The organism is Pseudomonas sp. KH_021 (assembly GCF_057838865.1).
The window spans coordinates 5,555,001-5,612,230 of record NZ_CM174477.1; the positions used below are offsets into that span (position 1 = coordinate 5,555,001).

The 57,230-nt window shown below is 58.3% G+C and carries 48 protein-coding genes, 2 tRNA genes, 4 rRNA genes and 2 pseudogenes (2 of these 56 cut by a window edge); 25 read left to right on the forward strand and 31 right to left on the reverse strand.

The window, feature by feature from the left end; genetic code table 11:
- From AC3IX4_RS25625 to aptA, 8 genes are all read right to left on the reverse strand, one after another.
- Window positions 1-714 (reverse strand): 16S ribosomal RNA (locus AC3IX4_RS25625); it reaches 823 nt to the left of the window's first position.
- A 448-nt stretch (window positions 715-1,162) separates the two neighbouring features.
- Window positions 1,163-1,278 (reverse strand): 5S ribosomal RNA (gene rrf / locus AC3IX4_RS25630).
- A 150-nt stretch (window positions 1,279-1,428) separates the two neighbouring features.
- Window positions 1,429-4,323, reverse strand: a 23S ribosomal RNA gene (locus AC3IX4_RS25635).
- A 226-nt stretch (window positions 4,324-4,549) separates the two neighbouring features.
- Window positions 4,550-4,625, reverse strand: a tRNA-Ala gene (locus AC3IX4_RS25640).
- Between the two features lie 27 nt (window positions 4,626-4,652).
- Window positions 4,653-4,729: transfer RNA gene (locus AC3IX4_RS25645), tRNA-Ile, on the reverse strand.
- 65 nt (window positions 4,730-4,794) lie between these two features.
- A 16S ribosomal RNA gene (locus AC3IX4_RS25650) occupies window positions 4,795-6,331 on the reverse strand.
- Together the 16S, 23S and 5S rRNA genes with 2 tRNA genes alongside form the textbook arrangement of a ribosomal RNA operon.
- A 428-nt stretch (window positions 6,332-6,759) precedes the next feature.
- Window positions 6,760-8,253, reverse strand: coding sequence for a CoA-acylating methylmalonate-semialdehyde dehydrogenase (locus AC3IX4_RS25655; protein ID WP_489258107.1), 1,494 nt, complete (start codon window positions 8,251-8,253; stop codon window positions 6,760-6,762).
- A gap of 64 nt (window positions 8,254-8,317) precedes the next feature.
- Complete coding sequence (gene aptA, locus AC3IX4_RS25660; RefSeq protein ID WP_489258108.1) at window positions 8,318-9,664, reverse strand: omega-aminotransferase AptA; 1,347 nt, start codon at window positions 9,662-9,664, stop codon at window positions 8,318-8,320.
- Between the two features lie 124 nt (window positions 9,665-9,788).
- Between aptA and AC3IX4_RS25665 the strand changes: the two genes are divergently transcribed.
- The 5 genes from AC3IX4_RS25665 (at window position 9,789) to AC3IX4_RS25685 (ending at window position 14,686) form a co-directional block, all read left to right on the forward strand.
- Window positions 9,789-10,706 (forward strand): LysR family transcriptional regulator, encoded by a 918-nt coding sequence (locus AC3IX4_RS25665; RefSeq protein ID WP_489258109.1) that lies wholly within the window; start codon window positions 9,789-9,791, stop codon window positions 10,704-10,706.
- Window positions 10,707-10,798: 92 nt separating this feature from the next.
- Complete coding sequence (locus AC3IX4_RS25670; RefSeq protein WP_489258110.1) at window positions 10,799-11,467, forward strand: TetR/AcrR family transcriptional regulator; 669 nt, start codon at window positions 10,799-10,801, stop codon at window positions 11,465-11,467.
- A 6-nt stretch (window positions 11,468-11,473) separates the two neighbouring features.
- Window positions 11,474-12,058, forward strand: a complete 585-nt coding sequence (locus AC3IX4_RS25675; RefSeq protein WP_489258111.1) for an IMPACT family protein — start codon at window positions 11,474-11,476, stop codon at window positions 12,056-12,058.
- Between the two features lie 456 nt (window positions 12,059-12,514).
- The gene (locus AC3IX4_RS25680; RefSeq protein ID WP_489258112.1) at window positions 12,515-13,201 is read left to right on the forward strand and encodes an SDR family oxidoreductase; all 687 of its coding nucleotides are present in this window, start codon (window positions 12,515-12,517) and stop codon (window positions 13,199-13,201) included.
- Window positions 13,202-13,330: 129 nt separating this feature from the next.
- A complete protein-coding gene (locus AC3IX4_RS25685; RefSeq protein ID WP_489258113.1) occupies window positions 13,331-14,686 on the forward strand; it encodes an 8-oxoguanine deaminase in 1,356 nt (451 codons plus the stop codon).
- Here AC3IX4_RS25685 and AC3IX4_RS25690 read toward each other — a convergent pair.
- Window positions 14,683-14,804: pseudogene (locus tag AC3IX4_RS25690) on the reverse strand (calcium:proton antiporter); the annotation flags it as partial. The gene AC3IX4_RS25685 and the pseudogene AC3IX4_RS25690 overlap by 4 nt on opposite strands.
- Window positions 14,805-14,925: 121 nt before the next feature.
- Between AC3IX4_RS25690 and AC3IX4_RS25695 the strand changes: the two are divergent.
- Window positions 14,926-15,882, forward strand: a complete 957-nt coding sequence (locus AC3IX4_RS25695) for an adenosine deaminase (protein WP_489258114.1) — start codon at window positions 14,926-14,928, stop codon at window positions 15,880-15,882.
- A 63-nt stretch (window positions 15,883-15,945) separates the two neighbouring features.
- On the opposite strand, the gene AC3IX4_RS25700 is transcribed toward AC3IX4_RS25695, so the two are convergent.
- Window positions 15,946-16,668: an ArsR/SmtB family transcription factor gene (locus AC3IX4_RS25700; RefSeq protein ID WP_489258115.1), complete on the reverse strand. Its 723-nt coding sequence runs from the start codon at window positions 16,666-16,668 to the stop codon at window positions 15,946-15,948.
- Between the two features lie 450 nt (window positions 16,669-17,118).
- On the opposite strand from AC3IX4_RS25700, the gene AC3IX4_RS25705 reads away from it, so the two are divergent.
- On the forward strand, window positions 17,119-17,295 hold the full coding sequence (locus AC3IX4_RS25705; protein ID WP_489258116.1) for a hypothetical protein: 177 nt from the start codon (window positions 17,119-17,121) through the stop codon (window positions 17,293-17,295).
- On the opposite strand, the gene AC3IX4_RS25710 is transcribed toward AC3IX4_RS25705, so the two are convergent.
- Both AC3IX4_RS25710 and AC3IX4_RS25715 read right to left on the reverse strand, forming a co-directional pair.
- Entirely contained in the window at window positions 17,292-18,467 is a 1,176-nt protein-coding gene (locus tag AC3IX4_RS25710) for a multidrug effflux MFS transporter (RefSeq protein WP_489258117.1), read from the reverse strand. The two genes, AC3IX4_RS25705 and AC3IX4_RS25710, sit on opposite strands and share 4 nt — an antisense overlap.
- A 100-nt stretch (window positions 18,468-18,567) precedes the next feature.
- Window positions 18,568-18,765, reverse strand: a complete 198-nt coding sequence (locus tag AC3IX4_RS25715) for a heavy-metal-associated domain-containing protein (protein ID WP_489258118.1) — start codon at window positions 18,763-18,765, stop codon at window positions 18,568-18,570.
- 146 nt (window positions 18,766-18,911) lie between these two features.
- Here AC3IX4_RS25715 and AC3IX4_RS25720 point away from each other — a divergent pair, with 146 nt between their 5' ends.
- From AC3IX4_RS25720 to cueR, 3 genes are all read left to right on the forward strand, one after another.
- Window positions 18,912-19,295 carry a hypothetical protein gene (locus AC3IX4_RS25720; protein ID WP_489258119.1) on the forward strand — a complete coding sequence of 128 codons (384 nt, stop codon included), beginning with the start codon at window positions 18,912-18,914 and terminating at the stop codon, window positions 19,293-19,295.
- A gap of 68 nt (window positions 19,296-19,363) precedes the next feature.
- Window positions 19,364-21,550: a heavy metal translocating P-type ATPase gene (locus AC3IX4_RS25725; RefSeq protein ID WP_489258120.1), complete on the forward strand. Its 2,187-nt coding sequence runs from the start codon at window positions 19,364-19,366 to the stop codon at window positions 21,548-21,550.
- 9 nt (window positions 21,551-21,559) lie between these two features.
- Window positions 21,560-21,961, forward strand: coding sequence for a Cu(I)-responsive transcriptional regulator (gene cueR, locus AC3IX4_RS25730; RefSeq protein ID WP_489258121.1), 402 nt, complete (start codon window positions 21,560-21,562; stop codon window positions 21,959-21,961).
- Between the two features lie 4 nt (window positions 21,962-21,965).
- Here cueR and AC3IX4_RS25735 read toward each other — a convergent pair whose 3' ends face one another.
- On the reverse strand, window positions 21,966-22,865 hold the full coding sequence (locus AC3IX4_RS25735; RefSeq protein ID WP_489258122.1) for a PA4780 family RIO1-like protein kinase: 900 nt from the start codon (window positions 22,863-22,865) through the stop codon (window positions 21,966-21,968).
- 335 nt (window positions 22,866-23,200) lie between these two features.
- On the opposite strand from AC3IX4_RS25735, the pseudogene AC3IX4_RS25740 reads away from it, so the two are divergent.
- Window positions 23,201-24,289 (forward strand): annotated as a pseudogene (locus tag AC3IX4_RS25740) (HAMP domain-containing protein); the annotation flags it as partial.
- A gap of 129 nt (window positions 24,290-24,418) precedes the next feature.
- Window positions 24,419-25,147 carry a methyl-accepting chemotaxis protein gene (locus AC3IX4_RS25745; RefSeq protein WP_489261368.1) on the forward strand — a complete coding sequence of 243 codons (729 nt, stop codon included), beginning with the start codon at window positions 24,419-24,421 and terminating at the stop codon, window positions 25,145-25,147.
- Between the two features lie 179 nt (window positions 25,148-25,326).
- Here AC3IX4_RS25745 and AC3IX4_RS25750 read toward each other — a convergent pair whose 3' ends face one another.
- The gene (locus tag AC3IX4_RS25750; protein ID WP_489258123.1) at window positions 25,327-26,604 is read right to left on the reverse strand and encodes an acetyl-CoA C-acetyltransferase; all 1,278 of its coding nucleotides are present in this window, start codon (window positions 26,602-26,604) and stop codon (window positions 25,327-25,329) included.
- A 117-nt stretch (window positions 26,605-26,721) separates the two neighbouring features.
- On the opposite strand from AC3IX4_RS25750, the gene AC3IX4_RS25755 reads away from it, so the two are divergent.
- The 6 genes from AC3IX4_RS25755 (at window position 26,722) to AC3IX4_RS25780 (ending at window position 32,354) form a co-directional block, all read left to right on the forward strand.
- On the forward strand, window positions 26,722-28,074 hold the full coding sequence (locus AC3IX4_RS25755) for a 3-oxoacyl-ACP reductase (RefSeq protein ID WP_489258124.1): 1,353 nt from the start codon (window positions 26,722-26,724) through the stop codon (window positions 28,072-28,074).
- Between the two features lie 2 nt (window positions 28,075-28,076).
- The gene (locus tag AC3IX4_RS25760; protein ID WP_489258125.1) at window positions 28,077-28,928 is read left to right on the forward strand and encodes a MaoC family dehydratase; all 852 of its coding nucleotides are present in this window, start codon (window positions 28,077-28,079) and stop codon (window positions 28,926-28,928) included.
- 1,118 nt (window positions 28,929-30,046) lie between these two features.
- Window positions 30,047-30,352, forward strand: a complete 306-nt coding sequence (locus AC3IX4_RS25765; protein WP_489258126.1) for a MazG-like family protein — start codon at window positions 30,047-30,049, stop codon at window positions 30,350-30,352.
- Window positions 30,349-31,101: a methyltransferase domain-containing protein gene (locus AC3IX4_RS25770; RefSeq protein ID WP_489258127.1), complete on the forward strand. Its 753-nt coding sequence runs from the start codon at window positions 30,349-30,351 to the stop codon at window positions 31,099-31,101. The genes AC3IX4_RS25765 and AC3IX4_RS25770 overlap by 4 nt, the downstream gene beginning before the upstream one ends.
- A gap of 24 nt (window positions 31,102-31,125) precedes the next feature.
- Window positions 31,126-31,749, forward strand: coding sequence for a DUF4136 domain-containing protein (locus tag AC3IX4_RS25775; RefSeq protein ID WP_489258128.1), 624 nt, complete (start codon window positions 31,126-31,128; stop codon window positions 31,747-31,749).
- Window positions 31,750-31,793: 44 nt separating this feature from the next.
- The gene (locus tag AC3IX4_RS25780) at window positions 31,794-32,354 is read left to right on the forward strand and encodes a DUF4136 domain-containing protein (RefSeq protein ID WP_489258129.1); all 561 of its coding nucleotides are present in this window, start codon (window positions 31,794-31,796) and stop codon (window positions 32,352-32,354) included.
- A 138-nt stretch (window positions 32,355-32,492) separates the two neighbouring features.
- Here AC3IX4_RS25780 and AC3IX4_RS25785 read toward each other — a convergent pair whose 3' ends face one another.
- A complete protein-coding gene (locus tag AC3IX4_RS25785) occupies window positions 32,493-32,804 on the reverse strand; it encodes a hypothetical protein (RefSeq protein WP_489258130.1) in 312 nt (103 codons plus the stop codon).
- Window positions 32,805-33,193: 389 nt separating this feature from the next.
- Window positions 33,194-33,505, reverse strand: coding sequence for a hypothetical protein (locus AC3IX4_RS25790; protein ID WP_489258130.1), 312 nt, complete (start codon window positions 33,503-33,505; stop codon window positions 33,194-33,196).
- Between the two features lie 698 nt (window positions 33,506-34,203).
- On the opposite strand from AC3IX4_RS25790, the gene AC3IX4_RS25795 reads away from it, so the two are divergent.
- The gene (locus tag AC3IX4_RS25795) at window positions 34,204-35,931 is read left to right on the forward strand and encodes a pilus assembly protein TadG-related protein (protein ID WP_489258131.1); all 1,728 of its coding nucleotides are present in this window, start codon (window positions 34,204-34,206) and stop codon (window positions 35,929-35,931) included.
- Between the two features lie 4 nt (window positions 35,932-35,935).
- Here AC3IX4_RS25795 and AC3IX4_RS25800 read toward each other — a convergent pair whose 3' ends face one another.
- Both AC3IX4_RS25800 and AC3IX4_RS25805 read right to left on the reverse strand, forming a co-directional pair.
- Window positions 35,936-38,650: a PAS domain-containing protein gene (locus tag AC3IX4_RS25800; RefSeq protein WP_489258132.1), complete on the reverse strand. Its 2,715-nt coding sequence runs from the start codon at window positions 38,648-38,650 to the stop codon at window positions 35,936-35,938.
- Window positions 38,647-39,090: a TadE family protein gene (locus AC3IX4_RS25805; RefSeq protein WP_489258133.1), complete on the reverse strand. Its 444-nt coding sequence runs from the start codon at window positions 39,088-39,090 to the stop codon at window positions 38,647-38,649. Before AC3IX4_RS25805 ends, AC3IX4_RS25800 begins: the two co-directional genes overlap by 4 nt.
- Window positions 39,091-39,163: 73 nt before the next feature.
- Here AC3IX4_RS25805 and AC3IX4_RS25810 point away from each other — a divergent pair, with 73 nt between their 5' ends.
- Both AC3IX4_RS25810 and AC3IX4_RS25815 read left to right on the forward strand, forming a co-directional pair.
- Window positions 39,164-39,634 carry an A24 family peptidase gene (locus AC3IX4_RS25810; RefSeq protein ID WP_489258134.1) on the forward strand — a complete coding sequence of 157 codons (471 nt, stop codon included), beginning with the start codon at window positions 39,164-39,166 and terminating at the stop codon, window positions 39,632-39,634.
- 128 nt (window positions 39,635-39,762) lie between these two features.
- Window positions 39,763-40,545 carry a response regulator gene (locus AC3IX4_RS25815; RefSeq protein WP_489258135.1) on the forward strand — a complete coding sequence of 261 codons (783 nt, stop codon included), beginning with the start codon at window positions 39,763-39,765 and terminating at the stop codon, window positions 40,543-40,545.
- Between the two features lie 15 nt (window positions 40,546-40,560).
- Here the strand turns inward: AC3IX4_RS25815 and AC3IX4_RS25820 are convergent, their stop codons facing one another.
- From AC3IX4_RS25820 to cpaB, 8 genes are read right to left on the reverse strand one after another with little or no spacing between them, the layout of a single operon-like run.
- Entirely contained in the window at window positions 40,561-40,818 is a 258-nt protein-coding gene (locus AC3IX4_RS25820; RefSeq protein WP_489258136.1) for a DUF3613 domain-containing protein, read from the reverse strand.
- Window positions 40,819-40,830: 12 nt separating this feature from the next.
- Entirely contained in the window at window positions 40,831-41,556 is a 726-nt protein-coding gene (locus tag AC3IX4_RS25825; protein WP_489258137.1) for a hypothetical protein, read from the reverse strand.
- 14 nt (window positions 41,557-41,570) lie between these two features.
- Complete coding sequence (locus AC3IX4_RS25830; protein WP_489261369.1) at window positions 41,571-42,455, reverse strand: type II secretion system F family protein; 885 nt, start codon at window positions 42,453-42,455, stop codon at window positions 41,571-41,573.
- A 3-nt stretch (window positions 42,456-42,458) separates the two neighbouring features.
- Window positions 42,459-43,343, reverse strand: a complete 885-nt coding sequence (locus tag AC3IX4_RS25835; protein WP_489258138.1) for a type II secretion system F family protein — start codon at window positions 43,341-43,343, stop codon at window positions 42,459-42,461.
- Complete coding sequence (locus AC3IX4_RS25840; protein WP_489258139.1) at window positions 43,340-44,608, reverse strand: TadA family conjugal transfer-associated ATPase; 1,269 nt, start codon at window positions 44,606-44,608, stop codon at window positions 43,340-43,342. Before AC3IX4_RS25840 ends, AC3IX4_RS25835 begins: the two co-directional genes overlap by 4 nt.
- On the reverse strand, window positions 44,605-45,789 hold the full coding sequence (locus AC3IX4_RS25845; RefSeq protein ID WP_489258140.1) for a CpaE/TadZ family protein: 1,185 nt from the start codon (window positions 45,787-45,789) through the stop codon (window positions 44,605-44,607). The genes AC3IX4_RS25840 and AC3IX4_RS25845 overlap by 4 nt, the downstream gene beginning before the upstream one ends.
- Entirely contained in the window at window positions 45,786-47,039 is a 1,254-nt protein-coding gene (locus tag AC3IX4_RS25850) for a type II and III secretion system protein family protein (protein WP_489258141.1), read from the reverse strand. The genes AC3IX4_RS25845 and AC3IX4_RS25850 overlap by 4 nt, the downstream gene beginning before the upstream one ends.
- A 21-nt stretch (window positions 47,040-47,060) precedes the next feature.
- Window positions 47,061-48,005, reverse strand: a complete 945-nt coding sequence (gene cpaB, locus AC3IX4_RS25855; protein ID WP_489258142.1) for a Flp pilus assembly protein CpaB — start codon at window positions 48,003-48,005, stop codon at window positions 47,061-47,063.
- A gap of 317 nt (window positions 48,006-48,322) precedes the next feature.
- Here cpaB and AC3IX4_RS25860 point away from each other — a divergent pair, with 317 nt between their 5' ends.
- The gene (locus AC3IX4_RS25860; RefSeq protein WP_489258143.1) at window positions 48,323-48,517 is read left to right on the forward strand and encodes a Flp family type IVb pilin; all 195 of its coding nucleotides are present in this window, start codon (window positions 48,323-48,325) and stop codon (window positions 48,515-48,517) included.
- A gap of 53 nt (window positions 48,518-48,570) precedes the next feature.
- Window positions 48,571-48,990, forward strand: coding sequence for a response regulator (locus tag AC3IX4_RS25865; RefSeq protein ID WP_489258144.1), 420 nt, complete (start codon window positions 48,571-48,573; stop codon window positions 48,988-48,990).
- A gap of 92 nt (window positions 48,991-49,082) precedes the next feature.
- Here AC3IX4_RS25865 and AC3IX4_RS25870 read toward each other — a convergent pair whose 3' ends face one another.
- The 3 genes from AC3IX4_RS25870 to AC3IX4_RS25880 all read right to left on the reverse strand — a co-directional run bounded on the left by AC3IX4_RS25870 (window position 49,083) and on the right by AC3IX4_RS25880 (window position 52,916).
- Window positions 49,083-50,747 (reverse strand): ShlB/FhaC/HecB family hemolysin secretion/activation protein, encoded by a 1,665-nt coding sequence (locus tag AC3IX4_RS25870; RefSeq protein ID WP_489261370.1) that lies wholly within the window; start codon window positions 50,745-50,747, stop codon window positions 49,083-49,085.
- 655 nt (window positions 50,748-51,402) lie between these two features.
- Window positions 51,403-52,644 carry a collagen-like triple helix repeat-containing protein gene (locus AC3IX4_RS25875; RefSeq protein WP_489258145.1) on the reverse strand — a complete coding sequence of 414 codons (1,242 nt, stop codon included), beginning with the start codon at window positions 52,642-52,644 and terminating at the stop codon, window positions 51,403-51,405.
- Window positions 52,641-52,916, reverse strand: a complete 276-nt coding sequence (locus AC3IX4_RS25880) for a hypothetical protein (protein ID WP_489258146.1) — start codon at window positions 52,914-52,916, stop codon at window positions 52,641-52,643. The genes AC3IX4_RS25875 and AC3IX4_RS25880 overlap by 4 nt, the downstream gene beginning before the upstream one ends.
- A gap of 446 nt (window positions 52,917-53,362) precedes the next feature.
- On the opposite strand from AC3IX4_RS25880, the gene AC3IX4_RS25885 reads away from it, so the two are divergent.
- Window positions 53,363-53,812 carry a DMT family transporter gene (locus AC3IX4_RS25885; RefSeq protein WP_489258147.1) on the forward strand — a complete coding sequence of 150 codons (450 nt, stop codon included), beginning with the start codon at window positions 53,363-53,365 and terminating at the stop codon, window positions 53,810-53,812.
- A gap of 6 nt (window positions 53,813-53,818) precedes the next feature.
- On the opposite strand, the gene pbpC is transcribed toward AC3IX4_RS25885, so the two are convergent.
- Entirely contained in the window at window positions 53,819-56,140 is a 2,322-nt protein-coding gene (pbpC, locus tag AC3IX4_RS25890; protein WP_489261371.1) for a peptidoglycan glycosyltransferase PbpC, read from the reverse strand.
- Window positions 56,141-56,274: 134 nt separating this feature from the next.
- On the opposite strand from pbpC, the gene AC3IX4_RS25895 reads away from it, so the two are divergent.
- Complete coding sequence (locus tag AC3IX4_RS25895) at window positions 56,275-56,568, forward strand: hypothetical protein (protein WP_489258148.1); 294 nt, start codon at window positions 56,275-56,277, stop codon at window positions 56,566-56,568.
- A gap of 179 nt (window positions 56,569-56,747) precedes the next feature.
- On the opposite strand, the gene AC3IX4_RS25900 is transcribed toward AC3IX4_RS25895, so the two are convergent.
- Window positions 56,748-57,230, reverse strand: partial view of an alpha-2-macroglobulin family protein gene (locus AC3IX4_RS25900; RefSeq protein WP_489258149.1) — the 3' portion only. The gene runs 4,428 nt beyond the window's last position; the window shows 483 of its 4,911 coding nt (coding positions 4,429-4,911); its start codon lies off the right edge, out of view; it ends in the stop codon at window positions 56,748-56,750.

The window sequence follows — 57,230 nt, forward strand, 5'->3', positions numbered from 1 at the left end:
GGTGTTCCTTCCTATATCTACGCATTTCACCGCTACACAGGAAATTCCACCACCCTCTGCCCTACTCTAGCTTGCCAGTTTTGGATGCAGTTCCCAGGTTGAGCCCGGGGATTTCACATCCAACTTAACAAACCACCTACGCGCGCTTTACGCCCAGTAATTCCGATTAACGCTTGCACCCTCTGTATTACCGCGGCTGCTGGCACAGAGTTAGCCGGTGCTTATTCTGTCGGTAACGTCAAGACAGCAAGGTATTCGCTTACTGCCCTTCCTCCCAACTTAAAGTGCTTTACAATCCGAAGACCTTCTTCACACACGCGGCATGGCTGGATCAGGCTTTCGCCCATTGTCCAATATTCCCCACTGCTGCCTCCCGTAGGAGTCTGGACCGTGTCTCAGTTCCAGTGTGACTGATCATCCTCTCAGACCAGTTACGGATCGTCGCCTTGGTGAGCCATTACCTCACCAACTAGCTAATCCGACCTAGGCTCATCTGATAGCGCAAGGCCCGAAGGTCCCCTGCTTTCTCCCGTAGGACGTATGCGGTATTAGCGTTCCTTTCGAAACGTTGTCCCCCACTATCAGGCAGATTCCTAGGTATTACTCACCCGTCCGCCGCTGATTCGAGTAGCAAGCTACTCTCCTCCGCTCGACTTGCATGTGTTAGGCCTGCCGCCAGCGTTCAATCTGAGCCATGATCAAACTCTTCAGTTCAATACTGCTTGGGTTTTGAGAAAACCCTAAACTTGGCTCAGCAATCTCAAAATGAACTATATGATTACTCGTATAGTCACTTGTGATGCTGATAATCTTTTTGACGATCAGTCTGATTTCACAAGCACCCACACGAATTGCTTGATTCAGTTGTTAAAGAGCGGTTGGTTAAGAGCTTTTCGTCTCAACCGAGGCGCGCATTCTACGCTTTCCTCTGCGCCTGTCAAGCGTTTATTTTGAAGTTCTTTAGGAGAAACCTGAACAACTTCAACCACTTGGCTCGCTTCGATCTCTCGTTGCGGGAGGCGAATTCTACAGCGTTTCAACACGCTGTCAACACCTCAAATCAGACTTCGCTAACACCAGGCGCAAGGCCTGAAAACGTGCAGCGTATACTTATAGGACAAAACCCCTACCTGCGTACGCAGATAGGGGTTTCGGAATTTAATCTTGACGATGACCTACTCTCACATGGGGAAACCCCACACTACCATCGGCGATGCATCGTTTCACTGCTGAGTTCGGGATGGGATCAGGTGGTTCCAATGCTCTATGGTCGTCAAGAAATTCTGTAGCCAGCGCGTCAACCTTCGGTCGACGTTCCAGCGAATCGGGTATGTGATGGTTTGTGAGTTGCAAACTTTCGGTTCGTTTCGTCTTCACAACACCGCAATCTGCTGCTCATTCGAGCGAGTCAAATTGCTTGGGTGTTATATGGTCAAGCCTCACGGGCAATTAGTATTGGTTAGCTCAACGCCTCACAGCGCTTACACACCCAACCTATCAACGTCGTAGTCTTCGACGGCCCTTCAGGGAGCTCAAGGCTCCAGTGAGATCTCATCTTGAGGCAAGTTTCCCGCTTAGATGCTTTCAGCGGTTATCTCTTCCGAACATAGCTACCCGGCAATGCCACTGGCGTGACAACCGGAACACCAGAGGTTCGTCCACTCCGGTCCTCTCGTACTAGGAGCAGCCCCTCTCAAATCTCAAACGTCCACGGCAGATAGGGACCGAACTGTCTCACGACGTTCTAAACCCAGCTCGCGTACCACTTTAAATGGCGAACAGCCATACCCTTGGGACCGGCTTCAGCCCCAGGATGTGATGAGCCGACATCGAGGTGCCAAACACCGCCGTCGATATGAACTCTTGGGCGGTATCAGCCTGTTATCCCCGGAGTACCTTTTATCCGTTGAGCGATGGCCCTTCCATACAGAACCACCGGATCACTAAGACCTACTTTCGTACCTGCTCGACGTGTCTGTCTCGCAGTCAAGCGCGCTTTTGCCTTTATACTCTACGACCGATTTCCGACCGGTCTGAGCGCACCTTCGTACTCCTCCGTTACTCTTTAGGAGGAGACCGCCCCAGTCAAACTACCCACCATACACTGTCCTCGATCCGGATAACGGACCTGAGTTAGAACCTCAAAGTTGCCAGGGTGGTATTTCAAGGATGGCTCCACGCGAACTGGCGTCCACGCTTCAAAGCCTCCCACCTATCCTACACAAGCAAATTCAAAGTCCAGTGCAAAGCTATAGTAAAGGTTCACGGGGTCTTTCCGTCTAGCCGCGGATACACTGCATCTTCACAGCGATTTCAATTTCACTGAGTCTCGGGTGGAGACAGCGCCGCCATCGTTACGCCATTCGTGCAGGTCGGAACTTACCCGACAAGGAATTTCGCTACCTTAGGACCGTTATAGTTACGGCCGCCGTTTACCGGGGCTTCGATCAAGAGCTTCGCGTTAGCTAACCCCATCAATTAACCTTCCGGCACCGGGCAGGCGTCACACCCTATACGTCCACTTTCGTGTTTGCAGAGTGCTGTGTTTTTAATAAACAGTCGCAGCGGCCTGGTATCTTCGACCGGCATGAGCTTACGGAGCAAGTCCTTCACCCTCACCGGCGCACCTTCTCCCGAAGTTACGGTGCCATTTTGCCTAGTTCCTTCACCCGAGTTCTCTCAAGCGCCTTGGTATTCTCTACCCAACCACCTGTGTCGGTTTGGGGTACGGTTCCTGGTTACCTGAAGCTTAGAAGCTTTTCTTGGAAGCATGGCATCAACCACTTCGTCACCCAAAGGGTAACTCGTCATCAGCTCTCGACCTTAGACTCCCGGATTTACCTAAGAGTCCAGCCTACCACCTTAAACTTGGACAACCAACGCCAAGCTGGCCTAGCCTTCTCCGTCCCTCCATCGCAATAACCAGAAGTACAGGAATATTAACCTGTTTTCCATCGACTACGCTTTTCAGCCTCACCTTAGGGACCGACTAACCCTGCGTCGATTAACGTTGCGCAGGAAACCTTGGTCTTTCGGCGTGGGTGTTTTTCACACCCATTGTCGTTACTCATGTCAGCATTCGCACTTCTGATACCTCCAGCAAGCTTCTCAACTCACCTTCACAGGCTTACAGAACGCTCCTCTACCGCATCATCCAAAGGATGATACCCGTAGCTTCGGTACCTGGTTTGAGCCCCGTTACATCTTCCGCGCAGGCCGACTCGACTAGTGAGCTATTACGCTTTCTTTAAAGGGTGGCTGCTTCTAAGCCAACCTCCTAGCTGTCTAAGCCTTCCCACATCGTTTCCCACTTAACCAGGATTTTGGGACCTTAGCTGACGGTCTGGGTTGTTTCCCTTTTCACGACGGACGTTAGCACCCGCCGTGTGTCTCCCATGCTCGGCACTTGTAGGTATTCGGAGTTTGCATCGGTTTGGTAAGTCGGGATGACCCCCTAGCCGAAACAGTGCTCTACCCCCTACAGTGATACATGAGGCGCTACCTAAATAGCTTTCGAGGAGAACCAGCTATCTCCGAGCTTGATTAGCCTTTCACTCCGATCCACAGGTCATCCGCTAACTTTTCAACGGTAGTCGGTTCGGTCCTCCAGTTAGTGTTACCCAACCTTCAACCTGCCCATGGATAGATCGCCCGGTTTCGGGTCTATACCCAGCGACTAAACGCGCTATTAACACTCGCTTTCGCTACGCCTCCCCTATTCGGTTAAGCTCGCCACTGAATATAAGTCGCTGACCCATTATACAAAAGGTACGCAGTCACAGAACAAAGTCTGCTCCCACTGCTTGTACGCATACGGTTTCAGGATCTATTTCACTCCCCTCTCCGGGGTTCTTTTCGCCTTTCCCTCACGGTACTAGTTCACTATCGGTCAGTCAGTAGTATTTAGCCTTGGAGGATGGTCCCCCCATATTCAGACAAAGTTTCTCGTGCTCCGTCCTACTCGATTTCATGACCAAGAGATTTTCGCGTACAGGGCTATCACCCACTATGGCCGCACTTTCCAGAGCGTTCCGCTAATCTCAAAGCCACTTAAGGGCTGGTCCCCGTTCGCTCGCCACTACTAAGGGAATCTCGGTTGATTTCTTTTCCTCAGGGTACTTAGATGTTTCAGTTCCCCTGGTTCGCTTCATGCACCTATGTATTCAGTGCAGGATACCTAACTTATGTTAGGTGGGTTCCCCCATTCAGAGATCTCCGGATCAAAGTCTGTTTGCCGACTCCCCGAAGCTTATCGCAGGCTACCACGTCTTTCATCGCCTCTGACTGCCAAGGCATCCACCGTATGCGCTTCTTCACTTGACCATATAACCCCAAGCAATCTGGTTATACTGTGAAGACGACATTCGCCGAAAATTTGCAATATCACTCACAAATTTTACCTTAGCCTGAACAAACACCAGTGAAAGTGCTGTCCAGTCTATCTTTCTATCACATACCCAAATTTTTAAAGAACGATTCTGAAAAAGTTCAGAAATCAATATTCGATCCGAATATTCATTTCTAAGCTTTGACATGGTAACAAAGGGGGTGGTGGAGCCAAGCGGGATCGAACCGCTGACCTCCTGCGTGCAAGGCAGGCGCTCTCCCAGCTGAGCTATGGCCCCGTATCGCTACAGGGTTCACCACGTAATTGGTGGGTCTGGGCAGATTCGAACTGCCGACCTCACCCTTATCAGGGGTGCGCTCTAACCAACTGAGCTACAGACCCAATCGTCTTCTTCAATGAATCAAGCAATTCGTGTGGGTGCTTATGAGCAGCTGATGTCTGTCGATTAAGGAGGTGATCCAGCCGCAGGTTCCCCTACGGCTACCTTGTTACGACTTCACCCCAGTCATGAATCACACCGTGGTAACCGTCCTCCCGAAGGTTAGACTAGCTACTTCTGGTGCAACCCACTCCCATGGTGTGACGGGCGGTGTGTACAAGGCCCGGGAACGTATTCACCGCGACATTCTGATTCGCGATTACTAGCGATTCCGACTTCACGCAGTCGAGTTGCAGACTGCGATCCGGACTACGATCGGTTTTGTGAGATTAGCTCCACCTCGCGGTTTGGCGACCCTCTGTACCGACCATTGTAGCACGTGTGTAGCCCAGGCCGTAAGGGCCATGATGACTTGACGTCATCCCCACCTTCCTCCGGTTTGTCACCGGCAGTCTCCTTAGAGTGCCCACCATGACGTGCTGGTAACTAAGGACAAGGGTTGCGCTCGTTACGGGACTTAACCCAACATCTCACGACACGAGCTGACGACAGCCATGCAGCACCTGTCTCAATGTTCCCGAAGGCACCAATCCATCTCTGGAAAGTTCATTGGATGTCAAGGCCTGGTAAGGTTCTTCGCGTTGCTTCGAATTAAACCACATGCTCCACCGCTTGTGCGGGCCCCCGTCAATTCATTTGAGTTTTAACCTTGCGGCCGTACTCCCCAGGCGGTCAACTTAATGCGTTAGCTGCGCCACTAAAATCTCAAGGATTCCAACGGCTAGTTGACATCGTTTACGGCGTGGACTACCAGGGTATCTAATCCTGTTTGCTCCCCACGCTTTCGCACCTCAGTGTCAGTATGAGCCCAGGTGGTCGCCTTCGCCACTGGTGTTCCTTCCTATATCTACGCATTTCACCGCTACACAGGAAATTCCACCACCCTCTGCCCTACTCTAGCTTGCCAGTTTTGGATGCAGTTCCCAGGTTGAGCCCGGGGATTTCACATCCAACTTAACAAACCACCTACGCGCGCTTTACGCCCAGTAATTCCGATTAACGCTTGCACCCTCTGTATTACCGCGGCTGCTGGCACAGAGTTAGCCGGTGCTTATTCTGTCGGTAACGTCAAGACAGCAAGGTATTCGCTTACTGCCCTTCCTCCCAACTTAAAGTGCTTTACAATCCGAAGACCTTCTTCACACACGCGGCATGGCTGGATCAGGCTTTCGCCCATTGTCCAATATTCCCCACTGCTGCCTCCCGTAGGAGTCTGGACCGTGTCTCAGTTCCAGTGTGACTGATCATCCTCTCAGACCAGTTACGGATCGTCGCCTTGGTGAGCCATTACCTCACCAACTAGCTAATCCGACCTAGGCTCATCTGATAGCGCAAGGCCCGAAGGTCCCCTGCTTTCTCCCGTAGGACGTATGCGGTATTAGCGTTCCTTTCGAAACGTTGTCCCCCACTATCAGGCAGATTCCTAGGTATTACTCACCCGTCCGCCGCTGATTCGAGTAGCAAGCTACTCTCCTCCGCTCGACTTGCATGTGTTAGGCCTGCCGCCAGCGTTCAATCTGAGCCATGATCAAACTCTTCAGTTCAATACTGCTTGGGTTTTGAGAAAACCCTAAACTTGGCTCAGCAATCTCAAAATGAACTATATGATTACTCGTATAGTCACTTGTGATGCTGATAATCTTTTTGACGATCAGTCTGATTTCACAAGCACCCACACGAATTGCTTGATTCAGTTGTTAAAGAGCGGTTGGTTAAGAGCTTTTCGTCTCAACCGAGGCGCGCATTCTACGCTTTCCTCTGTGTCTGTCAAGCGTTTATTTTGAAGTTCTTTAGGAGAAACCTGAACAACTTCAAACACTTGCGTCACTGCGATTGCTCGGCAGCGGAGGCGAATTCTATAGATTTCCAAGCGTGCGTCAACTGCTATTTTCATAAATCTGCAATCAACTTCTGATACGCCTTAGAAAGCAAAGGGCGGGCCTGCGGCCCGCCCTTCCTTCAACCCCTGCCGTTACAGGCTAGGGAAGGCGAATTGCGAGGCTTCATGGCTAGCGCGTTGCGGCCAACGCTGCGTAATTGCCTTGCGGCGAGTGTAGAAACGTACACCGTCCGGTCCGTAGGCATGCAGGTCGCCAAACAACGAGCGCTTCCAGCCACCGAAGCTGTGGTAGGCCACCGGCACCGGCAGCGGTACGTTGATGCCGACCATGCCGACTTCAATTTCATCACAGAACAAACGTGCCGCTTCACCGTCACGCGTAAAGATACAGGTGCCATTACCGTATTCATGCTCGTTGATCAGACGCATGGCCTCTTCCAGGCTGTTGACGCGAACGATGCACAACACCGGGCCGAAGATCTCTTCTTTATAGATGCGCATCTGCGGCGTGACTCGGTCAAATAGGCATCCACCCAGGAAGAAGCCTTCTTCATGCCCGGCAATGCTCAGCCCGCGGCCATCAACCACAAGCTCCGCACCGGCATTCAGGCCATCCTCCACATAGCCTGCAACCTTATCGCGATGCTGCCCGGTCACCAACGGCCCCATGTCCAGGCCACAGGAAGTGCCCGCGCCAATCTTCAGCGCCTTGATTTGCGGAACCAACTTGGCAACCAAAGCGTCAGCCACCTGGTCTCCCACACAGACCGCCACGGAAATTGCCATGCAACGCTCACCACAGGATCCATAGGCTGCGCCCATCAGTGCGCTGACGGCATTGTCCAGGTCGGCATCGGGCATCAGTACGGCATGGTTCTTCGCTCCACCCAGCGCCTGGACACGCTTGCCACGTGCGGCGCCTTCTTTATAGATGTACTCGGCAATCGGCGTCGAACCGACAAAGCTGAGCGCCTTGACTTCGGGCGCTTCAATCAGGGCATCCACCGCAACCTTGTCACCATGAACAACGTTCAAGACACCATTAGGCAAACCGGCCTGCTGGAACAACTGCGCTATATATAGCGTGGAACTCGGGTCGCGCTCTGATGGTTTGAGGATAAAGCAGTTACCGCAGGCGATCGCCAGTGGGTACATCCACAGCGGAACCATGGCCGGGAAGTTGAACGGTGTGATGCCGGCAACTACGCCCAGCGGCTGGAAATCAGACCAGGCATCAATGTTGGGACCAACGTTACGGCTGTATTCCCCCTTGAGGACTTCCGGTGCCGCGCAGGCGTACTCGACGTTTTCGATACCGCGCTTGAGTTCGCCCGCGGCATCTTCGAGGGTCTTGCCATGCTCTTCGCTGATCAATTGAGCAATCTTGGCCTCATTCTGCTCCAGCAATTGCTTGAAGCGGAAAAGAACCTGCGCACGTTTGGCAGGTGGCGTGTTACGCCAGGCAGGGAAAGCTGCCGATGCCGCATCGATGGCTTGCTGCACAGTCTCCCGGCTGGCCAGAGGCACCTTGTGAATCGCCTGACCGGTCGAGGGGTTGAAGACATCGGCCGTGCGCTCGCCCGCAGAGACAAGGTCCCCATTGATCAGGTGTTGAATAGTGCTCATGCAAAACTCCTAAAGGAAACATTGGCCGGCGGCCGCGTCGGCGCGCCAGCTGAAATTTGCGAGATCAGTCGATCTGGTTCAGGGCATCGCCCACGGCATCGAATAGCCGATCAAGGTCTTGCGGCTTGGCATTGAACGTTGGCCCGAACTGTAGAGTGTCGCCTCCGAAGCGAACGTAGAATCCAGCCTTCCACAGCTTCATCCCCGCCTCAAAGGGACGGATGATCGCATCACCATCGCGGGCGGCGACCTGAATGGCGCCGGCCAGGCCGTAGTTGCGAATATCGATAACGTTCTTGGTGCCTTTGAGGCCATGCAGCACCTGCTCGAAATGAGGAGCCAATTCGGCCGATTGCTGGACAAGGCTTTCTTTTTGCAACAGATCAAGCGCAGCAATACCGGCGGCGCAGGCTACCGGGTGCGCCGAGTAGGTGTAGCCATGCGGGAATTCCACCGCATACTCAGGCGTCGGTTGATTCATGAACGTCTGATAGATCTCACTGCTGGCGATCACTGCCCCCATCGGAATTGCGCCGTTGGTGACTTGCTTGGCTATACACATAAGATCAGGCGTCACGCCGAAGGCTTCAGCACCGAAGTTGGCGCCCATACGGCCAAAACCAGTAATCACCTCATCAAAAATCAGCAGGATATTGTGCTGATCACAAATTTCGCGCAGGCGCTTCAAATAGCCTTTGGGAGGCGGTAACACACCCGCCGAGCCAGCCAGCGGCTCGACGATCAGCGCAGCAATATTGGAGGCGTCATGCAGTTCGATCAGCTTGAGCATCTCATCGGCCAGTGCAATACCGCCCTCTTCTGGCATGCCCTTGGAGAACGCATTGCCCGGTAATAGGGTGTGCGGCAGGTGATCGACATCCATCAGTTGGCCGAACATCTTGCGGTTGCCGTTCACACCGCCCAGGCTGGTACCCGCCACGTTGACACCGTGATAACCACGGGCACGACCTATCAGTTTGGTCTTGCTCGCCTGGCCCTTGATACGCCAGTAAGCGCGGACCATTTTCACGGCCGTATCGGCGCACTCAGACCCAGAGTTGGTATAGAAGACGTGGTTCAGGTTGCCGGGGGTAAGCTCAGTGATCTTTTCAGCCAGTTGAAAGGACAGAGGGTGCCCAAATTGGAAGGCTGGCGCGTAGTCGAGTACACCCAACTGCTTGGCAACCGCTTCCTGAATCTCCTTGCGAGTATGCCCAGCCCCGCAAGTCCACAATCCCGACAAGCCGTCGTAGATCTTGCGGCCCTGGTCATCGACCAGATAGCTACCCTCGGCGGCCACGATCAGGCGCGGGTCACGCTGGAAGTTGCGATTCGCCGTGTACGGCATCCAGTGCGCATCGAGCTTGAGCTGGCTGGCCAGACCGACCGGTGCGTTTTCGGGCAGATTCATCGGGAAAACCTCGCAAGGTATTGTGGGTCGTTGTGATGACGAGTGCTGTTGCAGCTACGTTGTCACGGCGATAAAGTCTGAAAAATCCTACTTTTCTAATCTTCAGTTAGCCGATGACTAAACTATGAGCCGCCGCCCGGATCCCCTTGCCCAAGTCAGTGATTTCGACATCCGCCTGCTGAAGATTTACCGCAGCGTAGTTGAGTGTGGTGGCTTTTCTGCCGCAGAGAACGTGCTGGGGATTGGCCGCTCGGCCATCAGCCAGCAAATGAGCGATCTGGAGCAGCGCCTTGGCCTGCGCCTTTGCCAACGCGGGCGCGCCGGGTTTTCGCTGACCGAAGAAGGCCGCGAGGTTTACCAGTCGGCGCTGCAGTTGCTCAGCGCATTGGAAAGTTTTCGTACCGAGGTCAACGGCCTGCATCAACACTTGCGTGGCGAGTTGAATATTGGCCTGACCGACAATCTCGTCACCCTCCCCCACATGCGCATCACCCACGCCTTGGCGCAGCTCAAGGACCGTGGCCCGGATGTACGGATCCATATTCGCATGATCGCTCCCAGCCAAGTGGAGCAAGGTGTACTCGACGGCAGCCTGCACGTTGGGGTCGTACCTCAGGCCAGCCCACTCTCGGGCCTGGAGTATCAGCCGTTGTACAGCGAACGCTCGCAGCTCTACTGCGCGGTCGGCCATCCGCTGTTCTATGTCGATGATTACGAATTGGACGATCAGCGGCTCAACGCCCAAGAGGCCATCGCCCCCACCTTTCGCCTGCCGGCCGAGATTCAGGCCTTTTATCAAGCACTCAACTGTACGGCCAGCGCTTCGGATCGCGAAGGGATGGCGTTTCTGATTCTGACCGGCCGTTACATCGGCTTCCTCCCCGACCACTACGCCAGTTTTTGGGTTCAACAGGGTCGGCTGCGGGCGCTCAAGACCCACGAACGCTTTTATGACTTGAGCCTTGCTTGGGTGACGCGAAAGGGCAGGCGCCCTCATTTGGTGTTGGAAAGCTTTCTGGAAAGCCTTGCACAAACGCGATGAACGAAGGATTCCCATAAGAATGCTTGTCAGTTACGTGTGGGTGCGTTATCAGTTCACCCTGTTGTGCTCACAAGAACAGTTCGGAACCGCCCATGACCCTTGAAGTCCCCGCGCATAGCGCCCTCGCCTCGAAACCCGCCAGCCGGATTCGGCAGAAGAACGAAGAAGCCATCCTCAAGGCCGCCGAAGACGAGTTTGCCCGCCACGGTTTCAAGGGCACCAGCATGAACACCATCGCGCTCAAAGCCGGGCTGCCAAAAGCTAACCTTCATTATTACTTCACCAATAAAATGGGGCTGTATATTGCGGTATTGAGCAACATCATCGAGTTGTGGGACAGCACCTTCAACGCTTTGAGCGTCAACGACGACCCTGCAGAAGCCTTGACCCGATATATCCGCGCCAAGATGGAATTTTCCCGCCGTCAGCCACAGGCCTCCCGAATCTTCGCCATGGAGATCATCAGCGGCGGCCAGTGCTTGAATGAATATTTCAGCCAGGACTACCGCGCCTGGTTCCAAAGCCGCGCCGCGGTGTTCCATGCCTGGATAGCGGCTGGCAAGATGGACCCCGTCGATCCGATCCACCTGATCTTCCTGCTGTGGGGCAGCACCCAACACTACGCCGACTTCGCCACCCAAATCTGCCAGGTGACCGGACGCACGCGCCTGACCAAGCAGGACTTCGAAGAAGCCAGCAACAACATGATTCACATCATTCTCAAAGGCTGCGGCCTGACTCCACCTCTCTTACAGTCGTAGCCCAGAATGCCTTCAACCCTGATCGGCCCTTGCGAGTTTCGTGAAGAAATTCGCAAGAGCCGCTTTATCACCCTCGCAGCACCCATCACGTGTCCGGCCGATGCCCAAGCGTTTATCGAGCAAAACAGCGATCTGAATGCCACGCACAATTGCTGGGCCTGGAAGCTGGGAGACACCTACCGCAGCACCGACGACGGTGAGCCCGGTGGCACGGCCGGCCGGCCGATCCTGGCCGCCATTGAAGCTCAGGATTGCGACCAAGTCGTGGTATTGGTGATTCGCTGGTATGGCGGTATTCAGTTGGGCACCGGTGGTTTGGCCCGCGCCTATGGCGGCGGCGCCAACAAGTGCCTGCAGCAGGCCGAAAAAAGGTTGTTGATAAGTCGCGTAACGGTGACCTGCAGTTGCAGCTTCAGCGAGCTGGCACTGCTGAAACTGCGCCTGGGCGAGTTCGATGGCTTGGTGGTAAAAGAAGACTTCACCGCCAATGGGGTCGATCTTCAATTGGCGGTGGGTAATGAGTTTATCGAGGCGTTGCAACGCCAGTTGGCCGACCTGAGTCGCGGAAGAATTCGGTTGCAGCGAGATTAGCCGCAACCGTTTGCAAATTGCCCACACCTATTGTGCACCTGACTGTGGATAAGCTCTGCAAATCCTTCTGCAGCCCTTTAAAACCGTGGCCTGGGCGAATCAGGACGTTTTTTGATCAATCGCCCTCTGCTCAACAGGATTTCACGGTAAATCAGTGAGTTATCAACAGATATCTCTATTGGGAATAGCCCCCAGCCTCTTATACCCAGCGTTTTCGCTTGCTCACAAATCCTGTGGAGCAAGCTGTGGATAAGCCGTGCACGCTTGGGCCAACGGCTTATCGAGCACGGGCCGCCCCAGCCTGATCAATATTTGATCAGCCCGCTTGTTCCACATGCCGCACCTCTTTATGAATACAGGCAGCGGGCTACCCCCTGGAGTATGCTTCAAGGCCAACCTTCTCCAGGCCTGCGCGGTCAGGCTCTGAACTATTCACTGCGTTCAAAGGAGCAATACATGAGCACTGTCAAAACCGCCCTGATCATTGGCGCCTCTCGAGGTTTGGGGCTGGGCCTGGTGGAACGCTTGATCGAAGATGGCTGGCAAGTCACTGCCACCGTGCGTGATCCTGCCAACGTCGATGCCTTGCGCAAGTTGCCTGGCGTCACGATCAAGGCGCTGGAAATGAACAGCACGGCACAACTCGACGCGCTGCAAAATGACCTTCAAGACAAGAAATTCGATCTGCTTTTCGTCAACGCCGGTGTAAAGGGGCCTGAAAATCAGGACCCAGAGACCGCAAGACAAGATGAAATTGGCGAGCTGTTCCTGACCAATGCCATTGCGCCCGTTCGCATTGCCCAACGCTTTGCGCCGCAAATCCGCGCCAACACGGGTGTGATCGCCTTCATGAGTTCGATTCTAGGCAGCATTACCATCCCGGACGCACCTGAGCTTGCCTATTACAAAGCCAGCAAGGCTGCACTCAACTCCATGACCAACTCGTTCGTCAGCCAATTGGCAGACCCGGGCCTGACAGTGCTTTGCATGCACCCGGGCTGGGTCAAGACGGACATGGGTGGTGAAGGCGCCGACATTAACGTGGATATCAGCACTCGCGGGCTGATCGAACAGATCCAGAACTACAGCGGTAAGGGTGGCCTGCACTTCATCAACTACAAAGGTGAAAACCTGACCTGGTGATCAACATACATTGAATCGCCCTGGGCGTGGCAGTACACTGGCCGCCTCGCCCCGCGGCGAACCTGGATCAGCAGACAGGGCAAAACTGAGCTGGCTAACCTGAACCCACTTTCAGAGGAGCCGGCAATCATGCCCGCGATCCGTATCTGGTTAAAAAACCCCCTCGCCATCTTCACTGCCAACCACCTGGATGCCCGTGGCGGCCTGGTGCTGGAAAATGGCGTCATCCAAGAAGTCTTGGGCGCAGGCCAAGTACCCGCCAAACCCTGTGACCAAACCTTCGATGCGCGCGAGCATGTGGTCCTGCCTGGGCTGATCAATACCCATCATCACTTTTATCAAACCCTCACTCGCGCCTGGGCTCCGGTCGTCAATCAGCCGCTGTTTCCCTGGCTGAAAACCCTGTACCCGGTCTGGGCCCGCCTGACACCGAAAAAGCTCGAGCTCGCCAGCAAGGTGGCCCTGGCCGAATTGCTGTTGTCTGGCTGCACCACTGCCGCTGACCACCACTACTTGTTCCCCAACGGCTTGGAAAATGCCATCGATGTCCAGGTCGAAAGCGTTCGCGCCCTGGGCATGCGAGCCATGCTGACCCGTGGTTCGATGAGCCTTGGTGAGGCCGACGGTGGCCTGCCGCCGCAACAGACGGTGCAACAGGGTGAAGTGATCCTGGCTGACAGCCAACGTTTGATCCAGACCTATCACCAGCGCGGCGCAGGCGCACACATCCAGATTGCACTGGCCCCCTGCTCCCCCTTCTCGGTAACGCCGCAAATCATGCAAGCCAGCGCGGAACTGGCCGAGGCGCTGGATGTGCGCCTGCATACCCACCTGGCTGAAACCCTCGACGAAGAAGACTTCTGCTTGCAGCGCTTCGGCCTGCGAACCGTTGACTACCTGGACAGCGTCGGCTGGCTCGGCCCCAGGACCTGGCTGGCCCATGGTATCCACTTCAACCCCGACGAGATCGCTCGCCTAGGCGCTGCCGGCACGGGCATCTGCCATTGCCCAAGTTCGAACATGCGCCTGGCCTCAGGCATCTGCCCAACGCTGGAACTGACCGATGCTGGCGCCACCGTTGGGCTGGGCGTGGACGGTTCAGCCTCCAACGATGCCTCCAACATGATCCTGGAAACCCGTCAGGCGCTGTACTTGCAGCGGCTTCGCTATGGAGCCCAAGCCATTACCCCCGAGCGTGTGCTGGGCTGGGCCACCCAAGGCTCGGCAAAACTGTTGGGCCGTGAGGATATCGGGGAGCTGGCAGTGGGCAAGCAGGCAGACCTGGCCCTGTTCAAGTTGGATGAGCTGCGGTTTTCAGGCAGCCATGATCCGATCTCGGCACTGCTGCTGTGCGGGGCCGACCGCGCTGATCGGGTGATGATCGCTGGAAAATGGCGAGTGATCGACGGCCAGATCGACGGCTTGGATGTGCAACACCTCATCGCCGACCACCGCCAGGCCGCACGTGAGCTGATCGCCGGCTAAAGCCCCATCATCGCCAGCATGATAAATGTGGCGAACAGCACGAAGTGCGCATCATCCCTTCGATGGCGTTGGTTTCGCCATCGTTGAGGTTGATCGCGCTGACAATCAGGGTGATGAATGCAGCTGTCAGATTCTGACTGTAGCTGCTGATGAAACGTTTCCTGCGTTACGTCAGCTTGTAATCCTGCCGGGATAGACAACTCTGTAGAATGACGCCATTGCACCTGATGAGAATGACTATGTACGACTGGCTCAATGCTCTGCCAAAGGCAGAACTGCACCTGCACCTGGAAGGGTCTCTGGAACCTGAGCTGCTGTTCGCCCTGGCTGAACGCAACAAGATCGCGCTGCCCTGGCAGGATGTCGAAGCGCTGCGCACCGCCTATGCGTTCAACAATCTGCAGGAGTTTCTCGACCTGTATTACCAGGGCGCTGATGTACTGCGCACCGAACAGGACTTCTATGACCTGACCTGGGCCTACCTGCAACGCTGCAAGGCGCAGAACGTGATTCACACCGAGCCGTTCTTCGATCCGCAAACCCATACCGATCGCGGTATTCCTTTTGAAGTCGTGCTCAATGGCATTGCTTCGGCCTTGAAGGATGGCCAACAGAAACTGGGTATCAGCAGCGGCCTGATCCTGAGCTTTCTGCGCCACCTGAGCGAAGACGAAGCTCAAAAAACCCTCGACCAGGCGCTGCCGTTTCGCGAGGCGTTTATCGCCGTGGGCCTGGACAGCTCGGAAATGGGTCACCCGCCCAGAAAATTCCAGCGCGTGTTCGACCGTGCCCGCAGCGAGGGCTTTTTGACCGTTGCCCACGCTGGCGAAGAAGGCCCGCCGGAATACATCTGGGAAGCCCTGGACCTGCTGAAGATCCAACGCATCGATCACGGCGTACGCGCCATCGAAGACGAGCGGTTGATGCAGCGCATCATCGACGAACAGATTCCCCTGACCGTCTGCCCGCTATCGAACACCAAGCTTTGCGTGTTCGATGACATGTCTAAGCACAACATCCTCAACATGCTCGAACGCGGCGTGAAGGTGACCGTGAACTCGGACGACCCGGCGTACTTCGGCGGTTATGTCACCGAGAACTTCCATGCCCTGTATACGCACCTGGGGATGACACAGGATCAAGCCAAGCGTCTGGCCCAGAACAGCCTGGATGCACGGTTGGTCAAGCCAACATAATCGGCGCGATGCTGCGCTCTTGGCGGCACAGAGGCCACAGGAGCGCTCACCCCGCGCGCCATTTCAGCCCGCTTTATCTTGAGGGGCCATGACTGCGATCTTGCTGATCTCCCCCAGCCCAATTGACGTCACCTGCAGCGCGCGGGTTTCATCAATCAGCTTCAACCAGCCATTCTGTACGAACAACTTCATCAGACTGGCACCCAATGCGCCGCCCAGGTGCGGGCGTCGATCACTCCAGTCGCTGCAGCAATTACATTGGGTTTGCCGCCCGCGCTGCACCAATGCCTGTGTGTAGATGCCGAACTGCGCCAGCTGACGACTGCCGGCGGGGCTAACCACCACCCGCTGCTCATTGAGCTCGATCCAGCCGGCATCCAACAAACGCTGGAACAGGTCTGCTGCCACTTCCCCACCTAAATGGTCATGGCACAGCCTGGCCCTGCGCATCGGGAAAGGTGCCAACGGCACGCCGCTGTCCGGTAGCCCGGTGGATTGTTGCTCGACACTGACTGCCGAAACATTGGCCAATGCTTCGACAGCAGCTCCGACTTCCGGGGCCGCCAGACGGAAAAAGCGTTTGCGCCCTCGCGACTCGTGCTTGAGCAATCCACCCGCCGACAGCCTTGCCAAGTGGGCGCTGGCCGACGAAGGGCTCAACCCGGCAAGCAGTGCCAACTCCTCGGAGGCCCGGGCAGTTCCGTCAATCAATGCCCATATCATTGCGCTGCGTTTTGGGTCGGCCAGAAGCGTGGCCACCTGACTGATGCAAGATACATATTCCATGTCTTTACTCCCTGTTAAAACGTTCTGTCGATGGCACGAGGTAAGTCAGCACCGTCTCGGCTTACTTGCATGGAAAGCTTTCACGGGCAGTTCGCTGTGGAGGCCAGTATAAGCTGGCAATCTCATACAGAATTGGGAGAAAAGAACCGCACAGGGCCGTATAAGGGAGCTCTTGCCTCAAGCAAAAGCACTTCATGTCAGAAACAATAATTTACATCGGAGCATGCCTAGCACGGGAGAACCATTAAATCCGCCCCCTTCGGTCAAAGACTACAAAGTTTGACTGAAGCGAATGACAGCAAATACCTACAATAGAAAGTTAAAAGGCACGCAACATACATCGCCCTATATTCATCCCAATGTCCACGGATACCGTCAGTCCGATGCCGTTCCCGCCAGCGATCACGGGGCTACAATTCCAGCCGACAGCCCATTGGCGGGAGCAACGCTATGAATATCGTCGTTATTGAGTCCTCGAAAAACCATGGCAACCACTGGCAGGTGCGTCTTGACCAGCACGTGGTGAGTTTTCGCAGTGAGGCCGAGGCACGCGCTTTTGTAAACACGCTGCGTGCTCGTATCCAAGCGCCGCATAGCTTTCCCGGTAACAGGCAGCGGGCCGGCTAGCGCGCCAGCTGCAACCGCCGGGTGAGCATTGCGACCACTACCACCGCCAGGCCACATAGGCTGATGACTATCGCCATAGGCATGGCGCTGCCATCGTGAAGCACTCCAACCAAAGCTGCTGCACCGGCCGCAACGCTGAATTGAATACAGCCCAGCAAGGCCGAGGCACTCCCCGCCCTGGCACCCTGCCCGCTCATGGCGCAAGCCGATGCGTTGGGAATAATGCAGCCAAGGCTGGCGATGCAAATAAACAATGGAATCAGCAATGGCCACAGCTGCAACGGCTTGAAGGCACTGACAGCCAACAGCGCCACGCTGGCAGCCAAGTACAACCACACGGTACGCGCCAGCAGAAAGGCAGGCCCACGCTTGGCCAACAAGCGTGCATTGACCTGCGCCACCAAAATGAACCCCGCCGCATTGCTACCGAACAGCCAGCCGTAGTGCTCCGTCGGCACGCCATAGAGTTTGATAAACACAAAGGGCGAGCCGGCCACATAGGCAAACATGCCGGCGATGGCAATCCCGCCAGTGAGCGCATGCCCCACGAAGACGCGATCGTTAAGCAACCGCCCATACTGGCGCAAGGCACCGGACAGCGGCTGGCGCGGCAGATGGGCCGGCAGGCTTTCCGGCAGCCCCAGCGCCACCGCCGTGGTGCACAGGGCACTGAAAATGGCCAAAGCGATGAATATGGATTGCCAGCCGAATTCGTTGACCATCACGCCACCGAGCATCGGCGCCAGGATCGGTGCCAATCCCATGACCAGCATCAGCTGCGAAAACACTTTGGCCGAAGCCACGGCGTCGCATTTGTCGCTGACAATCGCTCGCGACAGCACCATACCGGCGCAGCCGCCCAACGCCTGGACGAAGCGGGCCACAATCAGCCACTCAAGGGTGGGGGCGAAGGCGCAAGCCACCGAAGCCAGGGTAAACAGCACGACCCCGAACAACAGCGGCACTCGCCTGCCAAAACGATCCGCGACAGGGCCGTAGGCCAATTGACCGATGGAGAGGCCCACAAAGTAGACTGCCAACGTGGCCTGGATATGCTGTTCATCGGTGCCGAAGGCCGTGGCCATCGCCGGAAAACCGGGCAAGTAGAAATCGATGGCCAAAGGGCCGAAGGCGCTGAGCGCGCCGAGAATCAGGATTGTTCGCAGGTTCATCAGCGGTCCAGGGAAGACAGAGCAGCTGGCTAGTCTAACTGCCCCATCCGTCGGCGTGGCCGCCTGGTACGCGATTTAAGGGAAAACCCTACAACAAATTTTACTGCGGCTGGACGCTGTAGCCTTCTTCGCGGATCAACTCGGCAATGCGTTCTGCTGGCAGCTCACTGCGTACCTGAACCTGGGCAGAGGCCAGGTCTACGGTGACTTGCGCCTGCTGATCCTGATCCTGCACAGCGTGGGTAACGGCCTTTACACAATGGCCACAGGTCATGCCTTGAACGTTGAATACATGCATGAAAAATCTCCAGTTGATGTGTGACTGGGCTCAGCTTCAACCTTTCCACCGGGTCAAGGTCAAGCCTTCGATCACACGGCACGCTGGAAATCATAGCCCGCCTCGGCCAAGCTTCGTCACTGATGATAGAAAGCAGGAGTACATACATGCGCCGGGCATTGTTGAGCCTTGTCGCCATGCTGGGTCTATTGATGCAACCTGAGGCTCATGCCGAAGGTGCACAGGACTATGGCGTGCTGATCATTTCTCGCGAGCAGCTGGACATCGCGACGTCCTGTGAAATAGGTATTTATTTGCAGGACCAACTGGCAGGCCGGCTTTTTCAGGAGCAAAGCACCTCTTTCAATCTTCCTCCTGGACGCATCAGCGTGCGTTTGCGCCTGCTGCCAGGCCAGGCACCGGGCTGCCTGCCCGGCATCGAGGCCTTACATTCCAGCAGCGTAGAGTTGCGCGCCGGGCAAATCAGCAAATATCGCATTGCGATGGGGCAGGATGGCCTCTACCTGAAAAAAGTAGCCTTGCAGTACTAACCCCTTGACCTTAACCGAGTGGCAAGGTTGATGCTGGTGGGGTATTCGATGCTCAAGGAGGTTTACCCATGCCCGCATCAACCATTGACCTGCCCATCAGCGGCATGACGTGCGCCAGTTGCGCCGGCCGGGTCGAACGTGCGCTGGCCAAGATTCCCGGTGTAGGCCAGGTCACTGTCAACCTGGCCAACGAACGCGCCCACGTGCAACTGCTCGACCCCGTCGACCCGCAAACCCTGATTGCCGCCGTCGACAAGGCAGGCTATGGCGCAACCCTGCCAGAGGCCCCCGGCAAGACATCCAGGGACGTTGCCGACGACCTGCGCCGTGAACGCCTGATCCTGGCCTGTGCATTGATACTGGCGCTGCCGCTTGTGCTGCCAATGATGCTCCAGCCATTCGGTGTGCACTGGATGTTGCCGGCCTGGGCGCAATTCGCCCTCGCCACGCCCGTCCAGTTCATTTTCGGTGCACGCTTCTATGTCGCCGCCTATAAGGCCGTGCGCGCGGGCGCAGGGAATATGGACTTGTTGGTGGCCCTGGGCACCAGCGCAGGCTACGGCCTGAGCCTGTATCAATGGGCACAGGCTGCCCCCGGGCATTCACCCCATTTGTATTTTGAAGCTTCGGCCGTGGTGATCGCCCTGGTACTGCTGGGCAAATACCTGGAAAGCCGCGCCAAGCGCCAGACCGCCAGTGCCATTCGGGCCTTGGAAGCCTTGCGCCCAGAGCGGGCGATCAAGTGGCAAGACGGGCAGGAAATTGAAGTGCCGATCAGCGCACTGCGCCTGGGTGACCTGGTCGTGGTCAAGCCCGGCGAACGCTTCGCGGTCGATGGCGAAATCGTCGAGGGCCACAGTCACGCCGACGAGGCGCTGATCAGTGGGGAAAGCCTGCCGGTTGCAAAACAACCAGGCGACAAGGTCACGGGTGGGGCCATCAACGGTGAAGGTCGGCTGTTGGTCAAAACGCTTGCCCTGGGCACCGAAACGGTGCTGGCGCGGATCATCCGCCTGGTCGAAGACGCTCAGACCGGCAAGGCGCCCATCCAGAAACTGGTGGATCGCGTCAGCCAAGTATTTGTCCCGGTTGTCTTGGTGATTGCCTTGGGCACCCTGCTGGGCTGGTACCTGGCCGGCGCTCCCATGGAAACCGCGCTGATCAACGCAGTGGCCGTGCTGGTTATTGCCTGCCCTTGCGCACTGGGCCTGGCGACACCTGCCGCCATCATGGCGGGAACAGGCGTGGCGGCGCGCCATGGGATTCTGATCAAGGACGCCGAAGTGCTGGAGCGCTCTCATACCATCAAGCATGTGGTGTTCGATAAAACCGGCACGCTGACCCGCGGCACGCCACGTATCGTCGGCCAGCTGGCAATTGACGGTGATGATCGACAGTTGTTGCAACTGGCTGGCGCCCTGCAGCGCGGCAGCGAGCATCCGCTGGCCAAGGCCGTGCTGGATGCTTGCCAGGAGCATCAGCTACCGGTGGATACCATCGCCGCCAGCCATGCACTGGCCGGCCGTGGGATTGCCGGCACCCTGCTGGGCCGTGAACTGGCACTGGGTAATCGGCGGATGCTGGAAGAAAACGCATTGCAACCGGGTGACCTGGCCGAAACAGCGCAACGCTGGGAAACCGAAGGCAATACGGTGTCCTGGTTGATCGAGCGTTCACCGAACCCGCGCGTGCTGGGCCTGTTTGCCTTTGGCGATAGCTTGAAACTCGGCGCCGCCGAAACGGTCGACCGCCTGCGTGAACAAGGCATCGCCAGCCATTTATTGACGGGTGATAACCGCGGCAGTGCCAACGCCGTGGCACAAGCACTGGGCATTGATGACGTGCACGCTGAAGTCTTGCCCGCCGACAAGGCCGCCACCGTGGTCGAACTCAAGCGCAGCGCCAACGTAGCGATGGTCGGTGACGGCATCAACGACGCGCCCGCACTGGCGGCGGCCGATATCGGTATCGCCATGGGCGGCGGAACCGATGTGGCCATGCAGGCTGCCGGCATTACGCTGATGCGTGGCGACCCGCGCCTGGTGCCTGCCGCCCTGGAAATCAGCCGGCGCACCTACGCGAAAATTCGTCAAAACCTGTTTTGGGCCTTTGTGTACAACCTCATCGGCATACCGCTGGCTGCGGCCGGTTTGCTCAACCCTGTGCTGGCGGGCGCGGCCATGGCCTTGTCCAGCGTCAGTGTGGTCAGCAATGCCCTGTGGCTGAAAACCTGGAAGCCTGCGGATGTGGACTAGGAGCACGTCATGAATATCGGACAAGCCGCCCGTCAAAGCGGTCTCAGCGCCAAGATGATTCGTTACTACGAGTCCATTGGGCTGCTCAACCCCGCGCATCGCAGTGACAATGGCTATCGCCTGTATCAGGCCGACGACCTGCATACGCTGGCGTTTATCAAACGCTCGCGCGACCTTGGGTTTTCGTTGGAAGAAGTGGCGCGGCTATTGACGCTCTGGCGTGATCGCCAACGCGCCAGCGCTGATGTGAAGGCGCTGGCGCACCAGCACATTGATGATTTGAACCGCAGGATCGAGGAACTGGTCAGCCTGCGCGACACCCTGCAGGACCTGGTTGCCCATTGCCAGGGCGACGAGCGCCCCGATTGCCCGATCCTCAAGGACCTGGCAAACGGTGGCTGCAGCCATTGATGCCTTACTGAAGCCAGGGCGGTGGCGGTGGCTCCTCCGGGCCTCGGGAAGGCGCTTTCTCGGCGTCTGCTCGAGCCGCCTGGCGGCGCTCTTCGTCGCGGCGGGCCGCTTCGATTTCACGCATGACGCCATGGACATCAGCGTGCGCGGCAATCTCGACAAACTCACCGGTCAGGTTGCTGCCCGAGTGCAGGGTGCCGGCCTGATACAACGCCCACATTTCCTTGGCGTAGCGGGTGTGCCGTAGTTCTGGCGCGAAACGCCCGAAATAACTGGCCATGTTGCCGACATCGCGCTCAAGCATGCTGAACGCATGGTTGTTGCCCGCAGCGTCCACCGCCTGAGGCAGGTCGATGATCACCGGCCCATCGGGGCCCAACAGCACGTTGAACTCCGACAAGTCCCCGTGTACCAGCCCGGTACACAGCATCAGCACGATCTGGCGAATCAGGAAGGCGTGATATTCGCGCGCCTGTTCGGGTTCGAGCACCACATCGTTCAAGCGTGGCGCCGCATCGCCATATTCATCGGCCACCAGCTCCATGAGCAACACGCCGTCGAGAAAGTCATACGGCTTGGGCACACGCACACCGGCACCGGCCAGGCGGAACAGCGCCGCCACTTCGGCGTTCTGCCAGGCATCTTCGGTTTCCTTGCGCCCGAACTTCGAGCCCTTGGCCATGGCCCGAGCCTGACGGCTGTTACGAACCTTGCGGCCCTCCTGGTATTCAGCGGCCTGACGGAAGCTGCGTTTATTGGCTTCCTTGTAAACCTTGGCGCAACGCAATTCCTTGCCGCACCGCACCACGTATACCGCTGCCTCTTTCCCGCTCATCAGGGGGCGCAGCACCTCGTCGACCAGACCGTCTTCAATCAACGGTTCAATGCGTTTGGGAGTCTTCATCGGCTTTTATTCTGGGTCCTTTTTTACCTGACACGCGAGCAACATTCATTTGCCAGCCAAGCTGACCTACAAACCGAGAGCACTTTTAGCGGTTAATAACCCCACTGACCACCCTTTTATCCAATTGATTCCTTACAAAGCTTGCCCGGGCATTTTCCGCTCATCGGGAATATTCACAATAGCGTCATTTTTCACCCTGGAACGCTCAATGTTTCTGACTTGATGCCGACCTTTTCGTACACAACATAACAATAAAACCTACGAAGCTTTTATACGACTGCCACCTTCGCAAGCCCTTGAGGGCTTCGCGTCTATAAGAAAAATCTGGAGCGCGGATGAATATCAAACAGAAACTGACCTGGGGATTTGCGGTCATCGCCTGCCTGCCCGTCCTCCTGGTCGCCATCCTGGTGGTCCTGAACGTGCGCAGCGAAGCACGCACCGGCTTTCTGGATGGCAGCAGCCGCGAGATTCGCCAGGTGTCCAACGCGATGCAGTTGTTCTTCCAGAGCATCAGCCAGAACGTCGATTACCTGGCCAGCCAGCCACTGGTCAAAAATGCCGACGGCAGCGTCAAAAAGCACATGAGCGCCAATGCGGCCGACCTTCCTCAGAGTGAGCTGGACAAGCAACTGTTTGACTTGTTTTCAGGCCTGGCCGCCAGCCACCCCGACTATGCCTATGTGTCCTACGGCTTGAAAGACGGCGGTTATGCCTTCTGGCCTGGCGACGCCAAAATGTCGAACTACGACCCACGCCAGCGCCCCTGGTTCAAGACCGCCATGGCCAACCCAGGCAAGACCTTGCGTACCGAAGCCTATTATTGGGCGGGCGACGATGCGGTACTGGTCAGCACCGTGCGGGCCGTGCCCAACCCGCTAGGAAGCCAGGGTGGCGTGGTCAATATCGATGTGTCGCTCAAGCAACTGACCGAGATCGTCAAGCAGATCAAGCTGGGCGAAAGCGGCTACATGATGCTGATGGAACACGACGGCACCGTATTGGTTGACCCCAAGCAACCTCAACACAACTTCAAGCACCTGGCCGATCTGGGTGACGGTTACGCGCAGTTGGCCAAGGCCCGCAAGGGCTTGGTCGAAGTGGAGATCAATGGCGAACGCTACATGGCCAACGTCTGGCCGTCCGAGCAACTGGGCTGGAACTTCATCGGTTTGATCAAGCAAGCCGAAGTCATGGCCCCGGCCACGCAACTGACCTGGCTGATCGCCGTGATTGCCGCCGTGCTGGCGGTGGTGTTTGGGGTGCTGGGCGCAAGCTTCGCCAGTCTGATCGTGCGACCGATTCGCAGTGTCGCCAGCGGCCTGGAAGGCATTGCCCAAGGTGAAGGCGACCTGACCCAGAACCTGCCAATTCGTGGCCGTGACGAAACCGCTCAACTGGCCAGTTGGTTCAACCAGTTCCTGGCCGCCATCCGCGGCCTGATCCAGCACATCGGCCAGGCCGCGAACAAAATCCTCGCCACCTCGGCCAGCTCAACTCAGGTGTCCGCCAACATGGCCGAAGCCGCTGGCCGCCAGCGTGAAGCCGTGGACATGGTCTCGACCGCCTTCCATGAAATGGTCGCCACGGCCAACGAAGTCGCGCGGTCCTGCAGCCAGGCCGCCGACTCGGCCGACAACGGCCAGCGCCAGGCCCGAGAAGGCCAGCAACAGATCGATGCCGCGGTACAGAGCGTGGATAAACTGAGCCAGGAGATCGAGCAGTCGGCCAGCGCCATGCAGCAGCTGGAGCAGGACAGCAATGATATCCAGTCGATTCTGGGGACCATTCGTTCGATTGCCGAGCAGACCAACCTGCTGGCCCTCAACGCAGCCATCGAAGCGGCGCGGGCCGGTGAGCAAGGGCGCGGGTTTGCCGTGGTGGCCGACGAAGTGCGAGCCCTGGCCAAGCGCACCGCCGACTCAACCGCAGAAATCGACGGCTTGCTGGGCAACTTGGCCCAGCGTACGGCACAGGTGGCCTCACAGATGCACGCCAGCCTTGAGGTCTCACAACAATCGGTCAGCCGCATCGGCCTAGCCCGCACCAGCTTCGGCCAGATCCGCGAGTCGGTGGATGTCATCCGTGACATGAACACCCAGATCGCCACGGCGGCCGAAGAACAGCATCAGGTGGCTGAAGACATCAATCGACACATCAGCCAGATTCATGGCGATGCGCAGTTGGTGGCAGACCTGGCCAACTCGGCGCGCAATGATTCGCAGAGCCTGGCGGGGTTGTCGAACGAATTGGATGCGCTGGTGCGCAGGTTCCGCACGTAGGAGCCAGGCTTGCCTGCGATGCAAACGACGCGGTCTACCGGATGAATCGCGTCGCCTGCATCGCGGGTAAACCCTGCTCCTACACCACCGTCATGCGTCCATGCTGGTGTAGGAGCCAGGCTTGCCTGCGATGCAGGCGACGCGGTCTGCCGGATGAGTCGCGGTGAGGCCATCGCAGATTAGCGTTCGACGATGGCGGTCACGCCTTGGCCGCCGGCGGCGCAGATCGAGATCAGGCCTCGCCCCTGCCCCGCTACTTCCAGCAACTTGCCCAGATTGGCCAGAATCCGTCCGCCTGTGGCGGCAAACGGATGCCCTGCTGCCAGCGAGCTGCCTTTGACGTTGAGCTTGCTGCGATCTATCGAGCCCAGCGGCGCCTCCAGCCCTAACCGCGTCTTGCAATACTCAGGGTCTTCCCAGGCCTTGAGGGTGCACAGCACCTGAGCGGCAAAGGCCTCATGAATCTCGTAGTAATCAAAATCCTGCAACGTCAGTTGGTGACGTGCCAACAGGCGCGGCACGGCATAAGTAGGCGCCATCAACAGACCTTCCTTACCTTTGACGAAGTCCACGGCAGCCGTTTCTCCGTCGCGAAGGTAAGCCAGAATGGGCAGCCCGCGCTCTCGTGCCCATTGTTCACTGCCCAACAACACCACTGAGGCGCCATCGGTCAGCGGCGTGGAATTGCCCGCCGTCAACGTGCCTTTTGCACTGCGCTCGAAAGCAGGCTTGAGACTGGCGAGCTTTTCCAGCGTCAGGTCTGGGCGAAGGTTGTTATCACGGGTCAACCCCAAAAACGGTGTCAGCAAATCGTCGTGCCAGCCTTCGGCATAGGCTGCCGCCAGTTTCTGGTGGCTTTCGAGCGCCAACTGGTCTTGATCCGCCCGGCTGATCTGCCACTCTTGGGCCATCAATTCGCAATGCTGGCCCATGGACAACCCCGTGCGCGGCTCGCCATTGCGCGGCAGCTCGGGCTTCAGGTGCCAAGGGCGCAATTGCAGCAGGGCCTTGAGTTTTTCCGCGGTGCTCTTGCTGCGATTGATCTTCAGCAACACCTGGCGCAGCCCTTCGCTCACCGCAATCGGCGCATCGGACGTGGTGTCCACACCACCGGCAATGCCGCATTCGATCTGCCCCAGCGCGATTTTATTGGCCACCAGCAGGGCCGTTTCCAGCCCCGTGCCACAGGCTTGTTGTACATCGTAGGCCGGGGTGTGCGGCGACAGCCGCGAGCCCAGCACGCATTCACGGGTCAGGCTCAAGTCACGCGAGTGCTTGAGCACCGCGCCGGCGGCCACTTCGCCCATGCGCAGGCCATGCAGGTTGTAGCGCTCGATCAGGCCCTCCAGCGCTGCGGTAAGCATCGCCTGGTTACTTGCCTGGGCATAGGGACCATTGGAGCGGGCGAAGGGAATGCGATTGCCGCCAATAATGGCGACCCTTTGCAATGAACTCATGAGTAAATGCCTCATCAATGGCTCTTGCGGCTTCAGCGTAGGTCTTTTTTTGCCGTTCGAACGACTGATGGCCGAGCATGGTCCACACTTTCAACCTTATTTGGGGGAGTGTGTTCCATGTCTGACCGATATATCGAATTCGCCAACTCCGATCTTGGCCGTCGCCTGGTAGGTGCGGTCGGCCTGCCCAGCCCGGCACGTCTGGAGCGCTGGCAAGCCGGGCGGCTACGGCCGGTTGAAGGCGCCTTGCTGCTCGGCGGCGGCCCTCTGACAGACAAGGTCGGCGCGTTTGCCGGCAAGCTCACCGATCAGGTGTTCAGCTTCGGCACCTTTGTCAGCGAAACCCAGGAATGGGTGGCCGGGCTTGGGCCCAAGCTCAAGGCGGTGGTGTTCGACGCCTCGGCATTGGCAGACATCGATGCTCTCAGCCAACTTCGTGAGTTCTTCCAGCCGTTATTGCGCAGCCTGGACCGCAGCGCCCACATCGTGATCCTTGGCCGTGCGCCACACACTTTGAAAGACCCTCTCGCCAGCATCGCCCAACGTGCCCTGGAGGGCTTCAGCCGCTCGCTGGCCAAGGAGTTGCGCACCGGCGGGACGCTGCAACTGCTGTATGTAGATGACGGCGCCGAGGACCAGCTCGAAGGTGCCCTGCGGTTTTTCTTGTCGCCCAAGAGTGCTTTTATCTCTGGCCAAGCCCTGCACCTGACCGCTTGCGCCGAGCAGGTTCAGGACTGGACACGCCCCTTGGGTGGCCGAATCGCCCTGGTCACCGGTGCGGCGCGCGGTATTGGTGCGGCCATTGCCGAAACCCTGGCGCGCGATGGCGCCGATGTCGTGTTGCTGGATGTGCCCGAGGCCAAGGGCGATCTTGAAGCCCTTGCCGCGCGTTTGGGCGGCCGCGCCATTGCGCTGGATATCTGCGCGAGCGACGCCGCCAATCAATTGATCGAGCAGTTGCCCGACGGCCTCGACATCCTGGTCCATAACGCAGGCATCACCCGCGACAAAACCCTGGCCAATATGACCCCGGAATACTGGGACTCGGTGCTGGCAGTCAACCTCAAGGCGCCCCAGATATTGACCCAGGCGCTGTTCGACCGTGGCACGCTGCACGCGCATGCGCGCATCGTGCTCCTGGCTTCGATCAGCGGCATTGCCGGCAACCGTGGCCAAGCCAACTATGCTGCCAGCAAGGCCGGCCTGATCGGCCTGGCCCAGGCCTGGGCACCCCGCCTGGCCGAGCGCGGCAGCAGCATAGCCGCCGTGGCCCCAGGCTTTATTGAAACCCACATGACCGCACAGATTCCCTTCACCTTGCGCGAAGCGGGCCGACGCATGAGCTCGTTGGGCCAGGGCGGCCTGGCGCAGGATGTCGCCGAAGCCGTGGCCTGGCTGGGGCAGCCCGGCTCCGGTTCGGTCAACGGCCAAGTGCTGCGGGTGTGTGGCCAAGCCATCATGGGAGCCTGAAAATGACGACTCAGTGGCAAGACCTCAGTGCGCCCCCAAGCCTCGGCGGGCTTTACGCCAAGGCAGCACGTCGGCGCAAAATCAGTGGCAGCACACTGCCCGACAAAGGCCTGCGCTGCCGTGTAGCGATAGATGCACAACGCTTGGCGAACTATCGCAAAGTCTGTGAGATCGGTGACAGCAGTGTGCTACCTCCGGCTTATCCGCATGTTCTGGCGTTTGGCCTGCACCTGCAGTTGCTGACTGACGATGCGTTCCCTTTTCCGTTACTGGGCCTGGTCCACCTGGCCAATCGCATTCGCATCCTGCGGCCATTAGGCGGCTTGGCCAGCCTGCAATTGAGCGTGCATGTGGATAACTTATTGCCCCACGAAAAGGGCGCCACTTTCGACCTGATCACCCAGGCCAGCGACGCGCTCGGCCTGTTGTGGGAAGAGACCAGCACCATGCTCTGCCGGCATGCCAAGGTGGCCGGCGAGCCTGCCGCGCAGCCCGACCGCGAGCCAGTGGAGCTACCGGAAGCCACCCGCTGGTACGCAGACGCAGACATCGGGCGGCGCTATGCCAAGGTATCCGGCGACTACAACCCCATCCACTTGAGCACTACGACAGCGAAGCTGTTTGGTTTCCCGCAGGCCATCGCCCATGGCCTGTGGAGCCTCGCCTGGGCCATGAATGCCCTGCACGGGCATCTGCCGACGGCGGGTTATGAGTTTGCAGTGGAGTTCCTCAAGCCTGTGCGCCTGCCTAATGAAGTCATCCTCTCGGCCAGTGCGGCAGGGCCTAGCGGGCAGTTGAAACTGGAGGGGCACGGAGATCTTGAGCATATGGTCGGAAGCTGGACGGCTATGTAACCCCCGCGGTGCTGTAGGAGCGACGGGGGCGCCTAGCCCTTGGTCGCGATGGCAACACCGCGGGGCATCAGGCAAACCGCGTGCGCCCATCGCGGCCAGGTCCGCTCCTACGAATGGCGGGTTACCTCAGGGCTTGTCAGCACCTCGCACGATCTGCCGTAGGAGCGGACCCGGCCGCGATGGGCTGCGCAGCGGCCCCAGAGGCCAGTGGCATTGCGATGCAGACCTGCGAATTGAGTCGCTCTCAGCATCGCAAGGGCCGCTTCGCAGCCCATCGCGACCAAGGTTTGCTCCTACGAATGGCGGGTTGCCTCAGGGCTTGTCAGCACCTCGCACGATCTGCCGTAGGAGCGGACCCGGCCGCGATGGGCTGCGCAGCGGCCCCAGAGGCCAGTGGCATTGCGATGCAGACCTGCGGATTGAGTCGCTCTCAGCATCGCAAGGGCCGCTTCGCAGCCCATCGCGACCAGGTCCGCTCCTACGAATGGCGGGTTGCCTCAGGGCTTGTCAGCACCTCGCACAATCTGCCGTAGGAGCGGACCCGGCCGCGATGGGCTGCGCAGCGGCCCCAGAGGCCAGTGGCATTGCGATGCAGACCTGCGAATTGAGTCGCTCTCAGCATCGCAAGGGCCGCTTCGCAGCCCATCGCGGCCAGGTCCGCTCCTACGAATGGCGGGTTGCCTCAGGGCTTGTCAGCACCTCGCACGATCTGCCGTAGGAGCGGACCCGGCCGCGATGGGCTGCGCAGCGGCCCCAGAGGCCAGTGGCATTGCGATGCAGACCTGCGAATTGAGTCGCCCTCAGCATCGCAAGGGCCGCTTCGCAGCCCATCGCGACCAGGTCCGCTCCTACGAATGGCGGGTTGCCTCAGGGCTTGTCAGCACCTCGCACGATCTGCCGTAGGAGCGGACCCGGCCGCGATGGGCTGCGCAGCGGCCCCAGAGGCCAGTGGCATTGCGATGCAGACCTGCGGATTGAGTCGCTCTCAGCATCGCAAGGGCCGCTTCGCAGCCCATCGCGACCAAGGTCTGCTCCTACAGGCATCGACGCTTTCTGTAATGCAGCGCTTGCGTCGGCCTGCGCCGCGCCTGAAGCTATAGCCCTTCAGGAGAACCCGCATGAACCTAGTTGAACTGACCGAACGCCTGCACCGCATCCGCGACAACAATGAATGGCGCGGTTTCCACAGCCCCAAGAACCTGGCCATGGCCGCCAGCGTGGAAATGGCCGAGCTGGTGGAAATATTCCAATGGCTCAGCGAAGAGCAGTCGCGCACCCTGAGCCCCGATCAATTGGCCCACGCGGGGCAAGAAGTCGGTGACGTGGTGCTGTACCTTTTGCTGCTGTGCAGCGAGTTGGGCCTGGACATGGAACAGGTGGTGCGCAGCAAATTAGCCGACAGCGAGCGGCGGTTTGCACAATGAGCGACCGTCATTTCGATGAGCTGGCGACCCGTTTCGCCGAAAAAATCTATGGCGGTGCCAAAGGCGCGATTCGTCTCGCCGTATTGCAGGCCGACCTGGCCGAGTCCCTGCCCGATGATCGCCCGCTGCGCGTGCTCGATATCGGCGCCGGCCTTGGTCATATGAGTTTGTGGCTGGCCCAGCGAGGCCACCAGGTCACCCTGGCCGAACCTGCTGCGCCCATGCTGGAAGGGGCCCGTGAGCGCTTTGCCGCAGCCGGCCAACCGGCCACCTTCATTCAAGCGCCCTGGCAAGAACTGCTCGGTCAACTGACAGAGCCCTACGACCTGGTGCTGTGCCACGCCGTGCTGGAATGGCTGGCCGAGCCCCACGCGATCCTGCCGGTGTTGCACCAACTGACAAAGCCGGGCGGAAAGCTGTCGTTGGCGTTCTACAACCGCGACGCACTGGTGTATCGCAACCTGCTCAAGGGCCATTTCCGCAAACTGCGTAAAAACAAGCTGGCGGGTGAAAAGCAGAGCCTGACCCCACAAATGCCGCTGGACCCGCGCGAGTTAGCCACGCAACTCGACGGCCTGTGGGCAGTCGAAAGTCAGAGCGGCGTCAGGGTTTTCCATGACTACATGCCGGTCGAGTTCCAGGCCAAGGCCGAGTTGCTCGACCTGCTGGAAATGGAACTGGCCCACCGTCGCCATCCGGCCTATGCCGGGCTGGGTCGTTATCTGCACTGGATCTGCCGCCCGGTTTGAACACCGTGCGCCGGGGAGAACAACATGCTGTCGCGCCTTGCCGTTTGCTTGATGTGCCTGGGGCTCGCTGCCTGCCAAGGCACCAACCCCTACACCGCCAGCTCCAGACCGCTACCCCCGGCCCCGCCGCAAGCCGCGCAGACTTTCGACAGCAGCGCCTACCCGGCTGCAACTCGCGACTATGGCCGATACCAAAGCTGGGCCTGGCTCAACGGCACCTTGCCACCGGGCACCGCCTGGGCCGATTCGGCGCAACTGGCCGAAGCCGTCAGCAACGCCCTGGACCAACGCGGCCTGCGCCCGGCCCGTGACGGCCGCCCGGCCGACTTGCGGGTAGCCGCCGACATGCGTTTGGAAAAACGCCTTCGCCAAGTACAGGAGGACTACGGCACCTACGGTGGCTACGGCGGTTACCCTTATGGCTACAACCGCTACGGCAGCGGCTATGGTATCTATGGCAGTGTCCCGGTCGTGCGCACCTATGAAATTGAAGTCGTGGTGGTACGCATCAATCTGTTCGATGCCAGCAATGGCCAGCCGGTCTGGAGCGCCAGCGCCGAGACCAGCAGCCAGGGCAGTCTCAGAGAACGTTCGGATGCGTTACGCGAAGCTGTTCAAAAGGCATTGACGGCGTATCCTCCTAGTTAAGGCGTGCCTATGCGCACCGCCTGCAGGCAACCGGAGAATCGATCATGTTCCCTCGTCTGGCTTTACTCTCACTGGCCTTGCTGCTCAGCGCCTGCGAGACCCACAACGTGTCTCAGGACTTCGACGCCAGCCGTGATTTCGGCGCCTACCGCAGCTGGGCCTGGAAAGAACCTGCCGTGCAATACCGCCCGGACGACCCCCGAATCAAGAGCGACCTGACCGAACGGCGCATTCGCGAAGCGGTTAGCCAGCAACTCGACCAGCGCGGCCTGCGCCCTGCCCAGGCCAGCAGTCGCGGCGACCTCAACGTACAAACCTACCTGATCGTGGAAAACCGCCAGCAACAGATCACCACCAACTACGGCGGTGGCTGGGGGGGCTATTGGGGTAACTACTGGGGCGGGCCGATGTACAACGAGACCCGCAGCATCGACTACAAGGTCGCGACCATCCAGGTCGACCTGCTCGACGCCCGCGACGGCAAGCTGGTGTGGCGAGGCAGTGCCGAACAAATCATGAACAACTACCCACCCAGCCCGACCGAGCGCAATGCGGCGATCCAGAAGACCGTGGCCAAAGTGATGTCCAACTACCCGCCGCACTGAAGCCAACACCGCCCACCTCGACAAGCCCGCCCCACCTACCCGGTGGGGGCATGGCCTGCCCGCCCCACCTGCAGGGTGGGGCCTGTAGGAGCGAGGCTTGCCCGCGATTGGCCCTAAAGATCTCTACACATTTTGACGTCAGCCCCGCGTACCCGGATCGCCTCGCTTCATCCCACCCAACACCGCCTCAACCACACCTTTGGCCATCTCCACGGAATGCAGCGTGCTCAATGCCAACCCCCGGACATGACTAGGCGATTGGTCAATCATCTTGTTGAGAGAATCAATGCCATGCTGCAGAAACAGCGCGGTATGGATAAGAGCATCTTCAGCATGGATGCCAGGTTGCACGGCGAGCAACGGCAGGTGGCCTGCGTTGCAGTTGTCGATGGGGGTCTTGATGGTTTTGGCGAGGACTTTTCTGGGGGGATCGGGGACTAGCTTTTTCATGGTGGATCTCCTACTTAGTCTGAAGCCCCACCCTCCCGTTTCCACACATTTGGGTGGCAGCTGAGCGCGGGGTGGAAAACCGGGGAGTAGGCAACCCAGCAGGGCAAAAGCCCTCCCGCGCACAGCCGCCATAACAGCAGCACTGCAGCCATACTACCGCCGGGTTTCCACACCCGATCGCTGAACATTCAGCGACCGGAAAAGCCTAGTGGCAGCGCTTCCCGGGCACAACCCTCACGGCGGCGACAGATCGCGTAGGATAGGTCTTAGGACCACGATCGCGCCAGATGCCAGCACATTTGCTTACGTTCTTTTCAGACATGACTGCGGCCTTTGTAGGAGCAAGGCTTGCCCGCGATTGGGCTGAAAGGTCTCTACAAATTCCGCCATCAGCCCCGCGTACCCGGATCGCCTCGCTTCATCCCGCCCAACACCGCCTCAACCACACCTTTGGCCATCTCCACGGAATGCAGGGTGCTCAACGCCAACCCCCTGACATGACTGGGCGATTGATCAATCATCTTGTTGAGAGAATCAATGCCATGCTGCAGAAACAGCGCGGTATGGATCAGCGCGTCTTCGGCGTGGATACCAGGTTGCACGGCGAGCAACGGCAGGTGGCCTGCGTTGCAGTTGTCGATGGGGGTCTTGATGGTTTTGGCGAGGACTTTTCTGGGGGGATCGGGGACTAGCTTTTTCATTGTGAAATACCGTGTTCGAGGTGAAGCCGCACCCTCCCGTTTCCACACATTTGGGTGGCGACTGAACGCGGGGTGGAAAACCGGGGAACAGGTAACCCGGCAGGGCCGAAGCCCTCCCGCGTGCAGCCGCCATAACAGCAACGTTACGAACCCGTTACCGCCGGGTTTCCACACCCGATCGCTGAACATTCAGCGACCGGAAAAGCCTAGTGGCAGCGCTTCCCGGGCACAACCCTCACGGCGGCGACAGATCGCGTAGGATAGGTCTTAGGACCACGATCGCGCCAGATCCCAGCACATTTGCTTACGCTCTTTTGTAGGAGCCGGGTTCACCCGCGATGAAAACGACGCGGTTTGCCTGATACACCGCGGTGTGGCTATCGCAGTGGTCCGGCACTCCGGCAAGGCTGGCTCCTACCCAGGGATTGTGTCGATCCATGTCTCAACTGACTGGCAATGGGGCTAGTCTGAAACTCACTCGGCTTCAACAGATGTCCACAAACAGCGCCTACCCCATCAAAACCTGCATCGTTTGTGCTGACGTCATCGCGAGCAAACTCAGCTCCTACAAGTACACGTACACGTACACGTACACGAAACATATATGGCGACTGGCCAGCGCATCGCTCGAGTCTTGGCTACACTCAGCGTCTAGATCAGTAGTTGACGCTGGGAAAGACCGGCATAGGGAGTGCTCGATGGCAACAGGGATGCCGTATCGCCAGAAGGGTGCGATTGGGTTGGTGGCGGCGTTGACGCTCGGAATGGCCCTGATTTTTACTTTGACTGCCGTTGATACGGGCCGCCTGTATCTCGAACAGCGCAAACTTCAGCGCGTTGCCGACTTGGCGGCTCTGGAGGCTGCCAACCTCAATGGTGTGTGCTCCGGCGTGGGCCCCAGTGCCTCGGGCTTGGCAATTGCGGCGGCAGTTCGCAACGGCTTCGCAGTTGGGACGGGCAAGGTGCTCATCACCACCTGTGGCACCTATGCCACTGGCGCACAGAGCTTGCGCTCATTCACGCAGGACAACACCAAGAATCAGGCCGTACGGGTCGTTGCACAGAATAGCGTGACCACCAGTATCGCCGGTGGGATCTACAATCTGGTCGCTAATGGCTCAATCCCGGCCAATACGGTATTGACAGCAACTGCCGTCGCGGCCAGGCCCGGCCCGGCTTTGGCCAGACTGAATATTCGCAGTTCATTAATCAATGTGGACACCTCCAAGTCGGCACTGCTCAACACACTGATGTCTTCATTACTGGGTGGCCAGGTGAACTTGAGCCTGGTGCAATGGCAGGGTTTGGCCACGGCCGATGTCAACCTTCTCAACTACCTGGATGCCTTGGCGATCAAGGCCCATGTCAGTGCCGGTAATTACACGGAACTGCTGAGCAAAACGATTTCCGTTGGCGATGCATTGAGTGTCATGGCAACGGTAGCCCAGCAGAACAATCCCTTGGTGGATGTCAGCGGGCTCACGAACTTGAGTGTGTTGGCGCAAAACGCAGGCGGCATTGTTCTGGGAGATTTGCTGAATATACAGAATGGGGGAACAACCTCTGGGCTGGATGCCAAACTGCAAGCCTTGCAACTGGTTCAAGGCGTGATTCAGTTGGCCAACAGCCAGAATGGCGCAGATGTCACGTTGACCGTAAGCCTCTTGGGAATAGCCAACTTGACTGCCCGCGTAAAAATTATCGAGCCGCCGCAGTTTTCTGTAGTCGGCGATCCCTCGAAAGCAACTAATAACCCAAACGACCCTAATCAAATCTATGTTCGCACTGCACAAATCCGCGTATTACTAACTCTGAATATTGGAGGAATACAAAGCGCCGAACCTCCCTTGGGAGGAGCCACAATTTTACCTAATGGTACTAATCTTGATATCGGACTCGACGTCGCAAGCGGCGGTAGCCATGTGACAGGTCACAACTGCACCCTCACAAACAAAAGTTTAACCGTAAAAAACGAAGCCGCCGCGGTAAAGGTGATGATCGGCACTATCAACAAAAATGACTTCTTCAGCTCAAACAAGACGGTTACTGCAGAACCACTTGTTATATTGGATCTACTGGGCGCCAAAGTAGGGCTTGCCGCGAATCCTTCGGTGTTCGAAAACTTTGAAAGCTATAACTATCTACAGCCTCCAGAGCTTGAGGCCCCTTCAGCTGAGCACTCCTTGTCATCTACAAATATCGTAAATAGCCTGACGACCACTCTCTCAAAAATTGAGCTTACTCCCGACCTGTTCGTTCTCAAGTTACTGGTTGGCCTGGTGACGCCGTTGATAAGCGGGCTGTTATCACCCCTCCTCGACCCACTCATCAATAACCTGCTCGCATTGCTTGGCATTGATCTTAACCAAATCACAATAGGTGCCAACCTAAGCTGCCACACCGGCCGCGCGCAACTCATGATCTAAGCCACTAGTGTTCTGCTATCGGCAACTCCACACAGAAGCGGGCGCCTTCATCAGTGTTCTTCACACTGAGGCGCCCGCCCATGTTGTCGATGATCCCATAGCTGACCGATAAGCCCAGGCCCGTGCCAACACCAATCGGTTTGGTGGTGAAGAACGGCTCGAAGATTCGGTCCAGCAAACGCGGGTCGATTCCGCCACCGTTATCCTCGACAAACAAGCGCACCGCTTGCTCATCACACTCAGCATGGATGGCAATCCATGGTTCAAAGTCGCGCTGCTTGTCTCGGCGGGAAATCAGGGCATCGCGGGCATTGACCATGAGGTTGATCAATACCTGCTCCAGTTGATCAACAAAGCCGCGCACCTGTACATCCACGGTCAATTGCGCCACGCGCAGATCCACGCCCTTGCCTTTCATGCCCTCACTCAACAGCGCCAGCGTACCTTCCACCGCCTGGCGAGGGTCGAACGGCTGTTGCTCAATCTCCGAACGCCGGCCAAACACGCGCATATGATCGACGACTCGGGCTGCCCGCTGGACCTGGGAGTCAATACGCTTGAGTTTTTCCTGCAAGTAGTCAACTTCGGCATTGCCGTTTTCCAAGCGTTTAAGCACGTTGACGATGGCCATGCGCATCACGTTCAAGGGCTGGTTGATCTCATGCGCCAAGCCTGTGGCCATTTCGCCAAGGGTGGCCATTTTTGCGCTCTGGGTTAGCTGTTGCTGGGTGCGTCGCACCTGTGTGTTATCACGTCCCACTGCCTGAACTTCGATCAACTGACCGTTGGCATCGAACACGCCGCGGTCGGACCAGACCCACCAGGCATGTTCGCGCCCCGGCAACAGCAAGCAGATTTCTGCGGTGCTGACGGGCAACTCCGGTGTCAGGCTTGAAATTCGCTGCATGAACGAATCGCGCTGTTCCGGGGACAACCAACTTCCCAGGTCGATACCCGGCAAGTCTTGCGGTGTGCATTCCATGTATTCGGCCAGCGGACGGTTACCGAAGGTCAGTACCAAGTCTGGGCGATAGCGGCAAATCATGGCTGGCGAATCTTCCACCAAAATTCGATAGCGTTCCTCGCTCTGGCGTACCTGTTCGGCCGCCAGCGTGGCGTCGGTGACATCCAGCCAAAGGCCCACTGCCTCCACCGGCATGCCAAGGTCATCGCGTAACAACCGGGCCTCGTCCAGCAGCCAGTGATAATTACCTTGGCTGTCACGCAGGCGATAGCGCGTGCTGACAAGCCCCTCTCGCAGCAGTGTGCGAGCTCGCTGGAAATACACCCCATGATCCTCCGGGTGCACCCATTGAGCCACTTGGGCGCCTTCGGCCTGCTCTCGCGTCCATCCCAGCAGCGGTTGTAGGCTGGCACTGCAGAAATCCATGCGCAAAGCGCCTTGGTCGTAACGCTGCACATAGATCACGGCAGGCGAACTATCGATCAGGTTGTCCAGCCGCGCATGGGCGGCGGCGGCGCTTTGCTCCTGATTCTTAATGTCGCTGATATCAAGCATGAAACCCACCATCCGACGCGCCGTACCACTGCCAAGGACCTGGCCAGAGATGCGATACCACAGTGGTGGTTGGTCACTGTCAGGCTGATACAGTCGCACGCATTGCAGCAATGCAGTGCCATTGTGCTCAAGCTCATGCAAAGCGCTGCTCAGCTCATCGCGGTCGGCTGGGTGTATCAACTCCAGCCACTGTTCAAGCGTCAATCGGCCACTCGACACGATCAACTTGAAGTTATCGACCAACGCTGGCGCCAGTAGCACCTGGCCGTCGACCAACTCCCACCAACCCGTGTCCAGCAGACTTTGCAACGACTCCAGGCCTTGCAGACGATGCTCGTAGCGCTGTTCGGCCAAGCGCCCCACCAAGGGTTCTGCCAAGGCGTTGAGCAACTGCGGGCCATCACGCTCGATGGAAGGGTCAAAGACTTGCCCGGGAGTAGCGGCACAAATCAGCCAGGCGGCAACCCCACTCATTTCGTGATAGGGCAGCAATAATATTGGCGTCCCCCCAAACAGTGGCTGCAACGACGGATGCTGATTCGCGCGCTGGGCACGGCTGGCATCCAGAGATTGCAGTTCATCACTCAAGCGCAGGTCACTGGGCCAGATTCCGGTGACTTTGATGGACTCGGCGAACGTATGCCAGCCCCCTTCTTTGTGCGGAATCAGCAGCACTGCGCGCGACAATTGCCAATGCTGCACCAACTCATGCAATTGATCGGCGATGACTTCACTCAATCGCTCCACCGAACAAAGGCGAACCCGTTCATTGAGGTCGCGGGCAAGTCGCAAATGCTGAAGATGGCTGTTGGCCTGAAGACGCTCCTGCAACAGGTCTCCAATATCGAACATTTGCAGAAGCCAGCAGTCGTCCTGAGGCATCAACCAACCGCGCGTGTGGAGGGTTTGGCCATTGGGCCCCTGGAAGTCCAGATCCAGAGTCTGTCCTTGCCAGTCGGCAGGCTCCCCCTCAAGCGCCAGGAAGCTCTGTGGCTGGACGTAATCAAGCAGTGTCGCGCCGTTCCCCGAATGCAGCGCCAATGCCGGACGCAAAGGCCCCGCAAGACGCAGGACGCGGCCCTGCATATCAAGCCAGACCTGCAAACCGACAGCGGGGAGTTGAGGAGCCATTGGCACTGCAGGCAACACAGCGGGAGTACGGTTGCGCCACAGACCGAAGAGCCCTTCGCCGCTACTCAAAGCTGCAGGCTCGATTGAGCGACAAGGTTGGTTGGCAAATTAGGAACCTTACCGATCCCTGGCAGCGTCAGGAATGGAATGGCGTTGCTCAGCTTCGAGACCGGATAATCGATTCTAACGGTCAACAGGTTAGTCCCGCTCAACGTCACCACCGCATCGGTGGCAGGAGTGAACCCCAAGCCGGCGGGCATCCAGGCGGTTTTTTGCGCCACGACTTGCTTGGCGAGATTTTGCACATTGGTCGAGTAGTTGGCACTGGCCGGATCCAATGCCAAGCATCTTCGTGCCGCTTCGGCGCTGGCGTTGTTGAACGATTGCAACATCAGCAGCGGCAAGCTATAGGTCACAACCCCATAGAACACTGCAAAAAATATGATGAAAACAGCTGCGAACTCAATCGCTACCGCACCTTTTTGCTTGAACGAGAAGCCTTGTCTCATGATCACGTCTACCCTGACAGTTACACCTGTCTGACAGCATAGATTCATTCATCGAGAAAGGATGTTTTTTACGATGCCTAGTCTGGTTTTGCTGCTTTGGCTCGCGTTATGTGCCGATCAGGACATCCGTCAACGTCAGATCGCCAACGAACTGACTCTGGGAGCTGGGGCGGCTGCACTGGTTTACCTGTTTGTGACCGGACACACATGGATAGGTGCCGACGCCTCTCAGGGCGGCTGGGCACTGGCGATCGTGCTGTTGCTGACGCTGCCTGGCTACATGCTCGGCCGCTTTGGTGCCGGCGATGTAAAACTGCTGGGGGCTCTGGCGCTGGCCAGCGATACCATGCACCTACTGGGCACTTTTATCGGGGCGGGCATGGCAACCGTCATCTGGCTGGTGGCGGGGAGATGGATCTGGGGCCATATCAGTCAGAAAGTTAAGCGTGTCATTCAGAAAGTCGCGCCTGACCTGTCAGAAAAACAACCCTTCGCTCCCTTCATTTTGGTCGGGTTTTTTACCACCCTGCTGTGGGTACACTAGTGTTAACACTATGTACATAGCTCGAAAGGACGTCTACTTTTGAGCTATGCGTACCGCGATAATGCAATATGAAGCGGTCACCACCGGATTGCGCCGAATGTTCGGCATGTCATTGCAGGGAGTAGCATGTGACTATCTTTTCGTCTCAAACAAAAATACTGGTCGTCGATGATCAACCCTTGATCGTCGAAGAGCTTTGCGAATTTCTCCAGGGCAGCGGATATCTTTGCATCCCGTGCCATTCCAGCCGCCAGGCCATTCAGTTTTTTCACGACGACCCCACCATCAAGCTGGTGCTGTGCGACTTGAACATGCCCGAATATGACGGTGTCGAACTGGTTCAAGCGCTCAAGCTAGTGGCCGGGCCGGATCGCGCGTTCGAGGCGATCATGCTGACCGGTCGAGGTGATAAACAAGACGTCATCCGAGCCTTGCGCGAAGGTTTCGCTGACTATTATCAGAAGCCTGTTGATCTCGATGAGCTGCTGGAAGGCCTGAAGCGCCAGGAGCAGGCTTTGATAGAACGGCAGAAAAATGTCCAGCACTTGGGTCATCTGAACCAGAAATTGCAAACGCTGGCTGAATCCATTAACAGCCTGTACCAGGACATCGATAGGGCCCGCCCGGCCAGTGCCAATATCGATCTGTTGGTGGCAGTAGAGCCGTCTGACCTTGAAGTGATGCCGGCCGTCTTCAACCAGCTTTCACCGCGTCAACTGGAAGTCGCGCGACTGGTGGGCAAGGGCCAGACCAACTATCAGATTGCCTGTGAGTTAGGTATTACGGAAAACACCGTCAAGCTCTACGTTTCGCAGGTGTTGCGCCTGACCCACATGCACAATCGCACTCAACTGGCATTGGCCCTGGCCCCGAGCAGTTCGGGGCTTCGGCAGCGAGCGACTGCGCATTGAGTCGCCCTGTTTGAGTCACTCCTGCTGCACCCTCTCCCAGCGATAGAAGTCCGGGATTACGTACTTATAGGAATCCAACCAGCGCTGCATGGCCTGGTCACGCTCCTTGGGCGTCTCGGTCTGTGCAATTCTGGAGGCCTGTTCATTGCGTGCCTGCATCACCAGCCACCTCTCAGTGGTCTGCTGCGTCGGCGAAGAAGGGCCGGGTTCAATGGCCGATGCCAGCATCGGTGCCGCCAATAACGAGACCAGAACAAACCTGTTCATCTTCATGATCACACTTCCTTATTTGATATGGCCTGCAGCATCGTCGCCCGCCAGTGCGACCTTGTCGGCCGTGATGACAGAGGAGCCTGTTGTTTTCTTGAGTTCTTGCGCTCGACCCTGGGCATTCTGGACTTGCTCAGGGCTCAGGCCTGCACGAGTGACCAGTTCCGTAGCCTGTTTCCAATTGCCCTGGTAGATCAACAGCGTGACCAGGTTCACCGTGGCCAATTGATCCGACTGCTTGAGCTCCATGGCAGTCAAGAACTCGAAGCGGGCATCTTCCAGGCGTAACTGGTTGAGGTAGACCACACCCAGGTCATTGCGGATTTTTTCATCGGTGGGCGAAAGCCTGGCGGCGCGCTGTAGATGAGCCATGGCCAAACCATTGTCACCCTTGGCCGCTGCCAGTTGACCCAGACCATGTTCGCCTTCAGCGGCCATGCAGGAGGTGCCCAGTAGGCTGCGGTACAGCGGTTCGGCTTCGCTGCGGCCTAACAGCCGGTAGACTTTGGCCTTGCGCACTCGCACTTCACCCAGGTTTTCTGGCAGTCGCTCCAGGTTTGCAAGGCTTGCGTGCAAGCGGCCGTCATTGGCTATTTCATCGGCCATGCTCAATGAAAGGGTCTGCTCCTCTGTGGGTTTGCTGCAACTGGCAGCTCCCGCCATTCCCTGCCAGTGTACTTGCCCATTGCTGGCGCAACCGCTCAGTACCAACACGGACAACATCGCCAAAACTGCTTTCATTTAGCGCACTCCCTTCAGGAAATAAATGCCCGACCCAAGGCTATGACTCCAGGCCCTGCCAGCACGATCAGCAATGCTGGAAACAGAAACACCATCATCACAAAGGACATTTTCCCCGATAGTTTTGAAATTTTTTCTTGTAGGCCCGTCAGTCGACGATCATCGAGTAGCTGTTTGAGAGAAAGCAGTGATTTCATTGCACCGCCGCCCTGCTGGATTAATTGCTGCAAAATCACGCAGGTGTCGGTGAACTCGTCAACCGCCAACAGCCCCGCAGTCGCCTCAAGTTCTGAAGACAACTCCAGACCTGAATCGACTCGACTCAGAACCTGACGCAACTCACTGGAAAGAATTGGCAGAAGCTCTCGACCTTCTTGGCTGAGAATCCGTAATGACTGCTCAACCGCCAGCCCGGATTCAAACAAAATCCGCAACAATGGAATAAATGTAGAAACCTCTTCGGCAACTTGTTGCTGACGAAAATTCGCTGCATAAGCAAGTGCCCGCTTGGGCAATAGATAACCCGCGCCTGCCGCCACAATGGGAGCAATCCACGCATGAACCGGAGCGTCGTTCATCACAGACTGGACCATCAGCACCACCAAGAAAGCCGCAATGGGAAACCCTATCTGGCAGGCCGCGAACAGTGACCGTTGACTTGCCCTGCGCCAACCGATGCGATTGAGCAGCATCAAGGTTTCACTGTCCATTGTGATAGCGCGCTGACCCACAGTGCTGCGTCCTAACCCTTGTAGCAGGCCATTCAGGCGATTGTCGGCAACCATTCGCCCCTGCATCCGCTCAGTCACACGTTGCTCACGGCGCTGTTGCCGAACCAGCTGGGTTGCAAGCAATGCAAATGCAGCAAGAAATAAAACGGCGCAAACCAATAGAGGCATCATTCAAACACTCCGCAACATGCGCCAAAGCGTTATGCAGCCGAAGGCCTGCAATGCAAACGCGCCCAACAACATGATATGGCCTGTCTCGTCACGCCACATGGTTAACAGATATCCAGGATTGCTCAGCAGAAAATAACCGGCCACGCTAACAGGCAACAACGCCAGTACAACCGCAGTGATCCGAGTCTCGCCGGTCATCGCACGCAACTGCCTGGCGCCCTGTTCACGCTCACGAATCAGTTTGATGAGGTTTTCCAGCAGCTCACTGGCGTTACCGCCATAGCGGTGGTTGATCCTCAGCCCTAATGTCAGCATGTACAGCTCGTCTTTTTCGTACAGGTCGGCCAGATCCTGCATGGCATCCGGCAAACTAACCCCCATCTGCACGTTACGCTTCACACGCCCCATTGCATCAGAGAGCGGAGCGCTTGAGGCATCGATAGCATTAAGAATGGCATCGGCCAGGGTCCGCCCAGATTTCAGACTGCGTACCGCGTGATCCAGAAAGTTGGGCAACTGGCTGATCATTTTCTGGACACGCCGGTGATAGAGCCAACTGACGTATAGGCGTAACACCACTGGGCACAGTACAAACGCAGCCAGCGCAATGACCCACCCTCCGACCATCAAGCCAAGCACCACCACGAACGCCCATCCCAACAACCATCGACCCATTTGGTCGCCCGGTCGACCAAGGCCTGCACGCAGAAAAGCTCGCTCCAACCAGACAATTTGAGGCTTCTGCGGATCGACCTCGAGCGTCGGCAGACCGAGCCGCTCCATAACACGTTCATTATCCGTCTTGCGAAGACCACTATAGAAAAGACGAACGGCAACCCCTGCCATCAGAAGGCACGTCAGGCACAACAAAAGTGGCCCCATCATGTTGCTCCTTCCTGCAAAGTGGGCAGACGCCGCAATTTATCACCCGCAGGGTTGATGGCATCGCGCACGAAGGTCCCGCCGTCTCGGCGCTCAAGGCGGAACAGCGTATTGGTGACGTAGACGTCATCGCGCACACCGACAACTTCAACGACTTCACTGACGCAACGCCGGCCGTCTGGCAATCGTGTGAGCTGAATAACCACATCCAGCGCCGCGCAGATCATCTGCCGCAGCGTCTTTTCTGCCACCTGTCGCCCGGTCAGCCCCACCAGCGTCTCCAGTCGCAACAAGGCATCCTGGGCATTGTTGGCGTGCACTGTACTCATGGAACCATCGTGGCCGGTGTTCATGGCCGTGAGCACATCAAGCACTTCCACACCCCGGATTTCACCCAACAGGATCCGGTCAGGACGCATCCGCAAGGCGTTGCGAATCAGGTCACTGGCCTTGACCTCGCCATGGCCTTCGGCATTGGGCGGCCGGGTCTCCAGGCGCACCACATGGTTGTGGCCCAGTTGCAGTTCAGCCACGTCTTCGATAGTGACCAGGCGCTGGTGCGGGTCAATGTACTGGCTGAGAATGTTCAGCATGGTCGTCTTGCCGGTACCAGTACCGCCACTGACCAGAATATTGCAGCGCTTGCGCACGGCATATTCGATGAATTCGAGCATGGGTTCGTCGACCGTTCGAGTCGCGATCAAGTCGGCGCTCTTGAGCATGTCTCTGCGAAATTTACGAATCGACAGGCACGGCCCGTCTAGGGCAATCGGAGGAATGATGGCGTTGACTCGGCTGCCGTCCGGCAGGCGGGCATCAACCATAGGTGACGATTCATCCAGACGCCGACCCAAAGGCGCCAGAATCCGCTGCATGACCCGCTCGACGTGGTGGTCGTCGATAAAGCGCAGGTCGGACTGATGCAATACACCGTGACGCTCCACAAACACCCGATAGGGTCCGTTGACGAGGATCTCGGTCACGGTCGCATCGCGCAACAACACTTCTAACGGCCCAAAACCGGTGAGTTCATCCACCAGCTCTTCGGCCAGCCGCTCCATCTCATAGCGCGACACAGCCAAATGCGCGCTGGCGATATAGTCACCGACCTTACCGGTCACGAAGTTGGCCAATGCCGGTCGTGAGCCTTCAAGCAAGTTTTTGCCTGAGTCCTCGATGGCATCGATCAAATGGCGATGCAAGGCAAGCTTCAAGCTTTGCGGATCACTTCCACTAGGGCGACCGCCAAACAGTTTTTCCTTGCTCATCGCGCCCCCCACAGGCGCTGGAACCAGCGGCCGGCCTCCGGTACATGCTCCGATCGCTGGGCCAGGCTATCTCCCAGCGCTTTGAGACCCTGGCTGAGGTTCTCCCGCGGTGCCAGTTCGAAAAGGGTCACGCCTTGATTCTTGGCATTGAGGCGAACCTCCGGGCTGTTCGGTAACGCTGCAAGCAGCGGCAGCCCGAAGCTTTTAGCCAGGTACTCGGAATTGGGTGCCACGTTACTCAAGTAGCGATCAACCAATAGGTGGGCGTGGTCGAGCTTCATGCCTTTATCGCGCCATAGCGTCAACATGGTCATGTTACGGCGGCAGTCGAGCACACTTTGATCGGTATACCAGATCAGTTTGTCGCAGTGACTGACGATGGTGCGCAGTGCTTCGCTGTCCGTATGCCCAACCAGATTCACGACGATGTGCTGAAAGTGCTGGCGCAAGGCGCTTAGCAACATATAGAGCTCTGCCGCGCTGGTTTGCTCCAGAGACTCATCGCTTTCAGAAAAGGCCAGCAGTCGCAGACCATGGGGGCCCGTTACAAAGGCACTATCGATCATCGTGCTGTCGAGTCTGCGCAAATGGCGCAAGGCATCGCCAAAATGGAACGATGATTCCAACCCTAATATCGACAGGCTGTCATTACGTGGCAAGCCTAGGTCCAGCAGCAGGGTTTGCTGCCCACTTTTCTGCACGCCTAGCGCCATATGAGTGGTCAGCAGGGCTCCATCGGCGTTGCATTGCGCGCCGTAGAGCACCGTCAGCCCCCCCAGGTCCGGATTCGGCGCCACGGGTGGAAGGCGTTTGCTGAGGCGCCGAACCAGCCCGGCCACCTCACTGGCTCGCGACCCGTAAGCCACGAAGTCCCGCGCACCAGCGCGCATGGCATTGAGCACCAGCTGGTTATCCATACCATCGCCCAAGGCCACAATGGCGATCATTGGCTTGGCTTCTAGGACGCCTTCAATCAGGGTGCTTTGGCTGACCAGGTTCTCCCGGTCCAAGCCAATGAAAATCACGTTGGCGAAGGTCACGTCGATCAGCGCCAGCAGTTCATCCAGGCTGCTACCGGCTCCCACTATCTGGCCCAGCGGAGCCAAGGCGCCTTGCAACCATTCCAGATCACCCTCATTACGGGTGATTGCCAGAAACGTCTGACTCAGGTTCTCGCTCATTGGGATAACCCACTACGGCGGTCAAAGTTGCCGTTTTCCAGGAAGAACAGGCGGTACCAATTCGGATCATAAGTGCGCAGGTGTTCACCGGGCAGTTGTGGCAGGGCCGCGTTGGCCGCCAGCGGTTGAACCAGGTGGGGAGTTACAATCATCAGCAATTCACGCTCTTCGCTTTGAATCGCCGAGCTTCGAAAGAATGCCCCCAATATCGGGATGTCTCCAAGCCCTGGGAATTTATTCACCGCCGACCGGTTGTTACTGCTGATCAAGCCACTGATCACGAAACTCTCGCCATCTGCCAGCGAGATACTGGTGTCGGTTCGTCGAACGGTCAGTGCCGGTACGGTCACACCCGCGATACTTACCGCATTGGTAAAGTCGAGCTCACTGACTTCCGGCGCCACCTTCATGACGATGCGATCTTTGCTGATCACCGTCGGTGAAAGCGCTAGGCGAATACCAAACTCTTTGTACTCAATCGAAACAGAGTCGCTTCCTGAACTGGGAACCGGAATGGGAATCTCGCCACCTGCAAGGAAGCTCGCCGTCAAACCGCTGAGCACTACCAACGAAGGGCGCGCCAGTGTGTAGGCAAAACCGCTGTTTTCAAGGGCATTGATCATCCCAAGCACCTTGCTGCTACCACCCCCCCAAACGATGTTGAACATGTCGTTGGCAAGCGGAATGGCCGGCACCGTCGCGCTGACGGTACCGGGCGATACGGTAACACCTGGGACGGTACCGGGCGCTCCGAAAAGAAAATTGTTCGACCCCTTACCGAAGATCGAAGCACCTGCTTCCTTGAGCTTGGATCGGCTGACTTCAACGAATCGAATATCGGTCTGTACCTGCGAAGGCAACAGCGGGTCCTGCGAAGGGGGAATCGAGGTGGGGGCCATGTCGTTGGTGGCCCTGCCCTTGACGAATACCATGCTTTGGCTTGGTTGCTTCGAACAAGCGGTCCAGACCATCAAGCTGGTGACCCCCGTTTCCATGCCCGTCAACGTAAAGCCGTCAGAACCGATCGGCTGAACATCAGCAATTTTTGGGTCTCCTATAGCAACACGAGTGATTGCTACCGGCGCACGCATTTCTTGCTGCAAACCCTGACCCACTTCGACGACTGAAGGAATTTGACTCGCGGTTGAACAACCGACGGGAGCGGCCAGGGCAGCAGTAAAGGGAGATATCGAAAAAGCCAGGGCGGTACCCGCCAATAATGTGCATAGCGGCACGGAACGACTGCGCATAGTTGGGCATCCTTGCAGAAATCAGGGGGTTTTCTGGGCGACTTGAGTACCGCGTATCACTTCCATGCCGCGCGGTTTGGCAGCAGCGGCAACTGTGGTGGGCGCTCTTTCAGGCGCAGCTTGTGACAACTGACTGAAGCGATAGAGTTGGCGGTTGACTGCATCCAGGTTATGCGTGTGGTTCTCGTTGGCCCAATAACGCTCCAAATTCTTTTCATCCGCACTGCGTACTGCCAAACGTAGAGAGCCTGCCTGAGCGGCCAGCATCAAACGGCTAACCAACGCTTCAGGCACGGCAACAACAGCAGTGCGCACTGCCTCGGACCGCTGAACGTGTTTCTCTTTGTCCTTGCCTTCACCAACCTCTGTGGCAGGCTTGCCATCGTTGGCCACTCCAAGGGTTTCGCCGAAGCTCAAAAGGCGTAGAGCGGGCAACGCAACTTGTGCCGACTGTTGAGGATTATTTGTCTCGGAGCGCAAGAAAACGAGCACATCGACATAGTCTCCAGGGCGAACCTGCCCTGCGGCGCCGATCACTTCATCGACGCCAATGGCAACAGCCCGCTCACCTGGGCGAATCATCCGTGCCAGAGGGCCACCACCATCGAAGCTTGAGTCTTCAAGCCAACTGCCAGCAGGCAAGGCTCGCCAAGTACTGCGCCCAATCACTTCCTCGGGTTTTTTGTAGCTGCCTGCCGGCGCCACCTGAAGGTGCTCGACGACGATGTCATCAGCGGTCAGGGCTGTGTAGGCTGGGACATCTCGGCGCAACACCAGGACAGGGTTGCGAATTTCGTTGGTAGCCTTGGCTACAACTTGCTCGACAGGTGCAGGTGCCACCGGATCTGGCGTTGCCACCGCGACCACAGGTTCGGGGGCACGACTCAAGACCAGCCCCCAATACCCGGCAATGATCGCACCCAGTAGAAAAATACCCGCCAGCACCATGGTAAAACGACTGCTCATGACGATCCCTCCCCTTACTACTTCCTTAGAACGCCAGCGCAGAGCCTTGGCACGCTGTGGCGGAAATAACTATTTCGCTATTACAAGGTAGCGCAAACAAACCAAAATGCCATCATCGAAATGCAAATAATTGACGCACTAAATCGGAACTTTCAAAAACAACAACTTAATGACGTCAACTTTAGAATTATAACTTTAGTGATAATGCTTTCTTACAGTTGCTGTGGATCCTGTTATTGACAATGCTGTGATGGCAAAGGGGAATCACCCCGGCGGTTTAAATGTCTGCATCGCTGGATGCACAAGGAGATAGGAATATGAACCTGCTGCGTTTTTTCAAAGGTATTAGGCGATTCCTTGGCGATAAGGAAGGTGCATCCGGTATTGAGTATGCAATCATTGCAGCGATGGTCGCTGTTGTCATTGCAGGACTTTCTCCAGGTGTGGGTACCGCAATCACCACCAGTTTCGGCAAAATCAATACTGCTCTGGGCACGCCCGTCGGCGGCTAACTTTCAAGCATACATGCATCAAAATACGCTCATGAATTAAGTAGGTACATCCCATGCCGGCACCTTCCCCACGTCAACAACTCCTGTTAGTCGACGATGAAGAAGACGCTTTACTGGAACTGGCCGAACTGCTGGAGGGCGAGAGATTTTCCTGCTTCACCGCCACTTCGGTGAAACTCGCCCTGCATCACCTGACTCTTCACCCGGACATCGCCTTGGTGATTACCGACCTGCGCATGCCAGAGGAAAGTGGCATGTCGTTGATCAAGCGGCTACGCGCTCATGCGGATCGCCAGTATTTACCGGTCATTGTCACTTCGGGCCACGCCGATATGGATGATGTTAGCGACATGCTGCGGTTGCATGTACTCGATCTGTTCCGCAAGCCTATTTATCACGTTCGTTTGCTCGAAACGCTTAACAACCTATTTCCCCAACCCCGCGCTCATCTGGCGAACCAAAACCAGATGTAGGCGCGGGACTTTTCTTGTTTGTTGAATAGGCGATCAATAATAACTCCCGGGATAGCCAATTGCTTCCCGGGAGTTTTTTGTATCCAAACCACTTACAATTGGTAGGTGAAACTTATGGTATACCGCGGACGTCGGTTAAAACTGTCCAGCGCAATATCCGACATCGGCTTGGCGGCTTCCAACGCAATGTTGTAATAGCGCGCATCGCCAAATCGAAGCCCTAGGGCGATGGATGAAAGTTCGGAATCCTGGATCGGCTGGTCGTTGAATTTGACTCTCGCCGCATCCACTACGCCATAGGGTTGCAGCACTTTCACCCAGGCGCCATCACGCTTGAAGCTGTAGTTGAGTTCATAGGCCGCCCCCCAGCCTTTGTCACCTGAAGCCTGGTCGCTTGGGTAGCCGCGGCCGAAGGTTTGCCCGCCGAACACGGCGCGTTCGCTGTCGGCCAGGTTGTCATCGGACCAATAGACGGCCCCGGAGATGACGCCCTGCCAGTTTTCCAGGAAGCGATTGCTTTGCACGCCCGACAGGCGCAGGCGGAAGAAGTCGAGATCGTAGCCGGCCTCGGTTTTCGCACCCATGCCGTCGATGCCCCGATACAGGCCGGCACTGAGGATTCGAAGCTGTTCGGCGTCTGATTGACTCCAATCGCCTTCGATCGCCAGCGCCCGGATATCCGTGCGCGTGTTGATCTCGACTGGGAAGCCGACTACCTGGTAATCGGTCTTGTCATTGACCGCGTACAGGCGCCCGCCCAGGCTGAGCGACTCGGTGGGCGAGGCGATAAAGGGGTGGGTCACGCCGAGGGAGAAGCGGTCGTTTTCTCGATGGGGTTTGAGTTCGAGGCCGTTGTCCAACAGCAGGTGGGTGCCGGGGTCGCTGCGGTAGGTCGAGGCCGACAGGCTTAGTTGGGTGCCTTCGCTGCCCATGAACTGGCTGTAGTCCAGGCGGTAGTAATGTTCGTGGTCTTCGCCTGGGGGGAACAGGCCGCTCACGGTGATTTGCTCGGCCCATGAGGTTTGCGCGTTGCTGCTCAGCGACAGCAATGCCTGGGTTTGATCGCGGCTGCCTTCGGTCAGGTTCAGGCTGGTAGTGATGGGTTTGCGCGAAGCTTGTGCGATCAGTTTCGAGCCGCCGTCGGTGGTGCCCGGTGGCGGTACTTGCGCCTGCAGGGTCAGGCCGGGCACGCGACTCATCAAGGTGGTGTAGCGCTCGAAGGTCTTGCGGCTCAAGGGGCGTTCGGCCTTGAGCTGGGTGATCAGTTTGTCGATGTACTTGGACACCGGGCCGATATCACCCTTGAGTTCGTAATAGCGGATGTAGCCTTCTACGAGTACGACGCGGACCAGCCCATCCTTGAAATCTTGCTGCGGCAGGAAGGCATAGGACAGCAGATAGCCGTCGCTCTGGTAGCGCTGGGTGAGGCTGCGGGTTGCGTCGATCAACTGGGCCAGGGTGGTTTGCTGGTTGATAAACGGCGCGTAGGCGGCGCCCAGCTCTTTGAGTGGATAGACCGTGCCGCCCTCGATGCGAATCTTGCGCACCAGCACCTGGGTGTTCATCAGCAAGGGTTGTTGCGACGCTTTGGGGCTGGGCAGTTGAAGGTTGGGCGTGGTGGGTCGGAAGGCATCCGTTGGAAGGTTGGAAGCCGGCAGGTTGCGTTCGACGTCGTTGCTGTTGAGATAACGCGGAAGGGTATCGGCAAAAACACTGGCAGAACTCAAGCCCAGCACCAGTACTGCAATAGCTCGCATAGGACACTCCATGACCGATAAGACTTCCTGAAACACCTGACCGTTGTAGGAGCCGGGTTTACCCGCGATGGCCGCACCGCGATACATCAGGCAAACCGCAGCGCATTCATCGCGGCTAAAGCCGGCTCCTACCCGACCGTTGTAGGAGCCAGGTTTACCTGCGATGGCCGCACCGCGATACATCAGACAAACCGCAGCGCATTCATCGCGGCTAAAGCCGGCTCCTACCCGACCGTTGTAGGAGCCGGGTTTACCCGCGATGGCCGCACCGCGATACATCAGACAAACCGCAGCGCATTCATCGCGGCTAAAGCCGGCTCCTACCCGACCGTTATAGGAGCCGGGTTTACCCGCGATGGCCGCACCGCGATACATCAGGCAAACCGCAGCGCATTCATCGCGGCTAAAGCCGGCTCCTACCCGACCGTTGTAGGAGCCGGGTTTACCCGCGATAGCCGCACCGCGATACATCAGACAAACCGCGGCGCATTCATCGCGGCTAAAGCCGGCTCCTACCCGACCGTTGTAGGAGCCGGGTTTACCCGCGATAGCCGCACCGCGATACATCAGACAAACCGCAGCGCATTCATCGCGGGTAAACCCTGCTCCTACGCGGGTTCAGCTTAGGGGGTAGATGAACGGTCGTCGAACCGAATCAGCGTTGCCCATGAAGCTTACCGGTGAGGCCATTGAGCAGGCCGCCCAAGCCGCTGGTTGCGCCGGTGCCGCTGCCGGCCTCGGCCCCGTTGGCGTTGAGCAGCGTACCGACTTGGGCGACGGTACCGCCCACTGCGTTCACCGTTGCACCCAGGTTTGTGGCCACGGGGTTGTTGGACGTGCCGGCGATGCTGGTACCCAGGCCGCTCACGGCCGAACCCAATTGGGTGGTCAGCCCAGCGACTGGAGCCCCCAGGCCAGTGGCGCCGCCCACTTGCTGGGTGACGTTGGCGACCGAGTTGATCACCGGGGTCAGGCCGGCGCTGACGTGAGAGGTCAGCCCCGCAACCGGTGCACCGAGCGCGGTGTTGGGAGCGCCGGAACCACCGAGGATCGGGCCGGCCGAAGCGACGGTGTTGCCACCCGACAAGCCGGTCAGGCCAAGGCCGCCGAGTACTCCGTTGTTGGTCCCGCTGGCCACGCCCAAACCTGCGCCGCCAACGATACCGCCCACCGCTTCCAGCAAGCCGCCATGGCCGCCGCCATTGGCCGGGGCTACATAACCACCTGCGTTGCTGGTAGCGCCGGAAACGTTGGACAGCACACCGCCGACCAGGGAGGTGACGGGGTTGCCACCGCCTGCGCCCGAGACTTTGTCGCCTGCAGCGTCAAGGGTGCCGCTGACTTTTTGCAGCAGCCCGTTCACCGGATCGCCCAGGCCGGTACCACTGCCCAGGTTGCCGGTGGTGTTTTCAACCAGCGAGACCACGGGCACCAGCACGCCATTGCCGAGTTTGCTGGTCGCGTCGCTCAAGTGGCCGTCGGTGACAGCGCCGGTGAGGGTGTTGCCGAGCATGGTCACCGCATCACCCACGTGGGTGACGACACCGCCCACGGTCGGTACGACGTGGCCAACCAGGGGTACTTGCGAAATGGGGGAGTCGGTCGCCAGCGAAGAAAGGCTGCTGCCCAGATCAGAGACACCACCACCCAGGCCGGAAACGGCGCTGGTGACGCCGCCAACAGTGGTGCCCACGGCATTGTTGCCTGTGCCCAGCTGGCCAAGCGCTTCGCTCAGGCCTGTGCCGACGGTATTGACCGCTTGCGCAACCGTGACCACCAGGCCGCCGCCCGTGGAACCGACCACCGGCACGCTGCCCAGCGTGGAGCCAAGATTGCCCAGGCCGCTGGCCACGCCGGTCAAGGTCGTGCCAACGCTGTCCACCACAGTCGCCGTCACCAGTGGAGTGCCTGTACCGGTACCTGGGCCGGTGCCGGGGCCAGTACCCGGATCGGTGCCAGGCCCCGTGCCTGGACCAGTGCCCGGATCAGTGCCAGTGCCAGGGCCGGTACCAGGATCAGTCCCGGTAATGGGCCCAGTGCCTGTGCCTGTGCCTGTGCCTGCGCCATCGCCGCCGCCAGTGCCGCCAGTGCCAGCGCCTGTACCATCGCCGCCAGTCCCCGTTCCGTCTTCTCCTGTTCCGTCGCCACCGGTGCTAGTACCGGTGCCATCCGTGGTACCGCTGGATTCATCCACCGAGCCGTACGAGCCACCGCCACCGCTATGGCAACCGCCCAGGCTCATGCTGACCGCCAGCACCAAGGCTAACGCAGTACTGGCTTTCCCTATCAAATGACTGTTCATGGCTAATCCCTGCTGACGCTCATATGGCAATCCGAAAAGTGGCTACACGTAGGCGCAACAACTCCGTATGGGTCGCATTTATCAGGGGTCGGCCATTAAGCTGCAATTCCCAACTTGGTATTAATAACTTATATACAGGCCTGAATAATTAACCGAATGCCTAGTTATAAAAAATTTATTTGCTTTTAAAATCAATAACTAATAACTACAAATAATACACATAGAATAATGTCATTTTTTCGCCACACCCAACTAACCTGCGTCGCCAGCAACAACTGGTTATACTATCGCGCCTTTTTACTGGAGATGACCAATGCCCGCCCCCGTCTGGTGGCTACTGTGCCTGCCGTTTATTGCCGGCGCCTTCATACCCCTGCAAGCGGGGATCAACGGTCAACTGGCCAAGCAGGTCTCCAGCGTGTTCGCCGCCGCACTGATCTCCTTTGCAGTGGGGTCGCTGGCACTGCTGGCGCTGGTGTTGTCACAGCGCGAAATGCCGGGTTTCGCAGCGCTCAAAGGCCTGACGTGGTGGCACTGGAGCGGCGGCCTGTTGGGTGCGTTCTTTATCACCACCGCCGCGTTCACCGGCCCTCGCATCGGCGCGATGCTGTTTATGGCGCTGGTACTGGCCGGGCAACTGGCGATGGCCCTGGCGCTGGATCATTTCGGCTGGGCCGGCTTTCGCCAATCGTCTGTCACCTTCGGCAAGGTCGCAGGCCTGGTGCTGATCCTGGCCGGCGTATGGATGATCCGTCGCGGCTGAGGTCGTTCAATCGATCACGTCGAATTCGACCCGGGCCATCTGGCCGCTTTCATCCAGCACGCTGAGCTGATGTCGGCCCACCTCGATAAAACTGGCCGCCAGGCTGTCCTGGCCTAGGGTTTCGCCCTGCGGCCTGCCGTCGATAAACCACCAGCGCCGCCCTTCCCCGCCCAACGCTGACAGCTTGAGGCGCAGGGGCTCGTGGCTGGCCGCCGGACGGCGCAGGTGATCGGCCTCCCGTACACCGATAATAGAAAGCGGCGATTGGGCGGTCAGCACAGGCGGGCATGCACTATCGATGGCGGGCAAGCGGGCTTCCCGGCGCTCAGCCCGAGTCAGCCAAGGCTCCAGGGGTGCAGGCCATACGGCGATAGCTCGCGGCTGGGCGCTAGGGCAGCCGGGGCCAACCCGCAGTCCCTCGGCATTGACCCAGGTTTTTTCCAGCAGGCCGACACTCAAGGGTTGATCGGCCGCCATCAAGGTCGGTGGCGTGGTGCCGTCCAACGTCCAGGCAAAACGTTGGCGCCGACAGTTGTTGTCGTGACGCGCCAGCGGCTGGCCCAAAGGCCAGCAAATGGCAGCCACCCCAACGCTGGCCGGCACCGCCAGTACAGGGGTGGCGATGCCGCGCTGGCTGTCGCGATTGGTCAGCACGTCGTGGACTTGCAGCATCAAGGGCGCCGCCGATGCCAGGCCAAACTGCCCCGGCACCGGCGTGCCGTCCGGGCGGCCGATCCAGATACCGATCAAATAACGCGGGCCAACGCCAATCGACCAGGCATCGCGAAAGCCATAGCTGGTGCCGGTCTTCCAGGCCAGCACCGGGCGTTGCAGCAAGTCGGCATGCGGGTCCAGGTCGGGTCGGGCCTGGCCTGCGAGAATGCGCCGCACGATCCAGGCGGCACCGGGCGACATCATGGGCCGTTCGCGCAGCAAATCCTGAGGCTGGAAGCGCAAGCCCGCGCTCTTGCCGCCTCGGGCAAAGGCGCTGTAACCGGCCACCAGATCTTCCAGGCGGCTGCCTGCCCCACCGAGTGCCAAGGAGAGATTGGGCTCGGCCAGTGTCGGCAGCAGCAATGACAACCCACCGTTGCGCAACTGCGCGGCAAAGCGCTTGGGCCCCAGGGCCTCCAGCAACTGCACCGCCGGCAGGTTCAGTGACAACGCCAAGGCAGAGCTTGCCGCCACCGGGCCGCTGAACCCTGCCGAGAAGTTGCCGGGCCGGTAATTGCCATAACGGCGGGGGACGTCCTGCAGCAAGGATTCAGAATGGATCAGGCCGGCGTCCAGCGCCATGCCATACAGGAACGGTTTGAGCGTCGAACCCGGTGAGCGCACGGCACTGACCATGTCCACATGGCCGAAGCGGCGCTCATCTGCGAGGTCGACCGAGCCCAGGTAGGCACGCACTGCCATGCTCTGCGCCTCGACCACCAGGATGGCCGCGGAGGTGCGCTCCGGCAAGCGCGCACGCCAGCCCAGCAGCAGGTCTTCAAGGCGACGCTGCAGGGCCGCATCCAGGGTGGTCTGGATCAGGGGTGGGCTGTCTCGTCGGTTCAGGCGGCGGGCCAGCAGCGGCGCCAAGGCGGGTTCCTGGCGCGGTGCCAGCAGCAGGGGCTCTTGCAGTGCTTCATCCACCCGAGCCTGCGGCCATACCTGGTACTCGGCCAGACGCTTGAGGACTTTATCGCGTGCGGCCTGCGCGCGTTTGGCGTGGCGATCGGGGCGCAATCGGCTGGGTGCTTGCGGCAGTACGGCCAGCATGGCGGCCTCGGCGGGCGTCAGGTGCAGTGGCGACTTGCCCAGGTACGCCCAACTGGCCGCGGCGACGCCCTGCAAGGTTCCGCCAAACGGCGCGCGGTTCAGGTACAACTCCAGAATCTGCTGCTTGGACAAGTGCCATTCCAACTGCAGGGTTCGCCACAGTTGGCGCAGCTTGCCCGACAGGGTTCGCGAATGCGGGTCCAACAGGCGCGCCACCTGCATCGACAAGGTGCTGCCACCCGACAACACGCGTCCACCCCTTAGGTTTTGCCAGGCTGCGCGCCCCAGGGCCACCGGATTAACGCCGGGGTGCTGATAGAACCAGCGATCTTCGTAGGTCAGGAGTGCCTGCAGGTAATACGGCGACACCTGCTCGGTGGTGACGGGATAGCGCCAAACGCCGTTGGCATCGGCGAAGCGCCACAGCGGCGTACCGTCTTCGGCCAGCACCACTCGCGCCAGGTCATCCGCCGGCAGCGGCAAAGGGAAAAGCCGATCCGCGACCCCTACCGCACAGGTCAGGCCCAACACCAGGCCCAGCCCCAGCACACAACGCCTGGCCACTGGATGGCGGGGCCATACTAAGCTCAAATACACGCCAACCCACCTTTATACGTGCGCACGGAACTGACCCTACGCAAGCGTGGCCCAAGGCTCAAGACAGGCGACTTCGCCCGACCATTGATCAGGATGCAAACATGCATGTAGAAAGCTTTTTTGAATGGCTGGGGCAAGCGCTCGGTGCCGTCATTCGTTTTATCGTCGACGGTTTGAGCGGGCTGTTTGGCATCCTCGCCAATGCGGGCAGCAACTTTATCGAAGGGCTTTCCTCCACCTTAGGCATGGACACTTCGCTGATCAGCATACTGCTGTTGATCATTGGCTTGATGCTGCTGTATTCAGCGGTGCGGGCATTCATGCGGGCCTCGATCGTGATGGGGATCATCTGGCTGATTCTGGGGTTGTGGATAATGAGCTGGTTGATTCACTGAACCCACCGTTCGCGGTATGTCTGATCCACCGCGGTGAAGGCGACACGGTAGATCAGATACACCGCGGTGACATCATCGCGGGCGAGCCCGGCTCCTACAAACACCACCGCCCCGGTAGGAGCTGAGCTTGCTCGCGATGAAGGCGACACGGTGGTCCGGCATTCCGGCGAGCCCGGCTCCTACCGGGGTTTGATGACCAGGCTGGGGGGTGTCTCACCCAGGGCCTGCCAGTTGGGCCGATACATTGATTCCACCTGCGGCGGCGGCACTTTGTAGGTGCCCGGTGTCACGGCGCGGGCCAGGTACAGCAGGTGCGTGGTGCCGTATCCGTCCAGGTTCAAGGCTGCCACGTAGCGGTCGTCACGAAACTCTTGATGCTGCAGGTTGGCGTTCTGCATCGCGTCACGCCATTCCTTCACATGGCTGCCGGCGTTGTCCAGGCTGGCGGCGCTCTGGGCCAGGTTTTGGTTTTCCAACTCCAACCCGGCTGGCAGCAAGTCCACCACCAGTGCATCCGGTACCCGCTGTTTAGCGGTGACGGCCAGATGCACCAGCACCAAGTCGCCACTGTTGATCGCCTTGAGGTTCAGCGCCCGGCCATCCAGCCCCAGATAGTCGCGACGAATGCTCAGGTTTTCACCCCCCGCAGTCGGCGCCTGCTG

Coding starts and splice junctions, on each gene's coding strand:
- AC3IX4_RS25785 (WP_489258130.1), bottom strand. CDS start 32,804: ATGAAAAAGCTAGTCCCCGATCCCCCCAGAAAAGTCCTCGCCAAAACC.
- AC3IX4_RS25860 (WP_489258143.1), top strand. CDS start 48,323: ATGAACCTGCTGCGTTTTTTCAAAGGTATTAGGCGATTCCTTGGCGAT.
- AC3IX4_RS25790 (WP_489258130.1), bottom strand. CDS start 33,505: ATGAAAAAGCTAGTCCCCGATCCCCCCAGAAAAGTCCTCGCCAAAACC.
- AC3IX4_RS25675 (WP_489258111.1), top strand. CDS start 11,474: ATGCCTTCAACCCTGATCGGCCCTTGCGAGTTTCGTGAAGAAATTCGC.
- AC3IX4_RS25770 (WP_489258127.1), top strand. CDS start 30,349: ATGAGCGACCGTCATTTCGATGAGCTGGCGACCCGTTTCGCCGAAAAA.
- AC3IX4_RS25805 (WP_489258133.1), bottom strand. CDS start 39,090: ATGAGACAAGGCTTCTCGTTCAAGCAAAAAGGTGCGGTAGCGATTGAG.
- AC3IX4_RS25710 (WP_489258117.1), bottom strand. CDS start 18,467: ATGAACCTGCGAACAATCCTGATTCTCGGCGCGCTCAGCGCCTTCGGC.
- AC3IX4_RS25795 (WP_489258131.1), top strand. CDS start 34,204: ATGGCAACAGGGATGCCGTATCGCCAGAAGGGTGCGATTGGGTTGGTG.
- AC3IX4_RS25695 (WP_489258114.1), top strand. CDS start 14,926: ATGTACGACTGGCTCAATGCTCTGCCAAAGGCAGAACTGCACCTGCAC.
- AC3IX4_RS25755 (WP_489258124.1), top strand. CDS start 26,722: ATGTCTGACCGATATATCGAATTCGCCAACTCCGATCTTGGCCGTCGC.
- AC3IX4_RS25745 (WP_489261368.1), top strand. CDS start 24,419: ATGGTCTCGACCGCCTTCCATGAAATGGTCGCCACGGCCAACGAAGTC.
- AC3IX4_RS25895 (WP_489258148.1), top strand. CDS start 56,275: ATGCATGTAGAAAGCTTTTTTGAATGGCTGGGGCAAGCGCTCGGTGCC.
- AC3IX4_RS25885 (WP_489258147.1), top strand. CDS start 53,363: ATGCCCGCCCCCGTCTGGTGGCTACTGTGCCTGCCGTTTATTGCCGGC.
- aptA (WP_489258108.1), bottom strand. CDS start 9,664: ATGAATCTGCCCGAAAACGCACCGGTCGGTCTGGCCAGCCAGCTCAAG.
- AC3IX4_RS25655 (WP_489258107.1), bottom strand. CDS start 8,253: ATGAGCACTATTCAACACCTGATCAATGGGGACCTTGTCTCTGCGGGC.
- AC3IX4_RS25775 (WP_489258128.1), top strand. CDS start 31,126: ATGCTGTCGCGCCTTGCCGTTTGCTTGATGTGCCTGGGGCTCGCTGCC.
- AC3IX4_RS25750 (WP_489258123.1), bottom strand. CDS start 26,604: ATGAGTTCATTGCAAAGGGTCGCCATTATTGGCGGCAATCGCATTCCC.
- AC3IX4_RS25825 (WP_489258137.1), bottom strand. CDS start 41,556: ATGAAAGCAGTTTTGGCGATGTTGTCCGTGTTGGTACTGAGCGGTTGC.
- AC3IX4_RS25720 (WP_489258119.1), top strand. CDS start 18,912: ATGCGCCGGGCATTGTTGAGCCTTGTCGCCATGCTGGGTCTATTGATG.
- AC3IX4_RS25840 (WP_489258139.1), bottom strand. CDS start 44,608: ATGAGCAAGGAAAAACTGTTTGGCGGTCGCCCTAGTGGAAGTGATCCG.
- AC3IX4_RS25670 (WP_489258110.1), top strand. CDS start 10,799: ATGACCCTTGAAGTCCCCGCGCATAGCGCCCTCGCCTCGAAACCCGCC.
- AC3IX4_RS25810 (WP_489258134.1), top strand. CDS start 39,164: ATGCCTAGTCTGGTTTTGCTGCTTTGGCTCGCGTTATGTGCCGATCAG.
- AC3IX4_RS25685 (WP_489258113.1), top strand. CDS start 13,331: ATGCCCGCGATCCGTATCTGGTTAAAAAACCCCCTCGCCATCTTCACT.
- AC3IX4_RS25865 (WP_489258144.1), top strand. CDS start 48,571: ATGCCGGCACCTTCCCCACGTCAACAACTCCTGTTAGTCGACGATGAA.
- AC3IX4_RS25735 (WP_489258122.1), bottom strand. CDS start 22,865: ATGAAGACTCCCAAACGCATTGAACCGTTGATTGAAGACGGTCTGGTC.
- AC3IX4_RS25665 (WP_489258109.1), top strand. CDS start 9,789: ATGAGCCGCCGCCCGGATCCCCTTGCCCAAGTCAGTGATTTCGACATC.
- AC3IX4_RS25725 (WP_489258120.1), top strand. CDS start 19,364: ATGCCCGCATCAACCATTGACCTGCCCATCAGCGGCATGACGTGCGCC.
- AC3IX4_RS25870 (WP_489261370.1), bottom strand. CDS start 50,747: ATGCGAGCTATTGCAGTACTGGTGCTGGGCTTGAGTTCTGCCAGTGTT.
- AC3IX4_RS25780 (WP_489258129.1), top strand. CDS start 31,794: ATGTTCCCTCGTCTGGCTTTACTCTCACTGGCCTTGCTGCTCAGCGCC.
- AC3IX4_RS25715 (WP_489258118.1), bottom strand. CDS start 18,765: ATGCATGTATTCAACGTTCAAGGCATGACCTGTGGCCATTGTGTAAAG.
- AC3IX4_RS25830 (WP_489261369.1), bottom strand. CDS start 42,455: ATGCCTCTATTGGTTTGCGCCGTTTTATTTCTTGCTGCATTTGCATTG.
- AC3IX4_RS25845 (WP_489258140.1), bottom strand. CDS start 45,789: ATGAGCGAGAACCTGAGTCAGACGTTTCTGGCAATCACCCGTAATGAG.
- cueR (WP_489258121.1), top strand. CDS start 21,560: ATGAATATCGGACAAGCCGCCCGTCAAAGCGGTCTCAGCGCCAAGATG.
- AC3IX4_RS25850 (WP_489258141.1), bottom strand. CDS start 47,039: ATGCGCAGTCGTTCCGTGCCGCTATGCACATTATTGGCGGGTACCGCC.
- AC3IX4_RS25820 (WP_489258136.1), bottom strand. CDS start 40,818: ATGAAGATGAACAGGTTTGTTCTGGTCTCGTTATTGGCGGCACCGATG.
- AC3IX4_RS25765 (WP_489258126.1), top strand. CDS start 30,047: ATGAACCTAGTTGAACTGACCGAACGCCTGCACCGCATCCGCGACAAC.
- cpaB (WP_489258142.1), bottom strand. CDS start 48,005: ATGAGCAGTCGTTTTACCATGGTGCTGGCGGGTATTTTTCTACTGGGT.
- AC3IX4_RS25680 (WP_489258112.1), top strand. CDS start 12,515: ATGAGCACTGTCAAAACCGCCCTGATCATTGGCGCCTCTCGAGGTTTG.
- AC3IX4_RS25835 (WP_489258138.1), bottom strand. CDS start 43,343: ATGATGGGGCCACTTTTGTTGTGCCTGACGTGCCTTCTGATGGCAGGG.
- AC3IX4_RS25700 (WP_489258115.1), bottom strand. CDS start 16,668: ATGGAATATGTATCTTGCATCAGTCAGGTGGCCACGCTTCTGGCCGAC.
- AC3IX4_RS25880 (WP_489258146.1), bottom strand. CDS start 52,916: ATGGCACCGGTACTAGCACCGGTGGCGACGGAACAGGAGAAGACGGAA.
- AC3IX4_RS25760 (WP_489258125.1), top strand. CDS start 28,077: ATGACGACTCAGTGGCAAGACCTCAGTGCGCCCCCAAGCCTCGGCGGG.
- AC3IX4_RS25705 (WP_489258116.1), top strand. CDS start 17,119: ATGAATATCGTCGTTATTGAGTCCTCGAAAAACCATGGCAACCACTGG.